At 74.4% G+C, this 56941-nt stretch carries 44 protein-coding genes, 6 pseudogenes and 1 riboswitch (2 of these 51 only partly in view); of the genes and pseudogenes, 20 read left to right on the top strand and 30 right to left on the bottom strand.

The window, feature by feature from the left end:
• From ACIP67_RS00530 to ACIP67_RS00550, 5 genes and pseudogenes are all read left to right on the top strand, one after another.
• Window positions 1–103, top strand: the end of a protein-coding gene (locus ACIP67_RS00530) for a peptidoglycan-binding protein (protein ID WP_401685200.1). It extends 767 nt beyond the left edge of the window; 103 of the gene's 870 nt are visible here — the last part of the coding sequence; its start codon lies off the left edge, out of view; its stop codon occupies window positions 101–103.
• Between the two features lie 331 nt (window positions 104–434).
• A pseudogene (locus ACIP67_RS00535) lies at window positions 435–677 on the top strand (peptidoglycan-binding protein); the annotation flags it as partial.
• A 126-nt stretch (window positions 678–803) separates the two neighbouring features.
• A pseudogene (locus ACIP67_RS00540) lies at window positions 804–1091 on the top strand (M23 family metallopeptidase); the annotation flags it as partial.
• A gap of 158 nt (window positions 1092–1249) precedes the next feature.
• Window positions 1250–3370, top strand: coding sequence for a trypsin-like serine peptidase (locus ACIP67_RS00545; protein WP_401685203.1), 2121 nt, complete (start codon window positions 1250–1252; stop codon window positions 3368–3370).
• Between the two features lie 151 nt (window positions 3371–3521).
• Window positions 3522–5471, top strand: a complete 1950-nt coding sequence (locus tag ACIP67_RS00550) for a S41 family peptidase (RefSeq protein ID WP_401685205.1) — start codon at window positions 3522–3524, stop codon at window positions 5469–5471.
• A 94-nt stretch (window positions 5472–5565) separates the two neighbouring features.
• Here ACIP67_RS00550 and ACIP67_RS00555 read toward each other — a convergent pair whose 3' ends face one another.
• The 4 genes from ACIP67_RS00555 to ACIP67_RS00570 all read right to left on the bottom strand — a co-directional run bounded on the left by ACIP67_RS00555 (window position 5566) and on the right by ACIP67_RS00570 (window position 10615).
• A complete protein-coding gene (locus ACIP67_RS00555; RefSeq protein WP_401685208.1) occupies window positions 5566–7452 on the bottom strand; it encodes a DNA/RNA non-specific endonuclease in 1887 nt (628 codons plus the stop codon).
• A gap of 120 nt (window positions 7453–7572) precedes the next feature.
• On the bottom strand, window positions 7573–8724 hold the full coding sequence (locus ACIP67_RS00560) for a M14 family metallopeptidase (RefSeq protein ID WP_401685211.1): 1152 nt from the start codon (window positions 8722–8724) through the stop codon (window positions 7573–7575).
• Between the two features lie 2 nt (window positions 8725–8726).
• The gene (locus ACIP67_RS00565; protein ID WP_401685213.1) at window positions 8727–9047 is read right to left on the bottom strand and encodes a hypothetical protein; all 321 of its coding nucleotides are present in this window, start codon (window positions 9045–9047) and stop codon (window positions 8727–8729) included.
• Window positions 9044–10615, bottom strand: a complete 1572-nt coding sequence (locus ACIP67_RS00570) for a S8 family serine peptidase (protein ID WP_401685216.1) — start codon at window positions 10613–10615, stop codon at window positions 9044–9046. The genes ACIP67_RS00565 and ACIP67_RS00570 overlap by 4 nt, the downstream gene beginning before the upstream one ends.
• Before the next feature lie 664 nt (window positions 10616–11279).
• Here ACIP67_RS00570 and ACIP67_RS00575 point away from each other — a divergent pair.
• Entirely contained in the window at window positions 11280–12476 is a 1197-nt protein-coding gene (locus ACIP67_RS00575) for a serine hydrolase domain-containing protein (protein WP_401685219.1), read from the top strand.
• A gap of 69 nt (window positions 12477–12545) precedes the next feature.
• Here ACIP67_RS00575 and ACIP67_RS00580 read toward each other — a convergent pair whose 3' ends face one another.
• From ACIP67_RS00580 to ACIP67_RS00590, 3 genes are all read right to left on the bottom strand, one after another.
• Window positions 12546–13949, bottom strand: a complete 1404-nt coding sequence (locus ACIP67_RS00580) for a glycoside hydrolase family 43 protein (protein WP_401685222.1) — start codon at window positions 13947–13949, stop codon at window positions 12546–12548.
• A 218-nt stretch (window positions 13950–14167) separates the two neighbouring features.
• On the bottom strand, window positions 14168–14635 hold the full coding sequence (locus tag ACIP67_RS00585; protein WP_401685225.1) for a DUF3237 domain-containing protein: 468 nt from the start codon (window positions 14633–14635) through the stop codon (window positions 14168–14170).
• Between the two features lie 151 nt (window positions 14636–14786).
• Entirely contained in the window at window positions 14787–15587 is an 801-nt protein-coding gene (locus tag ACIP67_RS00590) for a GNAT family N-acetyltransferase (protein ID WP_401685228.1), read from the bottom strand.
• Between the two features lie 268 nt (window positions 15588–15855).
• Here ACIP67_RS00590 and ACIP67_RS00595 point away from each other — a divergent pair, with 268 nt between their 5' ends.
• The 3 genes and pseudogenes from ACIP67_RS00595 to ACIP67_RS00605 all read left to right on the top strand — a co-directional run.
• A complete protein-coding gene (locus tag ACIP67_RS00595; RefSeq protein ID WP_401685231.1) occupies window positions 15856–16779 on the top strand; it encodes an alpha/beta hydrolase fold domain-containing protein in 924 nt (307 codons plus the stop codon).
• Window positions 16780–16954: 175 nt separating this feature from the next.
• A pseudogene (locus ACIP67_RS00600) lies at window positions 16955–19181 on the top strand (MMPL family transporter).
• A gap of 417 nt (window positions 19182–19598) precedes the next feature.
• Window positions 19599–19937: pseudogene (locus ACIP67_RS00605) on the top strand (response regulator transcription factor); the annotation flags it as partial.
• Between the two features lie 84 nt (window positions 19938–20021).
• Here ACIP67_RS00605 and ACIP67_RS00610 read toward each other — a convergent pair.
• Window positions 20022–20357: a YnfA family protein gene (locus ACIP67_RS00610; protein WP_401685234.1), complete on the bottom strand. Its 336-nt coding sequence runs from the start codon at window positions 20355–20357 to the stop codon at window positions 20022–20024.
• Window positions 20358–20715: 358 nt separating this feature from the next.
• Window positions 20716–20929, top strand: a riboswitch (cobalamin riboswitch).
• Window positions 20930–20984: 55 nt separating this feature from the next.
• On the opposite strand from ACIP67_RS00610, the gene ACIP67_RS00615 reads away from it, so the two are divergent.
• The 3 genes from ACIP67_RS00615 to ACIP67_RS00625 all read left to right on the top strand — a co-directional run bounded on the left by ACIP67_RS00615 (window position 20985) and on the right by ACIP67_RS00625 (window position 24012).
• On the top strand, window positions 20985–22049 hold the full coding sequence (locus ACIP67_RS00615; protein ID WP_401685237.1) for an ABC transporter substrate-binding protein: 1065 nt from the start codon (window positions 20985–20987) through the stop codon (window positions 22047–22049).
• Window positions 22046–23059 carry a FecCD family ABC transporter permease gene (locus ACIP67_RS00620; RefSeq protein ID WP_401685240.1) on the top strand — a complete coding sequence of 338 codons (1014 nt, stop codon included), beginning with the start codon at window positions 22046–22048 and terminating at the stop codon, window positions 23057–23059. Before ACIP67_RS00615 ends, ACIP67_RS00620 begins: the two co-directional genes overlap by 4 nt.
• Window positions 23060–23154: 95 nt before the next feature.
• Window positions 23155–24012: an ABC transporter ATP-binding protein gene (locus ACIP67_RS00625; protein ID WP_401686742.1), complete on the top strand. Its 858-nt coding sequence runs from the start codon at window positions 23155–23157 to the stop codon at window positions 24010–24012.
• Between the two features lie 6 nt (window positions 24013–24018).
• Here the strand turns inward: ACIP67_RS00625 and ACIP67_RS00630 are convergent, their stop codons facing one another.
• Window positions 24019–24816, bottom strand: coding sequence for an IclR family transcriptional regulator (locus ACIP67_RS00630; RefSeq protein WP_401685243.1), 798 nt, complete (start codon window positions 24814–24816; stop codon window positions 24019–24021).
• A 490-nt stretch (window positions 24817–25306) separates the two neighbouring features.
• Between ACIP67_RS00630 and ACIP67_RS00635 the strand changes: the two genes are divergently transcribed.
• Both ACIP67_RS00635 and ACIP67_RS00640 read left to right on the top strand, forming a co-directional pair.
• Window positions 25307–27091, top strand: a complete 1785-nt coding sequence (locus tag ACIP67_RS00635) for a bifunctional sugar phosphate isomerase/epimerase/4-hydroxyphenylpyruvate dioxygenase family protein (RefSeq protein ID WP_401685246.1) — start codon at window positions 25307–25309, stop codon at window positions 27089–27091.
• A gap of 128 nt (window positions 27092–27219) precedes the next feature.
• Window positions 27220–27375, top strand: a complete 156-nt coding sequence (locus ACIP67_RS00640; RefSeq protein ID WP_389516137.1) for a hypothetical protein — start codon at window positions 27220–27222, stop codon at window positions 27373–27375.
• 102 nt (window positions 27376–27477) lie between these two features.
• Here the strand turns inward: ACIP67_RS00640 and ACIP67_RS00645 are convergent, their stop codons facing one another.
• Window positions 27478–29547, bottom strand: a complete 2070-nt coding sequence (locus ACIP67_RS00645; protein ID WP_401685249.1) for a SpoIIE family protein phosphatase — start codon at window positions 29545–29547, stop codon at window positions 27478–27480.
• A gap of 262 nt (window positions 29548–29809) precedes the next feature.
• Between ACIP67_RS00645 and ACIP67_RS00650 the strand changes: the two genes are divergently transcribed.
• Entirely contained in the window at window positions 29810–32272 is a 2463-nt protein-coding gene (locus ACIP67_RS00650) for a SpoIIE family protein phosphatase (RefSeq protein ID WP_401685251.1), read from the top strand.
• A gap of 150 nt (window positions 32273–32422) precedes the next feature.
• Here ACIP67_RS00650 and ACIP67_RS00655 read toward each other — a convergent pair whose 3' ends face one another.
• Window positions 32423–33103 (bottom strand): TetR/AcrR family transcriptional regulator, encoded by a 681-nt coding sequence (locus ACIP67_RS00655; RefSeq protein WP_401685254.1) that lies wholly within the window; start codon window positions 33101–33103, stop codon window positions 32423–32425.
• Between the two features lie 135 nt (window positions 33104–33238).
• Between ACIP67_RS00655 and ACIP67_RS00660 the strand changes: the two genes are divergently transcribed.
• Complete coding sequence (locus ACIP67_RS00660; protein WP_401685257.1) at window positions 33239–33973, top strand: SDR family oxidoreductase; 735 nt, start codon at window positions 33239–33241, stop codon at window positions 33971–33973.
• A 75-nt stretch (window positions 33974–34048) separates the two neighbouring features.
• Here the strand turns inward: ACIP67_RS00660 and ACIP67_RS00665 are convergent, their stop codons facing one another.
• The 5 genes and pseudogenes from ACIP67_RS00665 to ACIP67_RS00685 all read right to left on the bottom strand — a co-directional run bounded on the left by ACIP67_RS00665 (window position 34049) and on the right by ACIP67_RS00685 (window position 38333).
• Window positions 34049–34750: a hypothetical protein gene (locus tag ACIP67_RS00665; RefSeq protein WP_401686816.1), complete on the bottom strand. Its 702-nt coding sequence runs from the start codon at window positions 34748–34750 to the stop codon at window positions 34049–34051.
• Between the two features lies 1 nt (window position 34751).
• Window positions 34752–35048 (bottom strand): annotated as a pseudogene (locus ACIP67_RS00670) (protein kinase); the annotation flags it as partial.
• A 108-nt stretch (window positions 35049–35156) separates the two neighbouring features.
• Window positions 35157–36635 (bottom strand): glutamate--cysteine ligase, encoded by a 1479-nt coding sequence (locus ACIP67_RS00675; RefSeq protein WP_401685260.1) that lies wholly within the window; start codon window positions 36633–36635, stop codon window positions 35157–35159.
• A gap of 397 nt (window positions 36636–37032) precedes the next feature.
• Window positions 37033–37287 carry an EF-hand domain-containing protein gene (locus ACIP67_RS00680; protein WP_401685263.1) on the bottom strand — a complete coding sequence of 85 codons (255 nt, stop codon included), beginning with the start codon at window positions 37285–37287 and terminating at the stop codon, window positions 37033–37035.
• A 152-nt stretch (window positions 37288–37439) separates the two neighbouring features.
• A complete protein-coding gene (locus ACIP67_RS00685) occupies window positions 37440–38333 on the bottom strand; it encodes an oxygenase MpaB family protein (RefSeq protein WP_401685266.1) in 894 nt (297 codons plus the stop codon).
• A 519-nt stretch (window positions 38334–38852) separates the two neighbouring features.
• Between ACIP67_RS00685 and ACIP67_RS00690 the strand changes: the two genes are divergently transcribed.
• Together ACIP67_RS00690 and ACIP67_RS00695 are read left to right on the top strand one after the other, a co-directional pair.
• Window positions 38853–39356 (top strand): DUF1360 domain-containing protein, encoded by a 504-nt coding sequence (locus ACIP67_RS00690; protein WP_401685269.1) that lies wholly within the window; start codon window positions 38853–38855, stop codon window positions 39354–39356.
• Between the two features lie 62 nt (window positions 39357–39418).
• Window positions 39419–39598 (top strand): hypothetical protein, encoded by a 180-nt coding sequence (locus tag ACIP67_RS00695; RefSeq protein WP_401685272.1) that lies wholly within the window; start codon window positions 39419–39421, stop codon window positions 39596–39598.
• A gap of 155 nt (window positions 39599–39753) precedes the next feature.
• On the opposite strand, the gene ACIP67_RS00700 is transcribed toward ACIP67_RS00695, so the two are convergent.
• From ACIP67_RS00700 to ACIP67_RS00755, 12 genes and pseudogenes are all read right to left on the bottom strand, one after another.
• Entirely contained in the window at window positions 39754–40662 is a 909-nt protein-coding gene (locus ACIP67_RS00700; protein ID WP_401685275.1) for a glycosyltransferase family 2 protein, read from the bottom strand.
• Entirely contained in the window at window positions 40659–41585 is a 927-nt protein-coding gene (locus tag ACIP67_RS00705; RefSeq protein ID WP_401685278.1) for a glycosyltransferase family 2 protein, read from the bottom strand. Before ACIP67_RS00705 ends, ACIP67_RS00700 begins: the two co-directional genes overlap by 4 nt.
• Window positions 41575–42564, bottom strand: a complete 990-nt coding sequence (locus ACIP67_RS00710) for a glycosyltransferase family 9 protein (protein ID WP_401685281.1) — start codon at window positions 42562–42564, stop codon at window positions 41575–41577. Before ACIP67_RS00710 ends, ACIP67_RS00705 begins: the two co-directional genes overlap by 11 nt.
• Complete coding sequence (rfaE2, locus tag ACIP67_RS00715; RefSeq protein ID WP_401685284.1) at window positions 42561–44012, bottom strand: D-glycero-beta-D-manno-heptose 1-phosphate adenylyltransferase; 1452 nt, start codon at window positions 44010–44012, stop codon at window positions 42561–42563. The genes ACIP67_RS00710 and rfaE2 overlap by 4 nt, the downstream gene beginning before the upstream one ends.
• Window positions 44009–44713 (bottom strand): SIS domain-containing protein, encoded by a 705-nt coding sequence (locus ACIP67_RS00720; protein ID WP_401685286.1) that lies wholly within the window; start codon window positions 44711–44713, stop codon window positions 44009–44011. The genes rfaE2 and ACIP67_RS00720 overlap by 4 nt, the downstream gene beginning before the upstream one ends.
• Window positions 44710–45945, bottom strand: coding sequence for a glycosyltransferase (locus ACIP67_RS00725; protein WP_401685289.1), 1236 nt, complete (start codon window positions 45943–45945; stop codon window positions 44710–44712). The genes ACIP67_RS00720 and ACIP67_RS00725 overlap by 4 nt, the downstream gene beginning before the upstream one ends.
• Window positions 45942–46904: a glycosyltransferase gene (locus ACIP67_RS00730; RefSeq protein ID WP_401685291.1), complete on the bottom strand. Its 963-nt coding sequence runs from the start codon at window positions 46902–46904 to the stop codon at window positions 45942–45944. The genes ACIP67_RS00725 and ACIP67_RS00730 overlap by 4 nt, the downstream gene beginning before the upstream one ends.
• A complete protein-coding gene (locus tag ACIP67_RS00735; RefSeq protein WP_401685294.1) occupies window positions 46901–47908 on the bottom strand; it encodes a glycosyltransferase family 9 protein in 1008 nt (335 codons plus the stop codon). Before ACIP67_RS00735 ends, ACIP67_RS00730 begins: the two co-directional genes overlap by 4 nt.
• Window positions 47909–48384: 476 nt before the next feature.
• Window positions 48385–48915: pseudogene (locus ACIP67_RS00740) on the bottom strand (D-glycero-alpha-D-manno-heptose-1,7-bisphosphate 7-phosphatase); the annotation flags it as partial.
• An 83-nt stretch (window positions 48916–48998) separates the two neighbouring features.
• A complete protein-coding gene (locus ACIP67_RS00745; RefSeq protein ID WP_401685297.1) occupies window positions 48999–50027 on the bottom strand; it encodes a glycosyltransferase family 2 protein in 1029 nt (342 codons plus the stop codon).
• The gene (locus tag ACIP67_RS00750; protein WP_401685300.1) at window positions 50024–51658 is read right to left on the bottom strand and encodes a carbamoyltransferase; all 1635 of its coding nucleotides are present in this window, start codon (window positions 51656–51658) and stop codon (window positions 50024–50026) included. Before ACIP67_RS00750 ends, ACIP67_RS00745 begins: the two co-directional genes overlap by 4 nt.
• Window positions 51659–51704: 46 nt before the next feature.
• On the bottom strand, window positions 51705–52703 hold the full coding sequence (locus ACIP67_RS00755; RefSeq protein WP_401685302.1) for an NAD-dependent epimerase/dehydratase family protein: 999 nt from the start codon (window positions 52701–52703) through the stop codon (window positions 51705–51707).
• Window positions 52704–53094: 391 nt separating this feature from the next.
• Here ACIP67_RS00755 and ACIP67_RS00760 point away from each other — a divergent pair, with 391 nt between their 5' ends.
• Together ACIP67_RS00760 and ACIP67_RS00765 are read left to right on the top strand one after the other, a co-directional pair.
• Window positions 53095–53658: a hemerythrin domain-containing protein gene (locus ACIP67_RS00760; protein WP_401686745.1), complete on the top strand. Its 564-nt coding sequence runs from the start codon at window positions 53095–53097 to the stop codon at window positions 53656–53658.
• 612 nt (window positions 53659–54270) lie between these two features.
• Window positions 54271–55566, top strand: a complete 1296-nt coding sequence (locus tag ACIP67_RS00765; RefSeq protein ID WP_401685305.1) for an MFS transporter — start codon at window positions 54271–54273, stop codon at window positions 55564–55566.
• A 231-nt stretch (window positions 55567–55797) separates the two neighbouring features.
• On the opposite strand, the gene ACIP67_RS00770 is transcribed toward ACIP67_RS00765, so the two are convergent.
• Window positions 55798–56325: a hypothetical protein gene (locus ACIP67_RS00770; RefSeq protein ID WP_401685308.1), complete on the bottom strand. Its 528-nt coding sequence runs from the start codon at window positions 56323–56325 to the stop codon at window positions 55798–55800.
• Between the two features lie 401 nt (window positions 56326–56726).
• A protein-coding gene (locus tag ACIP67_RS00775; RefSeq protein WP_401685311.1) for a hypothetical protein crosses the window boundary here: on the bottom strand, window positions 56727–56941 show its final stretch. Its footprint extends 364 nt past the window's final position; only the last 215 of its 579 coding nucleotides appear in the window; the start codon falls outside the window, past its right edge; it ends in the stop codon at window positions 56727–56729.

The following is a 56941-nucleotide window of genomic DNA, read 5'->3' on the forward strand; positions in this document are numbered from 1 at the left end:
GTCCTACACCGCCTGGCAGCGGAAGCTGGGCTTCGAGGGCAGCGCTGCCGACGGCGTTCCCGGCCGGTTCAGCTGGGACAGGCTGGGGGTCCCCAAAGCCTGATCCCCTCCCTGGAGCCGGGGTTCGCCGCCCGGCGCGGAGCCCGTTCCCAGCGGCTCGACGGACCGGTCGTCCGGGCATCCGCGTGGCCGTACGTCGCCGGGTTTGCGCCCGACTTGCATCGGGCGCATGGTGGAAGAAGGGGCGATGGTGAGGTGAGCGACGCACGGGCGGGGCGGGTGCGCGCCACTGGACAGCAGCGCTGCCGCGCCGACCAGCAGGCCCACTCCTCACCGGACTGTGCGTGACCGGTGCGCCCACGACCGGACGAGCGATCCGGTGGCGGACACCGCGGGGCAGCAAATCACTGTGCCTGAAAGGAGGCAGGGCCATGCCTGCGCTGGCACCGTTCCCAGGAGCGGCATTCTTCCACGAGGGACAACACAGTCCCGTGATCGCTGCGATGGGCAGACGCCTGGTGGCGGAAGAGTGCGGGAAGTACCGCACGGGTCCCGGTCCCGCGTGGACCGGCGCCGATCAAGAGTCGTACGCCGCCTGGCAGCGCAAGCTCGGGTTCGAGGGAGCCCAGGCCAACGGCATTCCGGGCAGGACCTCCTGGGACCGGCTCCGCGTCCCGACGGCCACGACGCCCACGACGCCCACGACTCCCGGGGCCCGCGTCACGTCTCCCGTGCCGGGACACGGGGTCACGACCCCTCACCGGAGGAAGGGGCGTCACTGGGTCCTCGGCTACCACACCGGCGCTGACTACGCCGCTCCGCAGGGCAGGCCCTGTGTGGCGGTGCTCAACGGCTCCATATCCCGCACTGGGCACGACCCCAGTTTCGGCACCTTCCTCGTGCTGCGCGCGGGATCGTTCGACTTCTGGTACTGCCACCTCTCCGAGCGGACCGTGACCGGGGGTTCGGTCCGGGCCGGCCAGAAGATCGGAGCGGTCGGCTCCACCGGAAAGTCCACCGGACCCCATCTCCACTTCGAGAAGCGGCCGGCCGGGGGCGGCTTCGGATCCGACGTGCCCCCCAACTGGTAGCCGGGACCTGCTTGCTTGCTTGCCTGCCTGCCTGCCTGCCTGCCTGCTTGCTTGCCTGTCTGCGGGGCCGGGTCGGGCTGGGCCGGGCGCCCCCGCCCCTCCCCGGGGCCGGTGCGCTCCTCCGTGTCGTTCCGCGCCCTCGAAGGACGGTGAAGGCCATGGAAGTCGTGGACAGAACCCGCGATGAGCGGGAACACCAGGTGGCGGCGGCCGCGGTCCGGTACGACGAGGCCGGCGAGCAGCGTCGCGAGGTCGAGCGGCAGCAGGACGCCGGGGTCAGCTTCCCCGATTCACCGGAGGCACTGGCGGCGCGTGCGGCCCGTCTGCTCGACCGGCAGGCCGTGCCGGCCGCCATGGTGATGGAGGCCGTCCGCGCCGAACCGCTGACGGCGTCCTCCGCCTTCGAGCGGATCCTCGGCGTGTCCACGGAGCTCCAGGCCTGGAGCTTCCTGCCGCGCGGCGCCCGGGCCGCACGCTGCATCGCCCGGATCTCGGCGCGGGAGAACGGCCGCGAGCTGCCGATCGGCACCGGCTTCCTGGTGTCGCCGACTCTGCTGATGACCAACCATCACGTCCTCCCCGACGCGGATGCCGCCCGGCGCTGCTTCGCGGAGTTCGACGCCCAGGTCGACGTCGACAACACACCACAGCCCCCGACACGGCTGGAGTTCGACCCGAACGCGTTCTTCGTGGCGGACAAGCGCCTCGACTTCGCCCTGGTACCGGTCGCCCCCGGCCCCGACCGGAGGCCGCCGGGCGAGACCTTCGGCTGGCACCGGCTCAGCGCCCAGCAGGGCAAGCTGGTGATCGGCGAACCGGTCAACATCATCGGCCACCCGAGGGGACGCCTGAAGGAGATCGCCGTACGCGACAACGCCCTGCAAGTGCGCCTGGACGACTTCCTGCACTACCGCACGGACACCGAGCCCGGGAACTCGGGCTCCCCGGTCTTCAACGACCAGTGGGAGGTCATCGCCCTCCACCACAGCGGCGTGCCCAGGACCGACGAACAGGGCCACATCCTGCGCCGAGACGGCCGGGTCCGGCAGCCCGGCGACGGCGACGACGCCACCGACTGGGTGTCCAACGAGGGGGTGCGCATCAGCTCCATCCTCAAGCACGTCGCGTCGCTGCCGCTCACCGCCGGGCAGCGGGAGCTGCTGGCCGGCCTGGGGCCGGAGTCGGGGCTCGACGGGCCCCCGACGGCCGTCGGGGCCGCCGATGCCGCCGTGGGTACCGCCGTCGGGCCGGCCCCCGCCGCTCCTGGTGCCGCCGTCGGGTCGGCCCCCGCCACCCGTGGTGCCGCCGTCGGCCCGGCCGGCCCTTCCGCTCCCCTCGGGCGGGCGTCCGACGAGGCGGTCGCCCCGCACGCGAGGGGACTTCGCGCTCGGGACGGCGCGTTCGGCGGCGGACGGCATCTGGTCTTCCTGCACGGCCGGGCCCAGCAGGGCAAGGACCCCGAGACCCTGCGCCGCGAATGGGCCGCCGGGCTCAACCAGGGGCTCGTCCGGGCCGGGCTGCCGACAGCCGAACCGGCGGACATCTGGTTCCCGTTCTACGGCGACCTGCTGGTGGGGGCCCTCGCATCGCACGAGTCCGTTCCCCTGGCCACCGGGGCGCCGACGGCCGTCACCCCCGAAACCCCCACCACCCGCGCGGTGTACGAGGAGATCCTCGGCGAGGCGGCCGCCAGGTGGTATATGCCGCTCGAGACGCAGCACACCGCCGAGCTCACCGAAGCGCTGGGCCTGGACCCCGTGGTCGGCGCCGTGTGGCGGCGGCTGGGCTGGCTGGCCGCCAGAAGCGATCTCGACGCGTGGGCCATCTCCCTCATCTTCCGTGACGTGGCCGCGTACCTCGACGACCGGCAGATCCGCGAAGAGGTCCTGAGCTGTGTGCTCGAGACCGTGCCGGACGCGGGCGAGATGGTCCTCGTCAGCCACAGTCTGGGCACGGTCGTCGGCATGGACCTCCTCACGCGGCTGTCTCCCGCCGTGGAGGTCGTCCACCTGACCACGGCGGGCAGCCCGCTCGGCATGGACGGCGTGTACCGCCGGCTGCTGGCCGGCGGGCCGAGAAGCCCGGAGAAGATGGCGGACTGGCTCAACGCGTGGTGCCCGACCGACCCGGTGGCCATCGGATGCCCGCTCGCCCACGCCTGGGCGGACGGCCCGACCGACCTCGCCGTGGTCAACGCCCGCGACCGGGCCCACAGCATCGTGGAATACCTCGCCCACGCCGACGTCGCCCGCCCGATCGGCAGCCGCCTCGCCGGCTGACCGACGGTGGGCGCGACCGTGCCGGCGCCCGCGTCCTCCGCCCGGGGCAATCACCGGCATCCGATCAGGCGAAGACGTCGTGTACGGCCCTCGTCCCAGCCGCCGACGGCCCGAAGGTGGGGAGCCCCGGCCCCCACCTTCGAGGAACACCATGACGGACCCGGCTGACGACACGACACCCGCGTTCATCCAGCAGGCCGCGGAACCGGTCCGCGCCCACCTTGCCACCTCCACACCGTTGCGCAGCTTCCTCGAGGACGCGGGCACCCTGACACTGGAGGAGCGCCGTGTCATCGTCGATCAGGCACTCGTCCTCCTGGATCAGAACTACGTCCACCTGCCGCTCAAGACCGCGATGCACGCCGTGAACCCGGTCCAGCGCCTGCGGGTGCTGCGCCGGCGTCTGGAGCGGCAGACACAGGCGACCATGCCTGCGGAGTGGCTCTTCCACGCCGAGGTGTCGGAGATCTTCCACTCGGTCAGGGACCTGCACACCAACTACCTGCTCCCCGCCCCCTTCGCAGGCCAGATCGCCTTCCTGCCGTTCCTCGTCGAGCAGTACACGGACGCGCAGGGCACCACCCACTTCATGGTCACCCACGTCGCCCAGGGCTTCTCCGCCCCCGGCTTCACGCCCGGCGCCGAGATCACCCATTGGAGCGGCATCCCCGTCTCGGCGGCCGTCGACCTGAACGCGGCCCGGTTCGCCGGCAGCAACGCCCCCGCCCGGCGCAGCCGGGGCGTCCAGTCGCTGACCGTACGGCCGCTGCGCATCCACCTGCCCCCCTTCGAGGAATGGGTGACCGTCAGCTACACCGACGAGAGCGGCACGCGGCGTGAGCTGCGCGAGAACTGGCGGATCGTGGAGAACCTGCCCCCCATGGTGGACGCCGACACGATCAGCACCGCCGCGCTGGCCCAGGGCCTGGACCTCGACGCGGACGAAACCGGCCGCGCGAAGGTGCTGCTGTTCGCCCCCCGGGTCGTCGCCCAGGAACGGGCCGTCCAGGCCGAGGAACAGGCGCCCGGACTGCGCCCGGGCGAGATCGCCACGTCGATGCCCAAGGTGTTCACGGCCCGGCACGTGGAGACGTCCTCCGGGCGGTTCGGCCACATCCGTGTCTTCACGTTCAACGTGACCGACCCGATCGCCTTCGTCCGGGAGTTCGTCCGCCTCATCGGGCAGCTGCCGCAGAACGGGCTCATCGTGGACGTCCGGGACAACGGCGGCGGCCACATCCACGCCGCCGAGTTCGCCCTCCAGGTCCTCACCCCCCGCCGGATCGCGACCGAGCCGGTGCAGTTCATCAACACCCCGCTCAACCTGCGCATCTGCCGTCAGCACCAGGACGCCTCTTCCGGCATCGACCTGGGCGCCTGGGTCCCCTCCATGGAGCAGGCCGTCGAGATCGGCGCCGCCTTCTCCAGTGCCTTCCCGATCACCCCCGAGGACGGTGCCAACGCCATCGGGCAGCAGTACTTCGGGCCGGTGGTCCTCATCACCAACGCCCGCTGCTACTCGGCCACCGACATCTTCGCCGCCGGTTTCCAGGACCACCGGATCGGCCCGGTGCTCGGCACCGACGAGAACACCGGCGCCGGCGGTGCCAACGTCTGGACGCACGAGCTGCTCTCCGCCCTCCTCGCCGAGGACCGGGCCACGCCGTACGTACCGCTGCCCAAGGGAGCCGGCATGCGCGTGTCCGTCCGCCGCACCCTCCGGGTCGGTGCCCTGTCCGGAACTCCGGTGGAGGACCTGGGCGTCGTCCCCGACGAGCTGCACCGGATGACCCGACGGGACCTCCTGGAGGACAACGCCGATCTCTTCGACCAGGCGGGCCGGCTGCTTCAGGAGCGCAAGCCGCACGCCGTGTCCGTCACGGACGCCGTGTCCGTCGACGGCTCCTTGAGGATCAAGGTGAAGGCGACGAACGTCGACCGCGTGGACGTCTACGTCGACCAGCGGCCGGGCGCGTCGGTCGATCTCAGCGACGGCCAGGCCGACGTGACGGTGCCGGGCGCGGCGGCCGCCCGGGCGGCCCGCGTCGACGGCTTCGAGGCCGGCCAGTTGGTGGCCAGCACGACGGAACAGCTCCACTGACCGCCCGCCCGTCCGCCCGCCCGGCCGCTCGCCAGGGCGGGCGGTCAGGAGGGCTCCCGCGCTCAGTGGTCAGTCCCACTGGATGTCGCAGTGGTCAGTCCCACTGGATGTCGGCCAGGCTCTCCAAGGGGAGCCGGTCGGCGACGGATTCCGGGACGTGCGACGAGTCGCCCTTGTGCAGGACGGCCGGGAAGCTGAGCCGGGTGCGGTTCTCGAGTTCGCCGAGGGTGACCTGGAAGACGCGGAACTCGTCCAGTTCGAGCGTCTCGAGCTGGTCGAGGTTCTGGGTGAGGAGGAAACCCCTGGCCTTCAGCTCGCCGTTCTCGCTGAAGACTATGAGCTTCCAGAACTCGCGGGGAATCCTCACCTCGCGGAAGGTCCGGTCGTCGTCCTGGAAGACCGGCCCGCCGAACACGCTGACCTTGAGGTCGTCGACCTCCGTGTCGTCGAAGACGGCGTCCTCCAGCCGGCCCCACACCCCGTTCTTGGCGCTCTGGTTGAAGTCGTCCATCTGGGGGGTGATGTTGGTGTAGAAGAAGGAGTCCTTGTTGGCCTTCCTGGCTTCCGGCAGGCTGCCCCACAGCAGATCGGCGCGGCGGGCGACGTGCCCGCGGTCGAGCCGGTTGTTCTCGTACAGCTCGTTGCCCACCTGCGCCGTCGCGGGCAGCCGCGCGTCCTTGACGAACGGTACGCCGGTGCGGCTGAGCTTCTTCAGGGTGCCGCCGTCGATGTTCCAGCCCACCCAGAAGGGGAACCGCCGCTGCTCGCTCAGGGTGAGCGAGAAGTGCGTGTAGGGGATGACCTCGCAACCGTCGAGGCGGACCGCGTCCCGGGCGAGGTCCGGGTCCAGCTCCGGCACGTCGATCGGCTCGCCGAGGAAGCCGGGGTCGTACCCGGCGAGGGTCCGGACGTCCTCCGGGGCCGGCGGCGTCAGGCTGATCTCGAGTTTCTCGAACACCGAGGCCGGCAGGCAGGCCAGTGCGTGCTCGTCCGCCTCGCCCGCGGCCTCACCGCCGAAGTGCAGCCCGGCCATGACCGCGCTCGGGCTGCCGTCCTCCTCGAACAGCCACACCCCACCGGAGTCGCCACCGCTGCTGATCTCCCCGTCGTCGGGCAGGTGGTCGGGGTCGGGGCCGATCTCGAAGCATCCGATGGTCTTGACGCCGACCTGCCCGCCGTAGTCGAGCTTGGCGACGGTGTCGATGCGGCGGACGACGCCGTGGGTGACGCCGGTGGTCCGCGCGCTCTTGACGACCTTGTCGTCGAGTTCGGGCTCTCCGAGCTCGGTGGGCGCCACGCCCAGCTCCAGGATCTCCTGGACGAAGGCGCGGTCCTCGATGCCGGCGATCGCGCAGTCGCCCGCGATCCCCAGGTGGGACCTCGCCAGCACACCCAGGCGGTTGCGGCGGACGCGGTTGTCGTCGTGCCGGCCGGGCTGGACGACCTCCACGCCCAGGTCGCCGCGGGGGCCTTGCAGCACATGCCAGTTGCTGAGCACGTAGGGGGTGCCGTCGGCCCGGTCGAACACGATGCAGCCGATCGTGCCCGCCGAGACCGTCACCGCCCCGACGCTCACCCCGGGCGCGATCGGGTCCAGGCGCGTCTTGCGCGCCGGACTCTCCACCTCCGCGACGGTGCGGAACTGCGGCCGGTAGCTGCGCTCGATGACGTCGGTGGGCACCTCGACACCGTCCACCGTGACCGTCTCGGGGATCGGCGAGGTGTCCAGGCCCTCCAGCGCCTCCGGCTCGACCTTGCTGCCCACCGTGAACTGGAGCGCGACCTGCCGGCCGCGCTTTCCTTCGGTGACCTTGTGGCCGATGCCCACGGAGGTGATGTTCGGATCCTCCAGCAGTTCGGGTCCACGGGTGCGGATGTAGCGGCGCAGCGAGGCGATCAGTGCGTCCTCGGTGGACGCCGCGTTCCGGGTCGGCGCGGTGGTCTTCGCCGGCGTGGTCTTCTTCGTGGAGTTGGTGGCCATGACTGGGGTGTCCCTTCACCCGAGAGGCGGCGTACGGGGGGCACGCCGACGGCCCGGGCCGCGTCCGGCGGCGGCTGCTCCGACAGCCGCCGTCGACGGACGGCTCGGTGGCCGGGCCGTTCACATGTCGTGTGCGAGAGCGGTGCCTGCCACGCGCCCGGGAGCGGTCCTGCCGTCCTGCGACCGCTCCACCGAGCCGTCCGTGACGTCGGGAGCGGCGAGCGCGAGTGCCAGCAGCGCCGCCGAGACTTCGCGGATGACCTGTTCGGCCTCGCCGAACACCGGCTGGAACGTTTCTCCGCACTCGATCGTGTAGCCGAACACCTTCGTGGCGGCCGGATCGACGTGGTGCCGGCAGTACGCGTAGTCGTCGCTCGTCCCCGAGGTCGGGTACAGCCCGTACGCCGCCTCCACGCCGTAGTCGACGCCACGTACCGCTCGTACCGCGTCGTTCATCCGGTCGGCCAGCTCGACCGCGGTGCTCAGGTCGCCTTCGGGGATGAACTCGCCGATGCCGTCGTCCGGGCGCCCTCGCACCGCGTCGAGAGCGGGGTTGCGGAAGTTGTCGGTCGGGGTGGTGGACTGGTTCTGGTCGGAGCCCCAGTTGTGCAGGATCACCGGGACCGCGCTGTGGACGTCGACCATCCACCGGATCCGCGGGTGGTGGTCGAGCGCCCAGACCACGTTCCGGGTCTCCGGCTCCGACGCGGCGGCGGGCCCCCGGTATACCTGCGGATCGCAGGGGCTGTCGGAGGTGTGGACGTCCGCGTCGGGGGCGAACTTCGCCGTGTGGTCCCAGAGGAAGTCGAAGTTCCGGTTGAGGTCGACCCCCGCGCACGACGGACCCGTGGACCCGGCGGGCGCCGGCCGGCGGTTCTTCCGCCACATCGCGGACCTGCTCTGGCTGAAGGCCCGGCCGTCGGGGTTGACACAGGGGAAGAAGAACAGATCGAGGTTCTCCACCACCCGCGCGACCTGGGCCGCCGTGAACGACGACGACCCGTAGCCGAGTCCGGTGGCCGAGCCGTGTGCCTCGAGCAGGTCCGCGGCCAACGAGACCAGCGCGTCGGGCGGCACCCATTCCCGGGCGTGCACCCCGCCCAGCAGCAGGATGCCGGGCGCCTCGTCGCTCTGCCGCGCCCCCACCCGCAACAGCCGCGTCGTCCGGCCCTCGTGCGTGGTGTGGGGTGCGGTGATGATCTCCGCCGCACCGGGGTACGCGCTTCCCAGACTGGTGAGGGCCGATTCGATCTCGGCCACGTTGAGATACACGGTCACTCCTTCCGGCCGAGACCGTGCGGGACGGCGTCCCGGTCGGCGAAGCGGTCACCGTCGCCGATCTCTTCCTTCCGGGCGCGCCAGTTCTCCGTGACGTTCTCGATCGCGGTGATGTCCACCAGCGGTGCCGATCTGGCCCCTCTGGCCCGGTCGAGCTGGTCCTGGCGGAAGTAGAGGTCCAGTCCGACGCCCGCCCGGCTGCCGCGCGCGACGGCACGGCAGCCGACATCGGGCTGCGTCTCGTGGACGAACTCCCTGAGCGCTTCGGCGTTCTCGGCGACGACATGACAACGGAAGACCGGGGGTTCCTCGTTCATGGCCGCATCCCGTCGGCGAGCGTGACGGCCTCGGAGGCGTTCACCCGGCCGAAGCCGTAGTCGTCGTTGTGACCGGCCGCGTCGTACTGGACCTCCGGCCCTCCGATCTTGTCGGCCGACTCGTGCATCACCTCACGCAGCTGGTCGCGGGTGAGGTGGGGGCTCATGGACAGCGCCAGCGCCGCGCACCCGGCCGCGCAGGGGGCGGCGAAGCTGGTGCCGGTGCTGGTTCCGTAGCCGCCCCCGGACGTGGTGCTGAGGACGTTGACACCGGGTGCGATCAGTTCGACGTCCGGGCCGCGTGCCGCGTTGTCCTCCCGGTCCTTGTTGGTCGACCGCACCACGGCGATCACATCCGGGTGGGAGACCACTTCGTCCTTGCCGACGTCGACGTTCCTGCCGTTGCTCGCCGCCCAGAAGACCGCCAGCCCCCTGCCTTGCCGGCCCTTCGTGGCCGCGAACTCCAGAGCGAGGTCCATCGCGCTGGTCAGGTCCCAGTCGGCGCCGTTCGGCCCCAGGCTGCAGGCCAGGATGTCCGCCCCTTTCTCGGCGCCTGCCTCGGGCCCCTCGGTCGAGGGGACGGCCGCGTACGCCACGGCGCGGGCCAGCGTCGTCTGCGAACCGACCTGGTCCGGCAGGCAGGCCACCAGCATCAAGTTGCACTCGGGGGCCGCCCCCGTACCGCCCGCCCCGTTGCCGAGCCGGGCCCCGATCATCCCGGCGCAGAACGTGCCGTGATCGCTGTCGGGCATCCCCGAGGTGCCCTGGACGAAGACCGAGCCGCCCGCACCGCCGGTGAAGAAGCCCGACAGGGGATCCACCCCGGCGGCGAGGTCCGGGTGGTCCGCGTCGAAGCCGTTGTCGATGACGGCGACCCGGATCCCGGTCCCGAAGGTGCGGTCCCAGGCCGGCTCGATGTGGACGTCGGCGTCCGGAGTGCCGCCGTCGGCACCGGTGTTCCGCCACTGCCACTGCTGGGGGTACCGGGCTCCGGTGGGCCTGAACCGGGCGGGGACGTGCTCGACGAACGACGGTTCGGCGAAGAGGAAGAGGTCGTTGCCGTGGAGTTCGACCGAGGCCGTGAGGGCGTCCTGCGACGCCGGGGCGCGCACCTCGTACAGGTTCGTCGCGAAACCGAGCTTGTCGACGACGGCCAGGCCGGCCGCCTCGAGTTCACGCTCGGCGTCCTCCTGCGAGAGGGCCGGGTCGAGTCGGACGGTCAACACGTCGGTCGCGATACCGATCCTGCCGTTGGGCCGCCGGATGACCTTGCCGGTCACCTCGGCCCCGGGAATCTCCTCACCGGCGGTGAACGCCTCCAGGGTCTGCCGGCTCGGTCTGACGAACACCCAGCTCGCGCGGGCGAAGGCCTCGGTCGTCTCGTCGTCGACGCCGGCCTCGCGTATCTCACCACGGGCGCTGCCGCCCAGTTCCGACTCCAACGCGGAGGCGGATTCGGCGGAGGTGTCCGGTCCCATCTTGACCGCGACGACGTCATCGATCTCTTCAGCCTCGACGAGTCGGCCACGTTGGTAGTAATGCCGCGACATCGCATGTGCCTCTTCCATGCCGGCGCGGAGTCCATGGCCGGTGCCGACACGGCCCAGGCTCCGCCGCCTGGGAAAAATTGCCCTCCCTCTTTCAGTTTCCTCGCGTTCTCATCGCGCGGCAACTCCGTTCCGCACTCCTGTGCCGGACGTCGGTGACGAGGCGTCAGTCGGTGCCCCTCACCTGCGGGCCGCTCCGCTGCGATGGCAGCTGCCCGGTTTCGCTTTCACATATTGCCCGGTGAAACACATAGGGAGCCGCTCCGGCAGTGCTGCGCGTTCGAACGGCTGCGGGAAGCCTGTGAGAAAAGGGTCCAATGATCGAGCCGTGACAATTCTCGAATGCATCGCCTTTTGGCCGCATTCGGCATCTGCCGCCCACGGACACGTCCCGGCCGGCGTCGAGCACGGGCGGCGTCCTTAAGCCTGCTGCCCCTGGCCGTACGCGCGGGTCAGCGGGGTATCACCGGTTCCGCCCGGGGGTGCGGGCCGGTGGCGTTCCCCGCTGCCTGCGCGTGACCGCGCGATCGCTCTCCGCACCTTGCTGACATGCGGGATCGGGCCCGGCGGCGCGCGCCCTAAGGAAGCGGTCGGCTCGGCTCGTGGGCCGTGTCGGGGTGGAGCCAGGGATCACTCGGGGGCGACCCCGATGTCCGGGGCGCCCGCCCGCTGACAGTGTGAGGGCATGACCTCACCACGCATGAGCCGAAGGACCTTTGTGGGTGCCGCTCTGTCGGGGACGGCCGCACTGACCGCCACCGCGGCGCTGCCCGCGCACCCCGCCGCCGCCTCGACCGCGACGCTCCCGCCCCTGGATCCCAGCTCCTTACAGGCGGCGATCGACGACCTGGAGCACCCGCCCTCGACCGCGGCCCAGTTGTGGGTCGGCGGCACGGCCGGTTCCTGGCGCGGCACCTCGGGCGTGGCCGACATCCGGACACGGCGACCGGTGACGGCACACGACAAGGTCCGGATCGGCAGCGTCACCAAGGTTTTCGTCGCCACGGTGGTCCTGCAACTGGTGGCCGAGGGCCGGATCGCACTCGACGTACCGGTACGTCGCGTCCTGCCGGGGCTGTTGCCGGCCAGATACGCGGCTGTCACCGTGGCGAACCTGCTGAACCACACCAGCGGGCTGCCCGACCACGTCGGCGTCCCCGAGCCGGAGACCGCGGAGGAGGTGTTCCGTCACCGCTTCGACCACTGGACGCCGCAGGAATGGGTGGCGACGGCGACGCACGGGCCGCTGAAGTTCGCCCCGGGCACCCGGCAGGAATACCGCGGCATCAACTACGTACTGGCCTCGTTGATCGTCGACAAGGTGACCGGCCGCCCGTACGAGGAGGCCGTCGCGGCCCGCATCCTGCGCCCGCTGGGCCTGGACCGCACTGCCTCGCCGGGCGACGACCCGTGCATCCACGGCCGGCACGTACACGGCTGTCTGACGATGGCCGACGGCAGTCTGCGCGACATCACCACGTACGACCAGTCGTCATGCCGGGGCGAGGGCGACATGATCTCGACCACCAGCGATCTCGACCATCTGCTCACCACGCTGTTCTCCGGCGAGCTGCTTCCGCCCGAGCTGCTCCGGCTGATGTTCACCCTGCCACCGGACGACGTCCCGATGCTGGACGGCTCCCCGGCCCGCTACAGCACGGGACTCCAGCGGGCCACCGTCAACGGCGTCACCTTCTGGGGCAAGACCGGCGAGAAGTACGGCTACAAGAACGCCGTGTTCTCCACCCGTGACCAGCGGAGACGCTTCGTGCTCACCTGCCATCCGACGACCGCCCGCAACGGCGAGGAGAGTCAGACGATCGCCCGGGTCGCCGACCTGCTCACCCGGGCCGCGGCGCCCTCCGGCTCCGGGCGGTTCTGACGCACCTCCGTCCTCTCACGCGCAACGGCCTGCGGGAGCCGGCCGTCGCGCGCGGCCGCGTCGAGAGGATCAGTAACCGACCGAGAAGGTGGCGTCGGCCTGGTCCGTGGCGGTCGAGATCGGGTCGATGCGCAGTGCGTAGGCGGAGTGCCGGATGTAGCGGGTGGGCTGGTTGTGGGAGCGGAAGGAGGCCCAGGAGGCGTCGGCCAGGCCGTTGACCCGGTGGAAGGTGGCGTCCTGGGCGAAGGTGGTGGTGCTGTCGGCGGCGTCCAGCCGGAGCTGGTAGTCGTAGTGCCGCAGGTGGCGGGTGGGGTAGTTGACCGACTGGAAGGAGATGCCCGAGGCGTCGGCCAGGCCGGGGACGAGGCGCCACTGGGAGTCGGTGTACGGGTCGAACGGGTAGGTGTCGATCCGTGCGGTGAAGTCGGCGTGGCGTACGTAGCGGTCGGGGTAGTTGTACGACTTGAGCCGGTTCCAGGTGGGTGCGCCCCAGCGGGTGACCAGGTTGGTGTACTGGGTGCTGGTGATGGTGGCGATGGTGCAGTGCTTGGCGTTGACCGGGTGGGTGTAGAGCTTCTGGTCGACCGGGGTCCAGGTGCCGGCGGCGAGGTCGGTGGTCTGCCAGGCGTAGAAGACGCCGTTGGGGGTGTAGGTGTCGCCCCAGAGGTACCAGGTGCCGGAGGTCAGGGACTTCACGAGGGTGGGTGCCTCGGTGCCGCCGTGGGCGACCGAGGTGCTGAAGGGCGTGAAGCTGCCGGGGTTCAGCGAGGTGGACCGGGCGCCGACCAGGCCGCCGGTGCTGCTGCTCTTGAAGTAGAGGTAGTTGACGCCGTTCACGCCCACGGCCATGTCGCCGTCGATGACGTCGTAGCCCGGGTCGAAGAACACCTGCGGGGCGGAGACCGTCGTGAAGTCGCTGGTGTAGTTGACCATCAGGACGTTGTGACCGCTTGCGTTCACGGACGAGTAGATGATGGCGTACTGGCTGCGGGAGGCGTCCCAGAAGGCTTCCGGGGCCCAGCTGTGGGTGGTCATGTCGTGCAGGTGGGGGCGGCGGTAGTTGGTGAAGGTGCGCAGGTCGGTGGAGTCCCAGACGTGGATGGTCTGGCTGTTGTAGGTCCAGTCGGTGCCCTTGAGGTCGGTGGCGAGCACGACGAAGGTGCCGTCCTGCTTGCGCAGGATGAACGGGTCGCGCAGGCCGCCGGCTCCGGCGGTGGGGGTGACCACCGGCGCGTTCTGGTTCAGCGGCATCCAGTTCAGCGAGTCCGTGCTGACGGCCAGGTGCAGGCCGTAGTCGGTGCCGACGCCCTGGGGCGACTCGGTGAAGTAGCCCATGACGTAGGCGGAGTCGGCGGCGTGGGCGGGGCCGGTCCCCAGCGTCAGATCGGCGGCCAGGGCCATGGAACCGGCCGCGGCGGTGCCCAGGAACAGTCTGCGCGACGGCATGGCCTGGGGGCGGGATGGTGCGCTCATCGGCTCTCCGGGTGTGTGCGGGTCGGGTGAGCTCACGGCGGCGGACGGGCGAACGGCGGCAGCACGAGTGGACCGTGGGAAAGGAACGGCGGCTCGACACCCTCCGCATGGCCGATATCTCGAACGTAGTTCGGTGAGGCGGTCAGAAAGTAAAGCCCTGTCCGGAGCACGTCAATATTTTCGACGCGACTTCTCCGGCGGGGACCGCTGCTGACGCGTCAGGTCACGCGGTGGACGACGATGGTCACGCGGTCGAGGCCGGCCGGGGGGCGCAGGTCGCCGATGAAGAGGGTGTGGTTCATCCACGCGTAGGGCCCCTCACCCACCTCGAAGCGCGGGTTGGTGCGGCAGTACCAGCCGTCCGGCTCCCCTCCGCCGCCCGCGGAGATCCGCCGCACGGACGCCTCGTCCCGGGTGCCCCAGCCCTCGTTGGTGACCATGAGGTGGTGGCCGTCGTCGGTGCGCAGGGTGTAGCGCGCCCACAGGTGGGTGACGCCGTCCGGGCGGACGAGGTTCCAGTCGGCGCCGCCGGGGAGGACCTGGCCGCGGGCGTCCGGCCCGCTGAACGTGCCGCCGGTGATGGGGATCACCCGACGGCGGCCGTGCGGGGTCTCGCCCACGTCGATCGGAGGAGCCAGCTCCACTTCCAGGGTGAAGGCGTGCCGGGTGCTGGGGGCGTGCGCCATGCCGTACTCCCGTGGTCGGGGACACGCCCCGGCGCGGTCGGGGCGCCGGGGCGGTCCGGGAACGCAGGTCCGCGAAGTCGATGCACGGTACCGGGTGCGACGGCACCCGCGAGCGCCAGGGGCACGGAACGGGCCGCGCGCTGACGGAACGTCAGCTCTTCAGGGCGTAGAAGTGCACCGGTGAGTTCGGCTCGAAACCGATGCGGGGGTACACGGGTGCCCCGGCGGCGGTCGCGTGCAGAGTGGCGCGGGTCAGCCCGGTCGCCCGGGCGCCCTCGTGCAGCGCCTTCCGGGTCACCGCCTCGCCGTAGCCCCTGCGTTCCCAGGCGGGGTCCGTGGCGACGAGCGCGACGAAGAGGCGTCCCTCCGCCTCCAGCGTCGCGGCGCACGTCACCGGGACGCCGTCCCGCAGGCCGAGGTAGGCGTGCGCGTCGGTCTTCCACAGCGCGGAGCCGAGGAGCCCGTCGCGGCCGTCCTCCAGCGGGAATCCGTAGGCGCGCGCGTTGATGTCCGCGTACGCCCGCAGCTGTTCGTCGGTGCTCACCCGCACGAACGTCAGGTCGGGGTGGACCGGGTCGGGCACGGGGAGCAGGTTCCCGGCCATGCCGGTGCCGGCGAAGGCGTGCTGGAGACCGGCCCGTTCGGCCGCCTCCGCCAGGCCCGCGCGTGCCCCGCCGTCGAGGAGGTCCTCGAAGAGCCACAGGAAGCCCGGGTGCTTCTTCGCGCGCATGATGTCCGCCGCCTGCGTCAGACGCCGGTCCAGGAGCGCCGCGTCCGCCCCCACGTCGGTCAGCGTGACGCAGTTCCAGAACGCGAACCGGCAGTCGGCCCAGCGCACGGCGACGCCCGGCAGGTCCCGCACGTCCGCGCGCGGTTCCCGGTCGAGGACCAAGGCGCGCCACACCGTGGCGAGTTGCTCCATCGATTCGATCGATTCCGTGAGACCCGTCATGGACAACCCCTCATGCCGTGGAGTGCGTGGATGCTTCCCAGGGGTAACGAACGTCACCGGTCCAGGGTTCACGCCTGCCGCAGGGCGTTTCCGGAGGATCTCCGCGGCGCCCGTTCCCGGCAGCCGGCGCCGCCGGCCTCCCGCCCCGCGGCGCCGAGCGATCACACTGGTCCCGACAAGGAGCCCCGGGACCGGCGTCCTCGCCCGACACCGCGCCCGTCCCGGGGCACGCAGCCCGCACCACCGGCCCGACCCCCTGGGAGCGCCCATGCCGATAGATCCCTTCCTCGCCGCCAAGTTCCACCTGCTCGACGGCCTCGGCTGGGAGGACGCCGCGTCCGACCCGGAGGCGAGGAGCCGGCTCGCGGAGTACCACGACGATCCCGACGTGTGGAGCATGCCGGACGTCGCGGTCGAGGACCGCACGATCCCCGGACCGCACGGGGACGTGCCCGTCCGGGTCTACACCCCGCGCGACACGCCCCGCCGCGCGCTGCTGTGGCTGCACGGCGGCGGCTTCGCGGCCGGTGATCTCGACATGCCGGAAGCGCACACGGTCTCCGCCGAGCTGGCCGCCCGCGCCGGGGCCCTGGTGGTTTCCGTCGGATACCGGCTGGCGGTGAACGGCATCCGCTACCCCGTCCCCGTCGACGACGCGCACGCCGCGTGGCTCTGGCTCCACGGATCCGGCCAGGCGCGCGGCCCCGTCGCCCTGGGCGGCGCGAGCGCGGGCGCCGCCCTCGCCCTGTCCACGGCGATCCGGCTGCGCGACCGGGGCGAACCCCGCCCGGACACCCTGCTGCTGGCCTATCCGTTCGCCCACTTCCCGACCCCGGCCCTGGACGACGGGACGGCGGCGGCGATGCGGGACCTGCCGTCGCTCCTGCGGTTCACCACCGGGTCGATCGAGGACATGGTGCGCAACTACGTCGGCCGTCTGACCGACCTGCCGGCGGACGCGATGCCCGGGGCGGCGAACCTGAACGACCTGCCCCCGACCGGTGTCGTCCTCTCCGAGTTCGACGACCTCCGGCCGTCCGGCGACCTCCTCGCCCGGCAACTGGACGAGTGCCATGTCCCGGTCCGGACGTACCTGGCGGCGGGCATGACGCACGGCCACCTGAACCGCGGTCCGTCCCTCAAGGAGGTCGACCGGTCGCTCGACTTCTTCGCGAGCGTGCTCGCCGGCTGACGGGCCCGCCGTCGTCCCCGGGGAGTACCGGGTCCTCCTCCTGGGGGAGGACCCGGACGCGTCGGCTGGTGCCCTGCCACCAGGCCACAGTGCCCGCACCGGCACGATGCCCCGGCGCCCCCCGCCACGCCAGGCTGGTCGTCCACCCGACACCAGAACTGGAGATCCGTTTCCCGTGGCTACCTTGCTCTACCGGTGGGGCCGGACCGCCTTCCGGCGGCGCTGGCTCGTGACGTTGTTGTGGGCGGTGCTGCTCGGCGCCGTCGGCGTGGGCGCCGCCAAGGCACCCGCCGCCTCCGACGACGGCAGGTCCTTCATGCCCGGCATCGAGGCGCAGAAGGCCTTCGACGTGATCGGAGAGCGCTTTCCCGGCCCTGCGGCCGACGGCGCCACCGCGCAGATCGTCTTCGTCGCCCCCGACGGGGAGAAGGTGACCGCGGCCGCCCACCGCGCCGCCATCGACACGCTCGTGGCGGAGGCCGCCGACGCGCCCCGGGTCGCCGGCGCCGTGAGTCCGTTCACGGCGGGCGCGGTGAGCGAGGACGGCTCCACCGCCTACGCCTCGGTGACCTACACGGTGAAGGCGGACGACCTCACGGACGCCGACAAGGCCGCCCTGGAGGCAGCCGTCGACGAGGCCCGCGCCGCCGGCCTCACGGTCGAGGTCGGAGGCACCGCACTCGCCGCGCAGCCCGCGGCGGGCGGCTCCTCCGAGGCCATCGGCATCGCCCTCGCCGCCGTCGTCCTGCTGATCACCTTCGGATCCCTCGCCGCCGCGGGCCTTCCGCTGCTCACCGCCGTCATCGGCGTCGGGATCAGCATGGCCGCCATCCCGGCCCTCGGCAGCGCCCTCGGGCTCTCCCTGACCACCGGCACGCTCGCCACCATGCTCGGACTGGCGGTCGGCATCGACTACGCCCTCTTCGTGGTCTCCCGCTACCGGGAGGAACGCGCCGCCGGCCACACCCCCCCGCGAGGCGACCGGCCTCGCCGTCGGCACCGCCGGCTCCGCCGTCGTCTTCGCCGGCCTCACGGTCGTCATCGCGCTGGCCGGCCTGACGGTGATCGGCGTGCCCATGCTGACCAAGATGGGCCTGTGCGCCGCGGGCGCCGTCGTCGTGGCCGTCCTGGTCGCGCTCACCCTGGTGCCCGCCCTGCTCGGGATGTGGCCCGATGCCGTGCTCTCCCGCGCCACGCGCCGGCGCCGCGCCACGGCCGCCCGGCCGGCCGCCGGCCCGGACAACGGCGGCTCCCGTCGGGCGCGGTTCGTGCTGCGCCGCCCGGTGGCCGTGCTGGTCCTGTGCGTCGCCGGCCTGGGCTCCCTGGCGCTGCCCGCCACGCAGCTGGAACTGGGCATGCCGGGCGCCGAGTCAGAGCCGGTCTCGTCGACGCAGCGGCGCGCCTACGACGCGCTCGCGGAAGGTTACGGCGCGGGCTTCAACGGGCCGCTGACGATCGTGGTGGACGTCGAGGACGCGGCCGGACCCGAGGCGGCGGTGAACACGGTGGCCAAGGCGATCGGCGCCACCCGCGGAGTCGTGTCCGTCTCCGCCGCGCGCTACAACGAGGCCGGTGACGCCGCGCTGTTCTCGGCGGTCCCGGCCACCGGACCCAACGACGAGGACACCAAGGACGTCGTCCGCGCCCTCCGCGCCGAACGCGCCGGTCTGGAACGGGAGACGGGGGCCACGTTCAAGGTCACCGGCAGCACCGCGATGAACATCGACATCGCCCAGGCCCTCCAGGACGCGCTCGTGCCCTACCTGGCCGTCATCATCGGCCTCGCCCTGCTCCTGCTGCTGGTGGTCTTCCGTTCCGTGCTCGTGCCCGTCAAGGCCGCGCTCGGGTTCCTGCTGTCGGTGCTGGCCGCCCTCGGCGCGGTCGTGGCGGTCTTCCAGTGGGGCTGGGGCGCGCACCTGCTCGGCGTGGAACAGCCCGGCCCGATCATGAGCCTGATGCCGATCTTCCTGGTGGGCATCGTCTTCGGCCTGGCGATGGACTACGAGGTGTTCCTCGTGGCACGCATGCGGGAGGCGTACGTGCACGGGGACCGGGCCGCCCGGGCGATCGTCACGGGGTTCGGGCACAGCGCCCGGGTGGTCGTCGCGGCGGCCGTCATCATGATCGCGGTCTTCTCCGGGTTCATCGGCTCCGGCGAGTCGATGATCAAGACGATCGGTTTCGGTCTCGCGGTCGCCGTGCTCTTCGACGCCTTCGTCGTCCGCATGGCGCTCGTCCCCGCCGTGCTGGCCCTCCTCGGCGACAAGGCGTGGTGGCTGCCCCGCCGGCTCGACCGGCTGCTGCCCCGCGTGGACGTCGAGGGCGCCGGACTCACCCCGCCGGCGCCCGGGGCCGCACCGGCGGACGGCGAGACCGCCTCCCGGGAACACGTCCGTACCTGAGGTGAGCCCCGCCCGCGGGCCGCGCCGCCGGGCTCGACGGCGTCGCGGCCCGCGATGTGTGACCATGCCTGCCGTAGGAACCGTAGGGAAATGTGATGAGCACCAGCTGGCAGCGCCGGGCGGCCACGCGCCCGAAGGCCGTCGAGGCCGTGACGCTGGCCCTGCTGTTCGCCCTCACCGTCACCGGTGTCCTCCTCGCCCGCGCGGTGATGCCCGAGCCGCCGGCCCCGTGGCCCGCTGTCGCGCCCGCCGCCGTCGCCTGCGCCGCGCTGCGCCGACGCGACAGCCGCCCCCTGCCCGTCCTCGCCACGGTCACCCTCTGCACCGTGGTCCTCGTGGCCCTCGGCTACCTTCTGACGCCGCTGCTGATGGCACCGCTCCTGGTCGCGCAGTACGCCACGAGCCTGCGCACCCGGCACCGTCGCGGCCGGCGACGCCCTCCTCTCCCCGGCCGCCACCCGGGCCCTCATCACCCGCTTCCTGGCCACCCCGGACACCGACGACTTCCTCGCGCTCCCCGACGTCCTGAAGGCCCTGACCGACCGGGAACGGGAGGTCACGGCGCTGGCCGCGCACGGCATGTCCAACGCCGAGATCGCCGACCGGCTCGTGCTGAGCCCGCTGACCGTCCGCAGCCACATCCAGCGGGCCATGAACAAACTCCACGCCCGCGACCGCGCCCAGCTCGTCGTCATCGCCTATCAGAGCGGCCTGGTCACCCCGCACCCGCACATCCGCCCCCACGGCGGCCGGTGACGCACGTGCGTCCGGTGCGTGCGACGACACCTCTCCGGGGTGCCGTGGACGAGCGGAGCCGACCCGGCCGGCGACGGCGCCGGCTCACCGCGCCCGCGGCGCGTACATGATCACGGCCATGCCGGCGAGGCAGACCAGGGCGCCGACGACGTCGTAGCGGTCGGGACGGTAACCGTCGGCGACCATGCCCCAGGCGATCGATCCGGCGACGAAGACACCGCCGTAGGCGGCGAGGATGCGGCCGAAGTTGTCGTCGGTCTGGAAGGTGGCCACGACGCCGTACAGGCCCAGCGCGACCACGCCCGCCCCGGCCCAGACCCAGCCCCTGTGCTCGCGGACGCCCTGCCAGACGAGCCAGGCGCCGCCGATCTCGAAGAGGGCGGCGACGACGAACAGGGCGACGGAACGGGCGACGGTCATGGGGCGACCCTATCGGCCGGGCCTCCGCCGCGATCTCCGTCGGACCTGACGGTCCGCCGGACCGCCCACGCATCGGGCGCCGGGTTCGGGGCCGCCCGCGCACCGGGCCGCCCACGCATCGGGCGCCGGGTTCGGGGCCGCCCGCGCACCGGGCCGCCCACGCATCGGGCGCCGGGTTCCGGGCCGCCCGCGCACCGGGCCGCCCGCGCACCGGGCCGCCCGCGTGCCGGGCGCCGGGGCCGCGCCCGCAGCGGACGCGGGGCCGCCCGTGCAGTGGACGCGGGACCGCCCGCGCACCGGGCGCCTGCTCCTCGACCGTGCCCGCGGCCGACGCCCTGAACCGGCCCTATCGGCGGCTTGATAGCCTGCCGAGGCCAGTCGAGCCACATCCGAGGCCAGGGAATCCGGTGCGAATCCGGAACTGACGCGCAGCGGTGAGGGGGACGGGCGGGGCACACACGCCACTGGGAAGGGGACGGGCCGGCCGGCGGGCCGGTGCGGCACCGAACCGGGAAGGCGCCCCGCGCGGACGAACCCGAGTCCGAAGACCTGCTGGCACCGCCACGCCCCCGGGCATGGCGGACGTCCGCAGGCCAGGCTCCGCGTACGAGCCCCGACAACCGAGGCATGCCCGTGCTCCGTTCCACACCGCCGCGCGTCCCGCGCACCGCGGCCCTCCTGCTCGCCCCCGCCCTCCTGCTCACCGCCTGCGGCGGATCAGGGGGCTCCGGCGGCGACAGCGCCGGCAGCGCCCAGGCCGCCGCCGGTTACCCGCGCACGATCGTCGACTGCGGTCACCGCGTCACGCTGGAGTCGGCACCCCGGCGGGCCGTCTCCCTCAACCAGGGCACCACCGAGATCCTGCTCTCCCTCGGCCTTCAGGACCGCATGGCCGGCACCGCCACCTGGACCGATCCGGTGATGAAGGGACTGGAGAAGGCCAACGCGTCCGTGCCGCGGCTGGCCGAGAACAACCCGTCCATCGAGAAGGTGCTGGACGCCGAACCGGACTTCGTCACCGCCTCGTTCGTCTCCACCCTCGGCAAGGGCGGCGTCGCCACGCGCGAGCAGTTCGAGGAGCTGGGCGTGCCCACCTATGTCTCGCCGTCCGACTGCTCCGAGGGCAAGGACAACGACAGCGGCGGCGACGGCTCCCGCAGCGAGCCGCTCACCCTCGACGCCGTGTACGGCGAGATACGCGACCTGGCCCGCGCCTTCGACGTCGAGGCGCGCGGCGAGAAGCTCGTGGCGAGCCTCCAGCAGCGGGTGCGCGAGGCCACCGCCGGACTGGACGCCTCCGGCGTCTCCCTCATGTACTGGTTCGCCAACTCCGAGTCGCCCTACCTCGCCGGCTGCTGCGGCGCTCCCGGCGCCATCACCCGGGCCCTCGGCGCGGAGAACGCCCTCTCCGACACGCACGACGAATGGCCGCAGGTCAACTGGGAGACGGTCGCCGACCGCGATCCCGACGTCATCGTCCTGGGCGACCTCACCCGGAAGTCGCAGACGGCGGAGACCGCCGAGGCCAAGATCCGCTTTCTGGAGACCGACGCCGCCACCCGCAACCTCACCGCCGTGCGGAAGAAGCGGTACATCCTGCTCAGCGGTCAGGCCATGAACCCGTCGATCCGCACGGTCGAGGGCATCGAACAGGTCGCCGCCGGACTGCGCTCGTTCGGGCTCGCCGGGTGAGGCTGCGCGACACGCTCGTGGCGGCCGGCGGCCTGCTCGTCCTCGCCGTGTCGGTCGCCGTCGCCGTGACGATCGGCCCCGCCGACATCTCCGCCTCGGACGTGTGGGCGTCGGTCGCCGCCCGTCTCGGGGTGGGGGAGAGCCGGCTGGCCCCGCTGCGCGACGGCATCGTCTGGAACCTGCGCATGCCCCGGACGGTGCTCGCCGCCGTCTGCGGGGCGGGACTCGCGCTGTGCGGGGCGGTGATGCAGTCGCTGCTGCGCAACCCGCTCGCGGACCCCTTCGTGCTCGGGGTGTCCTCGGGAGCCTCCACGGGCGCGGTCGCCGTGGTCGTGCTCGGCGTGGGCGGCGGCGCGGTGTCCCTGTCGGGGGGCGCGTTCGCCGGGGCGCTGGTGTCCTTCGGGCTCGTCCTCCTGCTGAGCCACAGCCTCGGCGGCAGCACCGACCGCGTCGTCCTCTCCGGCGTCGCGGCGATGCAGCTGTTCTCCGCGCTGACCTCCTTCACCGTGCTCACCTCGGCCGACGCCGAGACGACCCGCGGCGTGCTGTTCTGGCTGCTCGGCTCGCTCTCCGGCGCCGACTGGACCGACGTGCTGCTGTGCGCGGGCGTCCTGGCGGCCGTGCTCGGGGTCTGCCTCGGACACGCCCGTACCCTGGACGCGTTCGCCTTCGGGGAGGAGGCCGCGGCCTCGCTCGGCGTGCGCGTCGGCCGCGCCCGGCTGGTCCTGCTGTGCGCGACCGCGCTGCTCACCGCCGTCCTGGTCAGCTGCGCCGGGGCGATCGGCTTCGTCGGCCTGGTCCTCCCGCACGTGACGCGCGCCCTCACCGGCTCCGGCCACGCCCGCCTGCTTCCGGTCACCGCACTGGCCGGGGCCGTCTTCCTGGTCTGGGTGGACACCGCCGCCCGTACCGTCCTCGACCCGCAGGAGGTGCCCGTGGGCGTCGTGACGTCGCTGATCGGCGTACCCGTCTTCGTGGCAGTGCTCCACCGCAGAAGGAGGAAGGCGTGAAGGACGCTCACGCCGGAGCCGGAGCCGGAGCCGGAGCCGGAGCCGGAGCCGCGGCCGGAGCTGGGAGCGGAGCCGACGCCGGGGCCGCGGCGGACATGACGGACGCGGCGGACGCGGCGGACGCGGCGGACGAGGCGGACGAGGCGGACGAGGCGGACGAGGCGTCCGGGCTGCGCGCGAGCCGTGTCACCCGCCGTGCCGACGGCCGGCTCATCCTCGACGGCCTGACCCTCGCCCTCCGCCCCGGCGAGACGGTGGGCCTCATCGGCCCCAACGGGTCGGGCAAGTCGACCCTGCTGCGGCTGCTCGCCGGCGTCCTCGCCCCCACGGCCGGCGTCGTCACCCTGGACGGGCGGCCCCTGTCGCAGGTCGGCCGCCGGGCCACCGCCCGCCGTGTCGCCACCGTCGAGCAGCACGCCCACACCCAGAGCGAGCTGACCGTCCGCGACGTCGTCGCCCTCGGCCGCATCCCCCACCGCCGGGCCTGGACGGCCGCCACGGCGGCGGACGCGCGGGCCGTCACCGAGGCCCTGGAGCGCACGGGCCTGGCCGGGCGGGCCGCCCAGTCCTGGCACACCCTGTCCGGCGGCGAACGCCAGCGCGCCCAGATCGCCCGCGCCCTCGCCCAGGAACCCCGCGAACTGCTGCTCGACGAGCCGACCAACCACCTCGACATCCAGCACCAGCTCGACCTGCTGGACCTCGTCGCCGGTCTCCCGGTGACCACCGTGATCGCCCTGCACGACCTCAATCTGGCCGCCATGTACGGCGACCGGCTGCTGGTGCTCCGGGAGGGACGCGCGGTCGCCGAGGGGACTCCGGGCGACGTCCTGACCGCGGAGCTGATCGAGGAGGTGTACGGCGTCCGCGCCGAGGTCACCACCGCGCACGGCCGTCCGGTGATCCGCTTCCTGCGCCGCGGCCCGCGGCCGTCGTCGCGGGAAGCTCCCTGACGGGGGTCAGTGACCGCTGTTCAGCGGGTGGCTGAAGCCCTGGGCGGAGATGAGGCGGGCGGCCGCGGCGAGTTCGGCGGCGAAGCGCTCCACCGCCTCGTACGGGAAGCGGTGGCTGGGCCCGCTCACGGAGAGGGAGGCGACGACCGACCCCGAGCGGCCGGTGACCGGCACGGCGACGGCGGTGAGCCCCTCGTCGAACTCGCTGCTGCTGACGGCGTAGCCGCGCTGGGCCGTCTCGGCGGCCCCGGCGCGCAGCCGGTCGGTGTGCGCCTCGCCGTACGGTGAGGCGAGGGCGACCCGGCGCAGGACGGCGTCGGAGGCGTCGCGCAGCAGGACCTTGGAGGAGGCGCCGGCCCACAGCGGCTGTTCGTCGCCGACGTCGACGACGTGGCGCAGCGGGTGGGGGCTCTCCTCGTGCGCGACGCAGACGCGCTGGACGTCCCGGGCGACGAAGATGTTCACGGTCTCGCCCAGCCGGTCGGCGAGGTCGCGCATCACCTTGCGGGTCTCCCGCGGCGCCTCCCACCGGCCGCGGGCGAGGTAGGCCCAGCGCCACAGCCCGGGGCCCGCCGTGTAACCGGCAGGGTGCGAGCCGAGCAGTCCGGTCTCCTCCAGGGTCTGCACCAGGCGCAGCGCGGTGGTCTTCGCCAGCCCCGTGGCCTCCGTGATCTCACGCAGGGTGACGACCGGCCGGTCCTCCCCCAGCAGGTTGAGGATGTCGACGGCCCGGCGCACACTGCGCACGCCGGTGCCCGGCTGCTCCCGTTCGTCCTCGGCCCGTGCCGTCTCGCCGCCGTCCACCCGTCGTCTCCCTGCTCGTGCCGCCCGTCGCGGCCCCCGTCGGCCAGGACGGCAGTCCGCTCTGCGGACCACGGTAACCGCAATGACGCAGGCGCCGTACCGGGACCCGGAAGAGCGGCCCCCGCCGCCCTTCCAGGTGCCGTGCAACGGTCTTCATGGTCCACTCCGTGGATGGAGTCCGGCCGGTAGGACGTCACCCTTGCCTCAGTGGCGGCAGCCCGGTGGGCAGGGGGAGGGAAGGGGTGGTGCGGGCGCCCCCCGAACGTTGACCGGCGAGGCCCGTCGCGGGCGGTGCTTCCTTGTCCGGTGCCTCGCCCTCCTCTACCGTGACCGTACAGTGGACCTGTCGATCCGCCTAGTGGTCAGCTTGGAGTTCCAGTGACAGCAGCAGTTCTCACGACGACGGCCGGGCCGGCGGCGCCCGGACGCGGGGCGAGCGCCGGCCCGGCCGGACGCGCGGGCCGGACCCGGATCAGCGTCGGGAGGACGCATGCGTAAGTCGATCGCCACCGTCTGCCTCAGCGGCACGCTCACCGAGAAGCTCACGGCCGCCGCACGGGCGGGCTTCGACGGGGTCGAGATCTTCGAGAACGACCTGGTCGCCGCCCCTCTCACCCCCGAGGAGATCCGCGCCCGCTGCGCCGACCTCGGCCTGAGCATCGACCTCTACCAGCCGATGCGCGACATCGAGGGTGTCCCCGAAGACCTCTTCGACCACAACCTGCGACGCGCCCGGCACAAGTTCGACCTGATGCGCAGGCTCGGCGCCGACACCGTCCTGGTCTGCTCCAACGTCTCCCCGCAGACCCTCGCCGACGACTCCCTGGCCGCCCGGCAGCTCGGCCGGCTCGCCGACCTCGCCCAGGACTTCGGCATCCGCGTCGCCTACGAGGCGCTCGCCTGGGGACGGCACGTCAGCACCTACGACCATGCCTGGCGCATCGTCGAACAGGCCGACCACCCCGCACTCGGCGTGTGCCTGGACAGCTTCCACATCCTCTCCCGGGGCTCCGACCCCCGGGGCATCGAGGACATCCCCGGCGAGAAGATCTTCTTCCTGCAACTGGCCGACGCCCCGCTGATGGCCATGGACGTCCTCCAGTGGAGCCGCCACTACCGCTGCTTCCCCGGCCAGGGCGGCTTCGACGTCACCGGTCTCGTCCGCCACGTCCTGAACGCCGGCTACGACGGCCCGCTCTCCCTGGAGGTCTTCAACGACGTCTTCCGCCAGGCCGACGCGGGCCGCACCGCGGTGGACGGACTGCGGTCGCTGCTCGCTCTGGAGGAGAACGCCGGCGTCTCACCCCTGCCCGCCCCCGTCGTCCCCTCCGGAGTGGCCTTCGCGGAGCTGGCCGCCGGCGACCCCGAGCCCGTCGGCAAGCTGCTCACCGCACTCGGATTCGCCCGCACCGGCCGCCACCGCGGCAAACCCGTCGAGCTGTGGCAGCAGGGCGCCGCCCGTGTCCTGGTCAACACCGGCACCTCGACGCGCCGCGCGGGAACCACCCTCGCGGCCATCGGACTGGAGACCCCCGACCCGGCGGCCGCGGCACGGCGCGCAGAGGCCCTCCTCGCTCCCGCGCTCCCCAAGCGGCGCGCGGTCCATGACGTCCCCCTGGAGGCCATCGCCGCACCGGACGGCACCGAACTGCTCCACTGCGCGACCGACCGGCCCGGACTGCCCAGCTGGACCGACGACTTCGAGCCGCTCCACGACGCCCCGAGCCCGGCCGGCGGCATCACCGGCATCGACCACCTCGCCCTCACCCAGCCCTGGCACCACTTCGACGAGGCGGTCCTCTTCCACCGCGCCGTCCTGGGCCTGCGACCGCACGACACCGTCGACCTCGCCGATCCCTACGGGCTCTTCCGCAGCCGCGCCCTGACCGCCCCGCACGGCGGACCCAGGATCGTCCTCAACCTCGCGCCCGGCCCGGACGACGCGAGCGGAAGCCGCCCCCAGCACGTCGCCTTCGCCGTCGAGGACATCGTGACGACGGCGCGCCGCGTCCGGGAGGAGGGCGCCGAACTCCTGCGGATCCCGGCGAACTACTACGACGACCTCCAGGCACGGTACGAGCTCCCCGCGGACGAACTGGAGACGTACCGCGAGCTCGGCATCCTGTACGACCGCGACGAGCGGGGCGGCGAGTTCCGGCACTGCTACACCGCGACCGTCGGCCATGTCTTCCTCGAACTCGTGCAGCGCACCGGCGGCTACGGCGGCTACGGCGCCGCCAACGCCCCGGTCCGCCTCGCCGCCCAGCGGAGGTAGCCGGGGCACCGGGTGTCAGTGGAGATCTTTAAGGTGTAGGGCGTGGTCCGGTGCCGCCGCCACCGCAGGTGCGGCGACCGGGGCCGGACCACGGACACCGTTCCCGCACCGTGAGGAAGTCACCGGCCATGTTCCAGGAGACCCCGATCTACGCCCGTCTCATTACCGAACGGGGTGACGTGCCCGACCAGGTGCGCCGCGACGCCGAGCGGATCCACCGCGATCTGGCACGTGTCATCACGCCGGGCCCTCCCTCCTTCCCGCCGGCCCCCTACAGAGCCTGACGGCCGCTCGCCGGTGAACCCGGCCCGCGGCGCACGGTGAGCGGCGCCGCGTCCCCGGCGTCCGGTTCACCGCGCGCGTCCGGTTCACCGCGCGCGGCCGGATCACAGGGCCCGGGCGACGAGCAGGGCGACGTCGTCGTGGTCGTCGGGGTGGCGCAGGCCGTAGAGCAGGAGGTCGCAGGTCTCCTCCAGCCGCCGGTGCGGTTCGTCGAGGAACCCGAGCAGGGTGTCGAGGCGGTCGTCGATGGGATGGCTGCGGGTCTCGACGAGGCCGTCGGTGTAGAGGACCAGCAGATCGCCGGGGTCGAGGACGACGGTCGTCGTCTCGAAGGGGACGCCTCCGACGCCCAGCGGGGCGCCGGAGGGCAGGTCGAGCAGCCTGGGTGCACGGCCGGGCCCGGACAGCGCGGGCGGCATGTGGCCGGCGTTGGCGACGCGGCACTCCCGGGTGCGCGGATCGAATACGGCGTACAGGCAGGTCACGATGTAGTGCTCCAGATCGCAGGTGATCTTGTCCAGGTGCTGGAGCACGGCGGCCGGATCGAGGTCGAGGTCGGCGTAGGCGCAGGTGGCGGTCCGCAGCCGGCCCATCGTGGCGGCGGCGTCGATGCCGTTGCCCATGACGTCCCCGACGACCAGTGCGGTCTTGTCGCCGGTCAGGGGGATCACGTCGTACCAGTCGCCGCCGACCTCGCTGGTGGCCTGCGCGGGCTGGTAGCGGGAGGCGAGCTCCAGACCGGTGTGCCGGGGCGGGTGGTCGGGCAGCAGGCTGCGCTGGAGGGTGAGGGAGGTGTTGCGCACGCTCTGGAACCAGCGGGCGTTGTCGATCGCCACGGCGGCACGCCCGGCCAGCTCGGCGGCGAGCACGACGTCGTCCTCGTCGAACGGCAGCGGATTGCGGGTGCGCTTGAGATCGAGGACGCCGAGCACCTCGCCATGGGCGATCAACGGCACGGCCAGGTACGAGTGGACACCGGCGCGGGCCAGCAGGGAACCGGCCTCGGCGTCCCGGGCGATGCGCGGCAGGTCCCGCTCGCCGACGTGGGGCACCAGGACCGGCCGGCCGGTGTGGACGCACAGGGTGACCAGACGGTCGCCGTCGTAGGCCGTCAGGTCGCCGGGAGGATCGGCGGCGCGCAGGGCCACCGTCGGCTGGTCCGCCTTGAGCGCGAGGGCCCGGAAGAGCTCGGGGCCGTTGTCCGGTCGGCGCGCGCGCCGGCAGGACAGGGCCGAGTCGAGGACGTCCACGGCGACCACGTCGGCGAGCTGGGGCACCGCGATCTCGGCCAGCTCCCGGGCGGTCTCCTCCACCTCCAGCGTGGTGCCCACGCGGGCGGATGCGTCGGCGATGAGCGCGAGGCGGCGCCGGGCCCGGTCGGCCTCGGCGGCCGCGCGGTGCCGTTCCGTGACGTCGACGACCGACAGGGCCGCGCCGAGGACCCGCCCGCCGGGGTCCTCCAGCCGGTAGAACGACAGGGACCAGGCGTGTTCCTGGTCCGGGTCGGTCGGGGGACGGCCCACGTGGTACTGGTCGAGGAGCGGGGTGCCGGTGGTGAGGACCTGCCGCAGCGCCGACTCGATGGTCCGGACGTCGGACAGCGGCAGGGTCTCCCGGAGCAGACGGCCGACATGGTCCTCGGCGGGGATGCCGTCGATGCGCTCCAGCGCCGGATTGACCAGCAGGTACCGCAGGTCGGGGTCGAGCAGCGCCAGACCGATCGGGGACTGGTCGATCAGCCGCTCGCACAGCGCCAGATCGGTCTCCACCCGCTGGAGCAGGGAGTGGTCGGCCGCGATGCCCAGGGCGTACACGTCACCGAGATCGTCCTGGAGCCGCATGTTGCGGAACTCCATCAGCCGGCTGCTGCCGTCCTTGTGCCGGACGGGGAAGGCACCGGCCCAGCTCCGGCCCGTCTCCAGCACCTCCGTGAACAGCTTCACGACGGCCTTCAGATGCTCGGGGTGGATGATCAGCCGGGCCGCGTACTGGCCGAGCGCCTCCTCGGCGCTGTAGCCGATCAGTTCCTCCGCCTGCGGAGTCCAGAACACGATGCGGCCCTCGGTGTCGAGGACCATCGCGGCCACGCTCAGCACGTCCAGCAGACCGGTGGACGCGGGACCCTCCGGACGGTACGCGTCCCCGTCCAACGGGAGGGAGTCGTCGGCTGTCATCCGGCATCGACCTCCACCGCTCGGCGGGACGAAAGTGACCTCCTCCGGTAGCGGCGCCCGCCCGGTTCCGACCACCGGTACCTCCATGCTGCCTCCCGCGGGCGGCGTCCCCAAACGCGAGGGTGCGCCGGGAGGTCCGTACCCGGCCGCACACGCGGGAACCGTGTACGTCGGCCGCACCCGCGGGAACCGTGCACATCGGCCGGACACGCAGGAACATGGTCGTGTGGAGGACGGCACCCCGACGGACCGGACGGCACCCGTGGAACCTGCGCCCCAGGCTTCCGGCGGGCCGGCGCCCGCAGCACCGCGCGACCTCCTCGACGCGTCCACCGACGCGGCGGCGGTGGTGTCCGCGGACGGCCGGGTGGTGGGCTGGACCCCGGCCGCCGAGGAAATCCTCGGCCACCCGGCGTCCGAGACCGTCGGCGGTTCCGCGGCCCGCCTGGTGGCGATGCCCCACGACCCGGCCCGGGTGGCCGCCGTCGCGCAGCGGTGCCGCGCCGGACGGGGATGGAGCGGCCTGGTCCCCCTGCGGCACCGCGACGGCCGCTCCGTCGACGTGGACCTGCGGGTCTCCGCGTCCTTCCGGATCGGCGACGACGAGTGCTTCCTGCTCTCGGCGCGCCCGCAGCGGCAGGAGTGGACGGTGGGCCGGTCCGTGCTCGACGGCTTCCTGACCCGCTCCCCGGTCGGCATGGCGGTGATGGACCGGGACCTGCGCTTCGTATGGGTGAACGACACCCTGGAACGCATCGGCGGGGTGCCCCGCGAACAGCGTCTGGGACGCCGGCTGAGCGACCTCCTGCCCGGGCTGCGGACCGACGCCCTCGAAGAACTCATGCGCACGGTCCTGAGGACCAAGGCCCCGGTCCCCGACTACGAGTTCGTCGGATGGAGCTGGGCCGACCCGCACCGCCGGCACGCCTACTCCATGTCCTTCTTCCCCCTGGTGGACGCCGACGAGACCGTCACCGGTGTCTGCTACCTCGTCCTGGACGTCACCGAGCGGTGGAGCGCCCGTCGGCTGCTGTCACTGGTGAACGAGGCCGGTACCAGCGTCGGCACCACCCTGGACGTGATGCGCACCGCGCAGGAACTCGCCGACTTCGCCGTTCCCCGCTTCGCCGACTTCGTCGTCGTCGACCTGCTGGAGCCGGTCCTCAGCACCGAGGGGCACGGTGCGTGGCTGATGGACGCCGGACCGGCCCCCGCCCGGCCGGTACTGCGCCGCGCCGGACTGAGCTCGGTGCGCGAGGGCTGCCCGGAGGCCGTGGCCCGGGTCGGCGAGCGGGCTGGCTTCCTCCCCCCGCCGTACGACGCGGACTTCCTCGTCCACGGCGAGCCGCTCCTGCTGCCCGTCCTCGACGCGTCCGACGACCTGTGGGTCACCGAGCAGCCCGAACGGGCGGCGACCATCCGGGAGTTCGGGCTGCACTCCCTCATCTCCGTACCGATGCGGGCACGGAACACCGTCCTGGGCCTGACCACGTTCATACGGACGCTCAACCCGGTGTCGTTCCGGCCCGACGACCTGCTGCTGGCGCGGGACCTGGTGGCGCGGGCGGCACTGTGCGTCGACAACGCCCGCCGCTACACCCGGGAGCACGCGGCGGCGGTCACCCTCCAGCGCAGCCTGCTGCCCCACGCCCTGTCGGGCGGCACCGCGCTGGAGGTGGCCTCCTCGTACCTCCCGGCGGACGCGACGGGCGGGGTGGGCGGTGACTGGTTCGACGTGATCCCCCTGTCCGGGGCGCGCGTGGGCCTGGTCGTCGGCGACGTCGTGGGCCACGGCATCACCGCCGCGGCGACCATGGGCCGGCTGCGCACCGCGGTGCAGACCCTCGCCGACATGGAGCTGCCCCCCGACGAACTCCTGGCCCACCTCGACGACCTCGTGCTCCGGCTGAGCGCGGAGCGCACCGACGACGAGACGGCCCGGCGCACCACGGCCGCCTTCCTCGGGGCGACCTGTCTGTACGCCGTCTACGACCCCGTCACCCGGCGGTGCACGATGGCCCGGGCCGGACACCCGCCGCCCGTGGTCGTCGCCCCCGACGGACGGGTGTCGTTCCCGGAGCCCCCGGCCGGCCCTCCGCTCGGGCTGGGCGGGATGGCGTTCGAGGCCGGTGAGATCGAGCTCGCCGAGAACAGCCTGATCGGCCTGTACACGGACGGGCTCGTGCGGGGGAGCGACGGCGACGTCGAGCGGGGCATGGCCCGGCTCGGCGAGGTGCTGGCCCGCTCCGACACCGATCTCGGCAGCCTGTGTTCCACCGCGGTGCGGCACCTCGTGCCCCGGCCCCAGCCCGACGACATCGCCTTGCTCCTGGCCCGTACCCACGCGCTGGGCACCGACCGGATCGCCTCCTGGGACGTGCCCGTGGACCCGGCCGCCGTCGGCGACGTCCGGGCCTGCGCCACCCGCCAGGTGGCGGCCTGGGGACTGGACGAGCTGGCCATGACGACGGAACTCATCGTGAGCGAGCTGGTCACCAACGCCATCCGCCACGCCGAACCCCCCATACGGCTGCGACTGCTCCGCGACGGGCACCTGACCTGCGAGGTCGCCGACGCCAGCAGCACCGCCCCGCGTCTGAGGCACGCCCGCAGCACGGACGAGGGGGGCCGCGGCCTGTTCCTGGTGGCGCAGCTCGCCCATCGTTGGGGCGCCCGGTACACGGCCGAGGGGAAGATCATCTGGGCGGAGCAGGAGATCCTGTGACGGGGCCGGCGGGTGCCGTCGCCGTCAGGGCGCCGACGGGCCTCCTCCGCGCATCGCATCCGACCGGGATGCCGGGATGCCGGGATGCCGGGAGCGCCGGGCGGGGCGACGGCGACCACGGCGGCGGCCAGCCTGTGGGGAGCCGGCCGCTCAGGCGCGTACGCCCCGCATGAGGTTGGCCACCAGGCTCACGGCGAACTCCTCCGTCACGGGCAGGCTGGGCATCAGCAGCCGGTGGTAGCAGGCGCCCCAGAGCTGGTCGACCAGGACCTCGGGATCGACGTCCGCGCGCACCTGGCCCCGTGACTGCGCCCTGCGTATCGTGCGGACCGCCAGCTCGCGGCGGGGGCCGGAGTAGCGCTCCAGCAGGGCGGCGGACAGGTCGGGGTCGGTCTGCGCCTGCCCGATGAGCTCGGCGATCACCTGCCCGGCGGGCGTCCCGGTGACGACGTGGACGAACGCGCGGAGCTGCGCCGTCAGGTCGGCCTCGATGTCCCCGGTGTCCGGGAAGGTCAGCGCGGACTCCACCGCGTGGAAGTAGCCGTCGAGGGCGAGCGCCCCCTTGGAGGGCCACCACTTGTAGATCGTCGTCTTGCTGACGCCGGCCTCCGCGGCGACCGCCTCGATCGTGAAGGCGCCCATGCCCCCGCGCAGGAGCAGGGTTCCGGCCGCGTCGAGGGTGGCGGCCCGCACCTCGGCGGCCGGGCGCCGGCCCCGGCCGCGCCGGACCCGCGGGGCCTCCTCCCGCTCCGCCCGCTTCGGGGACTCCGCCCGCTTCGGGGACTCCGTCCGCTCCGGGGACTCCGTCCGTCGTCCCGTCCGCTCCGGCATGTGTCGGCCTTCCCGTGGTGAGCGTCCGGTCCTCCTGCTGTCGTGGTGAGGACCGTTTCTCCACCCTACATATGGACGACGCGTTCACAAAGTGGTTATATGGACGGTACGTCCATAAGAATGCGGAGGCACACCATGTCCGACACCACTCGAGTCGCCCTCGTCACCGGGGCCTCCGGCGGCATCGGCCGCGCCGTGGCCCACCGCCTGGCCGCCGACGGCATGGCCGTCGGGGTGCACTACGCGGGCAACCGGACCGCCGCCGACGAGACCGTCGCCGCGATCGGGCGGAGCGGCGGCCGGGCGGTCGCGGTCACCGGCGACGTCGCCGACGAGACCGCCATGAGCGAGGCCTTCGACCAGGTGGAGAAGGCCTTCGGCGGGATCGACGTCGTGGTCCACACTGCGGGCGTCATGCAGCTGGGGCCGGTCGCCGAGTTCGATCTCGACACGTTCGACCGGATGTCCCGGACCAACATCCGCGGCACGTTCGTCGTCGCCCAGCAGGCGGCCCGCCGGGTCCGCGACGGCGGCGCCGTCGTCACCTTCTCCACCTCGGTGACCCGGCTCGCCTTCCCCGCCTACGCCGCCTACGCCGCGACCAAGGGCGCCGTCGAGGCCATGACGATGGTGCTCGCCCGCGAGATGCGCGGCCGCGACATCACCGTGAACGCCGTCGCGCCGGGGCCCACGGCGACGCCCCTCTTCCTGGAGGGCAAGGACCGGGCGGCCGTCGACCGCCTCGCCGCGCAGCCCCCGCTGGAGCGCCTCGGCCGGCCGGAGGACATCGCCGAGACCGTCGCCTTCCTGGCCGGCCCGGGACGCTGGGTCAACGGCCAGGTCCTGTTCGCCAACGGGGGCATCGCCTGACCGGCCGAGGAGCGACCGGGGGCGGCCGGGGGCGGCCGGGCGGTCGCGTCGGCCGGGGCGGTCGTACGAGCGCCGTCAGGGACAGTCGTAGGAGAACCGGACCTCGGCCGCGCGCCGGACGGGGGACAGGACGCGCAACTCCGCCGCGGCGGTGAACCGGCCCTGTCCCTCGAAGGTCCAGAGCAGGTGCAGCCGGGTGTGCCGGGGGCCGCCGGCGACGGTGGCGTGGAGCAGGTCCGAGGCCGTGCAGTCGTTGCGCACCCACCGGTAGGAGAACGTGCCGGGCCCGCCGTCCGTGCGGACGACCGCGACGACGTCGGCGGTCCCGTCGCAGCCCGTGCTCTGCCGGGCCGCGGTCACCGTCACCTCGCGCACGGCGACGGGCCCCGCCGAGTGCTGCCGCCAGAACACGAACGCGAGGGCGCGGCCAGGACGAGAGCGGGCAGGGCGTGGCGGCGCCGGCGCGGCGGTGCGGGCGGCGGGAGCGGCGGTGCGGGAAGCGCCGCCCGCGGGTGACGGGCCAGGGCGGCGGTCACCCCCGGGGCCGAAGCGCAGGACGGTCGGGTCGGTGTCCCCGGACGCCGTCGGACCGGCCCGCGGCGTCGGCACCGCCGTGTGGGTCCCCGTGTCCGGTCCCGGCCGTTGGAACCAGTGGCCGGCCAGCACGGTGGCGCTGTAGCCGTCGTCGTCGGCGGCGGCAGCCATGGGCATGGCGCCGGGTGCGGGTGCGGGGGTGGCCCGGGTGTCGGGGGGCGGGTCGTGGGGTGGTGTGGTCATCGGATCTCGCAGTCCGCAGGGAGACCCCGTCCACCAGCTCCATCACGATGGCCGCGCCGTCGGCCGCCTCGACGTACTCGTAGAGACCGGCCACGTACGGACTGTGCAGCCCGCCGAGGAGTTCCGCCTCCGTGCGGAAGCCGCGCACGAAGTCGGGGCGCGTCCGCAGCGACTCGCCGAGGTACTTCACGGCGACCGGCACACCGGTCCGGTCGTGCACGGCCGAGACCACGCGGCCGCCCGCTCCGGAGCCGAGCTCGAACGACTCGGAGTACCCCGGTACCGCCCATGCGCTCATCGCCGTCCCCCCCCAGCCGCGGCAGGCCGCCGGTCCGCGGTGCCGGACCGCCGGGTCACGCGGACTGAGACACCGGCTCGGGCCGGTCCGGTTGCGGGCGACGGGGGCTCAGTCGACGGGCCAGGTGTGCACGGGGGCGTTGAGGTGCATGTAGTCGATGTAGAGCTGCGTCATCCTGCGCAGCGCCTCGTGGCGGCCGGGGCGGGTGGCGGCGGACAGGTGACGGAACATCTCCTTCTGCCACAGCGCACCGTTGCGGCCGGTGACGCACCGCTGCTCGATCACGCCGAGCAGCGGCTCCCGCCAGGCGTCGTCCATGCCGGAGAGCTCCAGCCCGCGGTGCGCCAGCGGCAGCAGACGCCGCAGGACCAGCTCGGGCACCGGTACCTCGCCCATCCCTGGCCAGTACAGCCGTGCCTCGATGCCCTGCCGGGCCGCCGTGTGCAGGTTGTCCGCGGCGGCCGAGAACGACATCCGCGACCACACCGGCCGCTCCTCCTCCACCAGCGCGCGGGTGAGGCCGTAGTAGAAGGCGCCGTTGGCGAGGGTGTCGGCGACGGTCGGGCCGGCGGGCAGCACCCGGTTCTCCACCCGCAGGTGCGGGGTGTCGTGGGCGATGGCGTAGACCGGGCGGTTCCAGCGGTAGATGGTGCCGTTGTGCAGGGTGAGCTCGGCGAGTTCGGGGACGTCGCCCCGGTCCAAGGTCTGCCGGGGGTCCTGCTCGTCGCACAGGGGCAGCAGCGCCGGGAAGTAGCGCAGGTTCTCCTCGAACAGGTCGAAGACGCTGTTGATCCACCGCTCCCCGAACCACACCCGGGGCCGGACCCCCTGGACCTTGATCTCCTGCGGGCGGGTGTCGGTCGCCTGCTCGAACAGCGGGATCCGCGTCTCGTGCCACAGCTCCTTGCCGAACAGGAAGGGCGAGTTGGCCGCCAGCGCCACCTGGACCCCGGCGATCGCCTGCGCCGCGTTCCAGTAGCCGGGGAACTCCTCCGGGGAGACCTGGAGGTGGAACTGGGTGCTGGTGCAGGCGGCTTCCGGAGTGATCGTGTCCGCGTAGGTCCGCAGTCGGTCGACGCCGTCCACCTCGATGCGCAGGTCCTCGCCCCGGGCCGCGAACACCTGGTCGTTGAGCAGGCGGTAGCGCGGGTTCTCGGACAACGAGCCCTCACCGATGTCCTCCTGCCGCAGGGTGGGCAGGATGCCGATCATGATCAGATGGGCGCCGACCGAGCGGGCGCGCTGGTCGGCGTGGTTCAGCGCCGCGCGGATCTCCGACTCCCACGCGTCGGGGCCGCCCTCCGTCAGACGGCGCGGCGGAACGTTGATCTCGAGGTTGAACCGGCCCAGCTCGGTCGACCAGGCGGGGTCCGCGATCGCCTCCAGCACATCGCTGTTGCGCATCGCCGGCTCGGCCGCCCCGTCCACCAGGTTCAGCTCGATCTCCAGCCCCACCTGGGGCCGTTCGGACTCGAACCGTGCCTCGCGCAGCATCTGGGCGAACGCGTCGAGGCACCCCTGCATCTTGATCCGGTACCGGCGGCGGTCCTCGCGGGTGAAGACCATCGCCGGGACGTCCCGTCCCATCGGCCCTCCCGGTCGCCCTCCTCGGACACCCCTGCCTCAAGCGTCGCACCACGGGGCGGCCCCCACCACGTGGGCCGAGGCCCGGCCGACGGGCCGGCACCGGGTCCCTCCACCGACCGCCCCGGCGACCGTCCCGGCGGTCGTCCCGGCAGGCGCCCCGCCGTCCGCCCCGCCGACCGTCCCGGCAGGCGCCCTGCCGTCCGCCCCGCCGACCGTCCCGGCAGGCGCCCTGCCGTCCGCCCCGCCGACCGTCCCGGCGGGCGCCCTGCCGTCCGCCCCGCCGACCGTCCCGGCGGGCGCCCTGCCGTCCGCCCCGCCGACCGCCCCGGCGGGCGCCCCGCCGACCGGGACGGCGGTCGTCCCGGCGGGCGCCCGCTCCCTCCCCGCGTCGGCCCTGTCAGCGCCAGCCGAAACGCCGGTCCACGACCGCCGCGAACTCCTCCAGGGTCAGCACCGCGTCCCCGTTCTGGTCGGCGGCGTCGAACAGCGCCGAGGAGGCGTCGCCGTCCCCCACCCCCCAGAACGGCAGATCGCCCGACGCGGCCAGCGACGGGCCCTTCGTCCGCAGGGCGGTGATCACCTCCTCACGGGTCAGCGTCCCGTCCTGGTCCAGGTCGAGCGCCTCGAACAGCTTCCGGGCCTTCTCGCTCATCGTGTCTCCCCCGCTCCGTCCACCGGCGGGCGGGCCCGTCGCCTCGCCCCGACGGAAACGTCCGCCCGCCCGCCCGGGTTCCCCACCCACCGGACCGGCGGATGCTCGGGCGCGGGGAGCGGGTGTGCCCGGGCGACGGCGCACCCGTGCGGTCACGGGGTGTCCGGCGGTACGACCGGCGCGCGCCGGGCCGGTGCCAGTGCCCAGCGGATCGTCATCGTGACGGCGGTACCGAGGGGCCGTACGCAGAGGGCGTCGACCAACGGGAGCCGCGGCAGGCGCAGTTCGTCGGCGGCCCAGCCGGGCAGCAGCGACACGGCGTTGGCGGCCAGCACGCCGTAGGGCAGGCGCGCGGCGAGCGGGACGGGCGGGTTCAGCAGCAGGAAGCGCGTGGTGTCCAGGGCCGCCGCGGTGGCCCTGAGCTCCGGGCGGTACGACGCCAGTCGCGCGGCCAGTTCGTCCCGGGTGCGCGGCGGGTCGGGGACCCCGAGCGCCAGGGCGATCCGGGCCGTGTCCGCCACGTAGCCGTCGCACTCGTCGTCCGACAGGGGGTGCCGGCCGTAGCGCTGGTGGGCCCGGAGGAAGCTGTCGATCTCGGCGACGTGGACCCAGCCCAGCAGGTGCGGGTCCGAGGCACGGTAGGCCTCCCCGTCCGAGGTCACCCCGTGGATGCGTGCGTGGACCGCCCTGACCTGGTCGCACGCCTGCTGCGCGTGCCCGGCGGTGCCGTACGTCGTCGTGGCCAGGAAGGTGCTCGTGCGCTGGAGCCGGCCCCACGGGTCGCCGCGGAAGCCGGAGTGGGCGGCCACGGCCGCCATGGCGAGCGGGTGCAGCGACTGCAGCAGCAGGGCGGAGAGCCCGCCGATGAACATCGACGCGTCAGCGTGCACCCGGCGGACGGGACGCTCCGGACCGAACCAGCGGGGGCCGGGCGTGCCGTGGATGCGGGCGCGGTTGCGCGGACCGTCCGGTCCGGCGACGCGGGCGAAAAGACTGTTGCCCAGCCGCTCCCGGGGGCCGGCAGCGCCCGGCCCGGTCGTCCTCATGACCGCCCGCCGGACGGCGGCGCGGCCGTGGCCGTCGTACGCGAGGGCATACGGCCTCCCTCCGCCGAACGGTTCCTGCGCCCCGGCTTCCCGCTGCCCGCCGACACAAACCGGACGGCCGCGGGGCGCTTCCGGCTGTCGGGGGCGGGGCGGGGTCTGGTGTGCTCCCGTGGGGCGGGACGCGGCCCCGTACGCCTCATGGGTCGGGGGCGCGGTCCGGTGTTGCCCCGTGGGGCGGGGCGCGGTCCGGTGTGCCCCCGCGGGCCGGGGGGCAGGGCGCGGTGCGCTTCATGGGGGCAGGGGCACCGCCCGGCCCGCACCACGGGCCAGGTGGGCGGCCCAAGGCGCCCCATGACCGGGGGCGCGGCCCGGTGAGTACGTCGCGCGACCGGGGGCGCGCCCGGTGGGTACGGCCCGCCCCCGGCGGCGGCGCCCGCCAGGAGGGCCGGCGCGCGTGTGCCGCCCCCGGGTGCGGGAACTCGGGCGCCCGTGGAGACCCGGACCGTCCGAGGAGGTGCCATGACCGCTGACGCCGTGCGGTACGAGGAGCGGAGCGACGGCGAGGAGGATGTGCCGCTCGGTGGCTACGCGGTGCTCGCCGGTACGTTCACGGCCGCTGCCGCCGTGATCGCCGGCGTGGCGCGACGGCAGGGGGTGCGGCTGCCCGAACAGGTGCCGCCGTGGGACGTGGTCCTGCTGGGCGCGGCCACGTACAAGGTGGCCCGGCTGCTCACCAGGGACAAGATCACCAGCTTCGTCCGGGCGCCGTTCACCCGCCGCAAGGGCCACGCCCTGGGCGCGGAGGTCATGGACGAGCCCCGGGGCGACGGCGTGCGGCGCGCCGTCGGCGACCTGGTGTCCTGCCCGTTCTGCTCGTCCATGTGGGCGGCGGGCGGCCTGGTCGCGGCCTACGCCTGGACGCCCAGGGCCACCCGCCTGGTCTGCGCGGGCCTGGGCGCCGTCACGCTGGCGGACTGGCTGCAGTACGCCTGGACCTGGACCCAGCGGGCCACCGAGGAGTGAGCGGGCCGCCACCGGCTGCCCCGCCTCAGCGGCGCCGTCACACGTCAGGAGGAGTGACCACCATGACCGAGCACACCACCCCGTCCCAGGCCGAGGGCGAACCGGAGGAGCCTGAGGAGGTCGACACCCGCGAGGCGTCCGGAGACGCGGTTCCCGAGCCGCAGACGACACCCTCCCAGGCGGAGGGCGAGCGCGACGACGCGGACGAGGACGCGGGCGCGGGCGGCGGCAGCGGTTCCTGAGCACCACCCCGTCCGCCCGGACGACCGCGGTTCCTCAGGCCCGCGGTGACGTGCCGGTGGCCGATGCCGCCACGACGGCGTGGGCCGGACGACGGCGTGGGCCACCGGCACGTCCCGCGCCCGCGACGCCGGCCGGCCTCACCCCGCGTACCGCCTCACCCCACGTACCGGCGGGCCGTCGACGACCGCCGGGCCCGTTGCAGCGCCGCCAGCCGGCGCTCGATCTCCGGCGGCACCGGGGAACGCTGCCGCAGTACCCAGGGCAGACCGGCGGCCGCGTACGCGAAGGCGCGCACCGACGCCGCGTCGCGGGGGACGGTGGCCATCAGGTGGGCGGTGCGCCGCAGGGCCGGCAGGAGCGGGCGGCGCAGCCAGGTGAACCAGAGGGTGTTGCGGATGCCCAGGATCCGGCGTGCGGTGCTGTCGCGGAGCACCGATGCCTGGTGATGGACCGTCAGTTCCTCGACGTAGCTCAGCCACCAGCCCTGCCGCAGCAGATCGGTGGCCAGCAGTTCCTCCTCGCCGCCGAGCCACAGCCCGGGATGGAAGCCGCCAGCGGCCCGGAAGGCGTCGGTGCGCAGGACGGTGGCGGCGGCGAGGAAGGAGCCGAGGGCCGGCCCCGGCAGGGAGTCCGGCCCGGTCAGGGGCGACTCGCGCAGCTCCTCGACGACGGGGTCCTCGGTGCCGCCGGGCTCCACGACGATACGGGCCGTGACGCCGGCCAGCCGCGGCCGCTCGTCGAGCAGGTCGGCCGCCCGCCGCAGGCTGCCCGGCTCCCACCAGGTGTCGTCGTCGCAGAAGGCGACGTACGGCGTCCGGACCCGGCGCACCGCGAGGTTGCGTCCGACCGCGCCCAGGTTGCGGCCCGGCTCCAGCAGCGTGACCTCGGGGAAGGCGCGCCGGACCGCCGCGGCCGTGCCGTCGGTCGAGCCGTTGTCGGTGACGATCACCGAGGGCCGCTCGGGCAGCTCCCGCAGGCGCGTGAGGGTGCGCAGGAGCTCCGCGCGCCGGTTGTGGGTGATGACCACCACCGTCGTCCGGGTGTCCTTCGCGCCCGTGTTCACGCCGGCCCGCCGGGTGCGCCGGGCCGGTCCAGCAGCCGGGCCGCCCGCTCCACCGCCGGGGGCAGCGGTCTGCGCCGGGCGAGCGCGGCGGGCAGCCGCACCGCGACCTCCCGCAGGGCGCTGCGGGCCCCCGGCTCACCGGCGACCGCGGCGGCCGTCAGGCGCGCGGTGGCGCGCAGCGCCACCCTGAAGGGCCGGCGGAGCCAGAGGGTCAGCACCTCGTTGCGGCGCACGCGGGCGAGCCGCCCGTCGCGGCCGCCCGGCTGCGGGTGGTGACAGGCCGTCAGGGCGGGCTCGTACGTCACCCCCCAGCCGGCCGCCGCGAGGTCGTAGGCGAGCAGGGTCTCCTCGCCGCCGAAGAACAGCAGCGGATGGTAGCCGCCGGCCCCCAGGAAGGCCTCCCGGCGCACCACGCAGGCACATCCCAGGAAACCGAGCACCGGACGCCCCGGCAGATCGGCCTCGTACGGCAGCGGCGACGCGGCGAGCACGGCGTTGAGCGGGTCCTCCGCCCGGCCCGGGCCGACCACGGTGCGGGCGGCCACCAGACCCAGCCGGGGGTGGGCGTCGAGCAGGTCCGCGGCCCGCCGCAGGGCGCCCGGCGTCCACCAGGAGTCGTCGTCGCTGAACGCGACGTACGGGGTGGTGGCGCGCCGTACGGCCAGGTTGCGGCCCACCGCGCCGGTGTTGCGGTGCGGCCTGAGGACGCGGGGGGCCGCCGGGTGGTGCCGGATCGCCTCGAAGGTGGCGTCGTCGGAACCGTTGTCGACGACGATGACGGGCGGGCGCTCGGGCAGCGCGGCCAGGGCGTCGAGGGTCCGCAGGACGCCGGCCCGCCGGTCGCGGGTGATCACCGCCACCGTGATCCGGTCGTCCGGCACCCCCTCGCGGACGGGCTCGACGGACAGGGGCTCAGCGGACACGGGCTTCCTCCTCCTGGTGCGGCGGGGCGGTCGGCCGGCCGGGAGCCAGCAGCGCCAGGGCGGCGGCGGTCGCCTCGTCGGCCCGGATGCGCAGGAGCCGGGGATCGGGCACGGCACCGTGCGGGTCCCCGGGCGGCCCGGGCTTCCACAGGGCGATGTGGCGGGCGCGGCGGGGCGGGCCCCACAGGCGCGGGGAGACCGGTCCGAAGAGCGTCACCGACGGCGTCGCGTGGGCCACCGCGAGATGCGCGAGTCCCGTGTCGCCGCTGACGACCAGCGCGGCGCGCGCCACCAGCGCCGACAGCGCGCCGAACGGCAGCCCGCCGCGCAGCACCTCCCGTCCCGGCAGCCCCGCGCGCGCGGCGACGTCCAGGACCAGCGCGTCCTCCTTCGGACCGCCCGTGACCACGACACGGTGGCCGGCGGCGCGCAGCGCGCCCACGACGGCGGCGTACCGCCCGGCCGGCCAGCGGCGGGCGGCGGACTCCGCGCCCGGGTGGACGACCACCGCACCCGGTGCCGGGGAGGCCCCGGCCGGGGCGGGCAGCCGTACGTCCTCGGGGTCGGCGGCGATGCCGTAGGACCGCAGGAAGCGGCACCACCGGGCGCGCTCGTGCTCGTCCGGCCGCCACACCGGGGGCGGGGGGTCGGGCTGGGCGAAGGCCAGCAGCCGGCCCGGGGCGAGGGCGGCGAGCGCGTCACGGCTGGCGGGACCGTTGCCGTGCAGGTCGATCGCGAGGTCCGGGGGCGGCCCCGGCCAGTGCTCCAGCGACGGCACACCCCGGTGCGGAGCCTCCGCCGGCAGGACGTCGTCCACCGCCCCGGTGGCCAGGGCGGCCTCGCGCAGCGCCGGGGGCACCGCCAGGACGACCCGGTGCCCGGGGAAGGCCCGGCGCACGCCCCGCAGCGCGGGCACCCCGGCGAGCAGGTCGCCGAGACCCAGCGCGCGCAGCACCAGCAGCCGCGGTCGCGTCGTCATCCGCGCTCCCGCTCCGGGGCCGGGCCGGACGGCCGCGGCGACCGGGCCGCCCTCGCGGCGATGCCCGTGGTGGAACGGCCGTCCAGGTAGGGGAGGAGGACGACCTGCCCGCCCCAGCTCTCCACGAGCGGCGCCTCCGGCAGCCGTTCCAGGGCGTAGTCGCCGCCCTTCGCCCAGATGTGCGGGCGCAGCTCGGCGAGCAGCCGCTCCGGGGTGTCCTCGTCGAACACGGCGACCGCGTCCACGCACTCCAGCGCGCGCAGCACCCGGATCCGGTCCGCCACCGGCACGAGCGGCCGTCCGCCGCCCTTGCGGCGGCGCACGGAGGCGTCCGAGTTGACGCACACCACCAGGCAGTCCCCGGTGCGGCGGGCGGCCTGGAGCAGCGCGACGTGGCCGGCGTGCAGGAGGTCGAAGCAGCCGCCGGCGGCGACCACGGTCCCGCCCGCGGCCCGGACCCGGGCGGCCGTGCGCAGGGCGTCCCGCGTCGGTTCGCCCTCGGCGTCCCGCGCCGGTCCGCCGTCGGCCGGCACGGGCGTGGGCGGGGAGGGGTCCGGGGCCGTCCCGAGGGAGCGGACGCCCCCCTCGGCGACGTACCGGGTCGCCGCGTGCACGGCTTCCCGCACGGCGGTCTCGGTGAGTCCGCCGTCCGCCAGGCACCCGGCGGCGGTGGCGGCGAAGCGGTCGCCCGCCCCGCAGGCGTCGCCCTCGGCCGTGACCGGCGACGGCACCAGCAGCGGCGTGCCGCCGTGCGACAGCAGCGCGCCCCGCCCGCCCAGGGTGACCGCGACGGACGCCGCCCGCCAGGTGCGGACCAGGGTCTCGGCGTCCCGCGCCGCCGTCCGCAGGGAACGCGCGTCGGCGGGCGGTTCACCGCCGGCGAAGGCCCGCGCCTCGCTCGCGGACGGGGTGACGAGCCGCACGCCGGGCACCGGCCGTTCCCCGCGCGGGTGCGGGTCCCAGACGACGGGCACCCGCGCGGCCACGGCCCGGAGCGCCTCGCGCAGGACCCCGGCGGCGCCCCGGCCGTAGTCCGCGACGAGGACGGCACCGGCACCCTCGACCGCCCGTCGCGCCTCGTCCGTCGCCTCCAGAGCCCGGCCCTCCCCGTCGTCCAGGCGCAGCAGCGGCGTGCCCTCCGCGAGGACCCGGGTCTTGCTGGACAGGGCCCCGGCCAGCGGCAGCCGCACCAGGCGCACCCGGTCGGCCAGCAGTGCCGCCAGGGCCCCGCTCGCCTCGTCGTCGCCGAGCGCGGTGACCAGGGTGACGGGCCGGCCGTCGGCCGCCGCGAGGACGGCCGTGAGGGCGGCCCCTCCGGGCCGGGAGGCGCGCCGCGCCCCGCTGACGACCGGGACGGGCGCGTCGGGAGCCAGCCGGTCCGCCCGCCCGCACAGGTCGTGGTCGAGCAGCGCGTCCCCCACGACGAGCAGCGGGGCCGGGGCACTCATGCGCCGTCCTTCCCCGCCGCGGCCGGCCACTGCCCGGCGGCCGGGCGCTGCCGTTCGACGGCCGGTTGCCGTCCTTCGACGGCGGCGCGCCGCCGGTCGACGGCCGAGTGCCGTCCCTCCACGGCGGCGCGCCGCTCGACCGTCAGGTCGAAGGACTCGCAGAGCATGTGGACGGCCACCAGGTGCAGTTCCTGCACGGTGGCGGCGGCCGCCGCCGCCACGCACACCGCCCCGTCCGCGGCCCCCTCCAGCGGATTGGGCGCCGGGCCGGTCAGCGCCCACACGGTCAGGCCTAGACGGTGGGCCTCCTCCGCCGCGACGAGCAGGTTCTCGCTGGCGCCGCTGGTGGACAGCAGCATCAGCACGTCCCCGGCCCTGCCGTGCGCGGTGACCTGCCGGGCGAAGATCTCCTGGACGCCGTAGTCGTTGGCGATCGCGGTCGTGGCGGAGGTGTCGGCGTGCAGGGCGAGCGCGGAGAACGGCGGGCGGTCGTCGCGGTAGCGGCCGACCAGCTCGGCGGAGAGGTGCTGGGCCTGGGCGGCGCTGCCGCCGTTGCCCGCGACCAGCAGCCGGGCCCCCGCCGCCAGCCGGCCGGCGAGGCCGGCACCCCACCGCCGCAGCACGGGGGAGGCGTACTCGCGGAACCCTTCGAGCGCCTTCATCAGGTCGTCGCAGTGGGGGACATCGGTGACGCTCTTCATCGGACGACTCCCGAGAGCGAGGGGACGGAGGACACGGCGCCGTAGACCCGGGCCACGCCGTCGGCGACGCGGTCCCAGGTGTAGCGGGCGAGGACGCGGCGCCGGCCGGCGGCGCCGTACCGGGCGAGCCGGGGCGGGTCGTCGAGGAGGGCACGGACGGTCGCGCCGAGGTCGTGGTCGTCGTCCGGGGGCACCAGGACGCCGGTGAGGTCGTCCACCACGGTGTCGAGCTGGCCGCCGACGGCGGAGGCGACGACGGGCGCGCAGCAGGCCATCGCCTCGACCGGCACGATCCCGAACGGCTCGTAGCGGGGCAGCGACAGCACGACGTCCGCCGCGGACATCAGCCCCGGCATCCGGTCCGGGCTCACCCCGCCCAGCAACGTCACCCGGTCGGCGACCTGGCACTCCTCGGCGAGGGCGAGCAGCCGCTCCGCCTCCGGTTCGGCGCCCAGCAGCGCCGGTTCCGGCCCGCCCGCGACGAACAGTTCGGCGTCGGGCACGTCGGCCAGGGCGCGGATCGCCCGGTCGAAGCCCTTGCGCGGGACGAGCCGGCCGACCGACAGCAGCCGGCGGGGCGCGGAGGCGGGCCGGCGGGCGCCGGCGACCGGCGCGAACAGCGTGGGGTCCACCCCGCAGGGGACGACGGAGATGCGGTCGCGGGGCAGGCCCATGGCGACCAGCTCGGACACCTCGTCCGCACAGGTGGCGACGATGCCGGCGCACTCCCGGCCGACCGCCGTCTCGATCGCGACGCGCTGCGGCGGGCTGGTGTCGGCGGCGCCCTGGTGCCGCTTCTTCACCGTGCCGAGCGCGTGGTACGTCTGCACCACGGGCACGCCCAGGGCGCGTGCCCCGGCCAGTGCCGCCATCCCCGACATCCAGAAGTGGGCGTGCACCACATCGGGTGGCTCCGCCGCCCACTCCCGCGCCAGCCACGCCCCGAACTCCGGCATGTACGGCAGGAGTTCGTCCTTGGGTATCGGAGCCGGCGGTCCGGCGGGCACATGCACCACCTTCACCCCGTCCGGCGTGGTGACCCGGGCCGGCAGCCGGGGGTCGTCGCGCCGCGTGTAGACGGCGACCTCGTGGCCCCTGCGGGCCAGCCGGCCGGCGAGGCGGGCCACGTACACGTTCTGTCCGCCCGCGTCCGGGCCGCCGAGCTCGGCCAGGGGGCTGGCGTGCTCGGAGACCATGGCGACGCGGCCGGCCGTCGGGTGGCTGGGGCTCATCGGGTGACCTCCTTGATCAGGCGCTCCCAGTCGTCGCGGAAGCGCCGTTCTCCGTAGCGGGCCTGTACCGCGGCCCGGGCGGCCTCCCCCGTCGCGCGGGCGTACGCCGGGTCCGCGGTGAAGCGGCGGACGGCGTCCTCCAGCACGTCGAACCGGTTGGAGACCACCCCGGCTCCCGCGGGCACGGCCTCCCGCACCTCGGTGGTGTCGAGCGCGACCACGGGCATCCCCAGGAACATGGCCTCCAGCAGGGAGAGCCCGAGCGACGTCCACCGGACCGGATGCAGGTACAGGCGGCAGCGGGCCATCGCCGGGTGCAGGTCGCCCTGCGGCAGGTCCCGGCCGCGGCAGCGGTCGGGCGGCAGGCCGAGCCGGCCGCAGAGGCCTTCGGTGCGCATGCCGAAGACGTCCAGCGGCACGGTGCGGGCGAACCGGGGCAGCAGGTCCGTCCCGGTGGTACGGCCGCGCCGCACCGGTTCGTTGACGACGACGGCGGCCCGGGGCTCCTCGCCCGTCCACAGGTGGCCGGGGTCGATGATGCCGTGTTCGATCACGGTGGTCGGCGCGCGGCCGTTGTCCCACATCAGCCGGTTGAAGTGGGTGACGTGCACGAGCGTGATGTCGGTGCGGTCGGCGAGGGGGTGACGGGTGCCGACGGCCGACTCGTGCGGGCAGTTGTGCTCGACGTAGACGGCGGGGACGTCGACGCCGGGCCGGCGGCCCGTCCACTCCTCGGCCAGGCCGAGCTCGTGCGGGCGTTGCAGCACCATGAGGTCGATGCCGGCCCCGCGCAGCCCGGCGGGGCCCACCTCGCGCACCGAGGGCGGCCACTCCCACGTCCTGGCCCGCCCCAGCCCGTCCGGCCCGCGCTCCGGTGTCACCGGGACGAGGAAGTCGTACGGGCCCTGGACGAACGACGTCAGCCATGAGCCGTGTACATGCCAGACGAGAATGTTCATGCACGCTCCTCGACGAGTTTCCGCACCGCCTGCACCACGTCCCGGCCGGTGACCTCCTCCAGGCACGGATGGCCGGGCACGGGGCAGTGCCGGGCCCGGCTGTCCGCGCAGGGCGCCCGCTGATCGCCGAGCAGCACGCTCGGCACGCCGTACGGCGCCCACCGCTCGGCTGGTACGACGGGCGCGAACAGCGACACCACCGGCGTGCCGACGGCCGCCGCCAGATGGGCGGGGCCGGTGTTGCCGCACACCACGACGTCGGCGGTGCGCAGCACGCCCGCCAGGGTGCGCGGATCCGTCCGGCCGCCGAGGTCCACCGCCGTGTCCCCGCTCACCCGCCGGGTGAGGTCCGCCTCGCCGGGACCGCCGGTGACGACCACGCGGTGCCCGGCCTCGGCGAGCAGGGCCACCGCCTCGGCGCAGCGCCCGGGACTCCAGGCGCGGGCGGGCGCGCTGGCCCCGGGGTGGACGACGACGTACGGACCGTTGCCGGTCAGCGCGACGGTGTCGGGCGGCGGCAGCACCCGCAGCCGGCCGTCGTCCCCGGCGTGCGGCGGGAAGCCCATCGCCGCGGCCGTGTCGAGCGCGGCCTGCGCCTCGTGCCGGCCGGGCAGCCGCCGGTGCCGTACGTCCAGCAGACGGCCCGGGTGGTCGACGCTGTCGGCGCCGATCCGCCCGACGCCCGCCAGACGCAGCACCAGGGCCGTGGGCAGGGGGCTCTGGTGGAACGACGTGAGGACGAGCGCGACGCCGAACGCGCCCTCCCGCAGCCGCCGCACCAGACCCTCGACGTCGGCCTCCCGGACCGAGGGCGGCTGCGGGCCCTCCCACGGCGCCTCCCACACGATCACCTCGTCTACGCCGGGCAGCAGCCGGGCCGCGGGGGCGCCCTGCGGACCGCAGAGCATCGTCACCCGGGAGCAGCGCGCCGCGACCGCCCGGACGGCGGGCCCGGCGAGCAGTACGTCGCCGAAGCTGTCGAGGCGCACGACCAGTGCCTTCACGACCGGCCTCCCCACTCCCCGGTCGCCCTGGCCGCGGTGTCCTTCCGCGCTCCGGTCGCTCTGGCGGCGGTGTCCTTCCGCGCTCCGGTCGTCCTGGCGGCGGTGTCCTTCCGCGCTCCGGTCGCTCTGGCGGCGGTGTCCTTCCGCGCTCCGGTCGCTCTGGCGGCGGTGTCCTTCCGGCCTCCGGCGGTCCGGGGTGGCCGGGCGTCGTGTGCCTCGGTCGGTTCGGTGCGGGTGTGGTCCCGCGCCCCGGCAGCCGGGGATGGCCGGTCGCCATGTGCCTCGGTGGGTTGGGCGGGGGTGTGGTCCCGCGCCCCGGCAGCCGGGGATGGCCGGTCGCCATGTGCCTCGGTGGGTTGGGCCGGGGTGTGGTCCCGGGACCCGGCGGTCCGGGGCGGCCGGGCGTCGTGCGCCTCGGTGGGCGGGTCCCCCGTCGCCGTCGGGGCGCGGGCAGGGGCGTCCGCCCGGGCACCGCACGTCAGGATCAGGTGGACCGCCGTCAGCAGGTCGGGGGCGGTGAGGGGGGCCGTGCGGATCTCCGCGGGCAGGGTCGCCGGGGTGGGGACGAGGACGGCCCGGGCGCCCGCCGCACGGGCGGCCAGGACGTCGGCCCCGATGTCGCCGATCACCACGCAGGCGCCGGGGGCCACGCCCAGCCGCCGCGCCGCCTCGATCACCAGGCCCGGCCGGGGCTTGCGGCAGGCGCAGTCGTCGTCGGGCAGGTGCGGGCAGTACACCCAGGCGTCCAGGCCGCCGAGCAGGGCGTCCGCCCGTTCGTTGACCCGCCGGACGTCGGCGTCCGTGAGCAGCCCGCGGCCGATGCCCGACTGGTTGCTGACCACCGCGGTCGGGACGCCACGCGCCCGCAGCAGGCCGAGGGCCTCCCGGGCGCCGGGCATCGGGCGTACCAGGCCGGGGTCGCCGTTGTAGGGGACGTCCTCGACGAGGGTGCCGTCCCGGTCGAAGAGGACGGCGCCGACGAGGACGCGGCGCCGCACCGGGCGCAGCCGCACCGGGCGCAGCCGCACCGGGCGCAGCCGCACCGGGCGGTGCGCGCCGGGTCCCGCCGCGGGGACGGCCACCGCCCGCTTCACGGCCGGCCTCCCACCGGCACGGCCCCGCGGTGCCGCACCGTGCCGTGCAGCCAGTGCCCGACCGCGAGCGGCGGGATGAGCACGCTCGTGGCGAGCATGGTGCCGATCTCGTGGCGGGTGCGGGGCCCCGGGCCGATCCGGGCCAGGGCGAACTCGGCCGTGCCGAGCGTCCACAGGGCGCCGGCCAGGCCCGCGGCGCGGTGGCGGCCGGCCGCCGCGCACGCGGTCGCGGCGAGCGCGGCGGCCGTCACCAGCACATGCCGGGGGAGCCGCCCGCGCGGGGCCTCGGCGCGGCCCCACCAGTCGCGGCCGTGCAGCCGGTTCATCAGGGCGTCGTCGGCGTTGCCGCGCTGGGCCCGCACCGACACCCAGCGGTCGGCCGGGCGGACCGGGTGCCGGGTCGTGCGGCTGCCGCGCCGCAGGGTCCAGCCGGCCTCCCGCATGCGCAGCGCCAGGTCGGCGTCCTCACGGAAGGCCCGCCGGAACCGCTCGTCGAAGCCGCCGACGGCGGCCAGCGCGGCCGTCCGGTAGGCCATGTCGGCGGTGGCCCAGGCGGCCCGCTCCAGCCCGGCCGTGCCCCGCTCCCAGTCGGTCGGCCTGCGGTCCCAGGGCAGGGGGACGGTCAACCGACCCTGGACGCCGCCGGTCGTCGCACCGGCCGCCCGGAGGTCCTCGGCGAGGCGGCGGGACCAGTCCGGCAGCACCTGGACGTCGTCGTCGAGGAAGACCGTCCACGGGGTGCCCACCGTGTGCCAGCCCGCGTTCCGGGCGGCCGCCGGACCGCGTCCGCCCGTGCGCAGGCAGCGGACCCGCTCGCGCAGGACGCCGGCCGCCTCCAGCGGCAGCCCGCCGACGGGCTCCGGGCGGTCGTCGACCACGACGACCTCCTCGGGCGGATGACCGGCGGCCGCGGCGAGCGCGCGCAGACAGTCGGCGAGGCACGGCCGCCCGACCGTCGGCACGACCACCGCGTACGCGGGGGCGCCGGGCACGGGGGCGCCCGGAGCCCCGGACGCGTCCCTCATGCGAACACCTTCTTCCGCCGGACGGCGAACGGCCCCAGCGCCAGCAGGTCCACCGGCGCCGACCCGAAGCACTCCAGGGCGTCCCGCGGATCGTCGACCATCGGCCGGCCCGCGGTGTTCAGGCTGGTGTTGACCACCACCGGCAGCCCGGTCCGCCGCTCGAACCCCTCGATCATCCGGGCCACCAGGGGTTCCTCGGCCCGGTCCACGGTCTGGATCCGCGCCGTGCCGTCCACATGGACGACGGCCGGGATCCGCTCCCGCCACTCGGCGGCGACGTCGTGCACGAACAGCATGTACGGGCTGGGCAGCGGCCCGTCGAACAACTCCGCCGCCCGCTCCGCCAGCACCATGGGGGCGACCGGGCGGAACTCCTCCCGCCCCTTGACCGCGTTGAGGCGTTCCAGGTTCTCCGCCCGCCCGGGGTGGGCCAGCAGCGACCGGTGACCGAGCGCCCGGGGGCCGTACTCGCTGCGGCCCTGGAACCAGGCCACGACACCGTCCCGGGCCAGTTCCTCGGCGACGGTCTCGGCGATGTCGTCGGGCTCCTCGTAGGGGACGGCCGCCCGCTCCAGCCAGGCGCGCAGCTCGGCGTCGCTCCAGCCGCGGCCCAGGGCGGCCGTCGGCATGGCCTCCACCGTCTCCTTCTGGTGGGCGACGTGCAGGGCGGCGCCGAGCGCCGTGCCCGCGTCGCCGGCCGCCGGCTGCACCCAGACCCGCTCGAACGGCCCCTCCCGGTACAGCCGGGTGTTCGCCACGCAGTTGAGCGCCACCCCGCCCGCCAGCGTCAGGACGGCCTCACCGGTGCGCTCGTGCAGCCGGCGCGCCAGTCCGAGCAGCACCTCCTCCAGGCACGCCTGGGCGCTGGCGGCGAGGTCGGCGTGGTCCCGCGTCCACGGGGCGCCCGCCGGACGCGGCGCCACCAGCGAGGCCCACGGCACGGTACGGGCCCGGAAGCCGCCCCGGCCGTCCAGCCCGACGTACGCGCGCAACGCGTCGAGGAAGCGCGGCTCTCCGTAGGAGGCGAGGGCCATCACCTTGAACTCGTCGCTGCAGCGCAGGAATCCGAGGTGCTGGGTGAGGTCCTCGTAGAACAGGCCCATCGAGTCCGGCAGCGACTGCGAGTCCAGGACGGTGAGTTCACGGTTCGCGTAGCGGCCCGCGAGGTGGGAGCCGCACTCGCCGCGGCCGTCGAGCACCAGGACGGCACAGTCCGGGTAGGGGGAGGCCTGGCCGGCCGAGGCGGCGTGGGCGACGTGGTGGGGGACGAAGCGGACCTTGGCCGGGTCGAGTCCGGGCAGGGCCTCGGCGAGGAACTCCGGGGCGCGCCGCGCGTAGTCCTGGCGCAGGTGGTCCCACGGGTCGTGCAGTCCCAGCCGGTCGGCGGGACGGGCGAGTTCGGGGTCGTAGGAGTAGGCGACCGCGTCCAGTTCGGACGGGTCGAGCCCGGCCCGGTCCAGGCACCAGCGGGCGGACAGCTCGGGCAGCTCCCAGGCGGAGAAGGGCAGCGGCCGCTTGCCGTGCTTGCGGCGGCTGAAGCGCTCCTCCTCCGTCGCTGCCACGATCCTGCCGTCCATGACGAGGGCGGCGGCGGGATCGTGGAAGAGGGCGTTGATACCCAGGACACGCATGCAGTGCCTCCGTGGCGGCGTGGGGGAAGGCGTCGGGGGGACGACGTCAGACCTGCGGTGCCGGCTCCCGGGCCGGCGGCCGCGTCGCGGCGAAGTGGGCGATCGTGTGCTTGATCCCCTCCTCCCAGGGCACCTTCGGCGCCCAGCCCAGCAACTCCCGGGCGAGGGTGGTGTCCGGGCGGCGCCGCTGGGGGTCGTCCACGGGGCGGTCGACGAACTCGATGCGGGAGGACGACCCGGTCAGCTCCACCACCCGGCGGGCGAGGTCACGGACCGTGACCTCGTCGGTGCCGCCGATGTTCACGGGCCGCACCGAGTGGCTCGCGGCGACCAGCAGGATGCCGTCCACCGTGTCGTCGACGTAGCACAGGGAACGCGTCTGGCTGCCGTCGCCCGCCACCGTGAGGGGCTCGCCGGCCAGCGCCTGGCAGACGAAGGTCGGCACGGCGCGGCCGTCGTGGGCCCGCATGCGCGGCCCGTAGGTGTTGAACAGGCGTACGATCCCGGCGTCGGCGTCCCGGACCCGCACATGGGCGGTGACCAGGGCCTCGGAGAACCGCTTGGCCTCGTCGTACACGCTGCGCGGCCCGACCGGGTTGACGTTGCCCCAGTAGTCCTCGCGCTGCGGGTGCACGAGCGGATCGCCGTACACCTCGGACGTCGACGCGAGCAGGAAGCGGGCCCCGTCGCGCTCCGCGACGGCCAGCATGGCGCGGGTGCCCAGGCTGCCCACGTCGAGCGTCTCCAGCGGCAGCCGCAGGTAGTCGGCGGGGGAGGCGGGACAGGCGAAGTGCAGCACCACGTCGTAGGGCCCGGCCAGACGGTCGGCGCAGTCCGGCGCGGAGACGTCGCACTCCACGAACCGGAAACCGGGGCGGTCCTGGAGGTGGGCGACGTTCACGCGTGAACCCGACACCAGGTTGTCCGCGCAGTCGACTTCGACTCCCGAACCCAGCAGCCGCTCGCACAGGTGGCTGCCGAGGAAGCCGGCACCGCCCGTGACCACGGCGCGGCGCCAGGGCAGGGATGAGGTGGCTTCGGTCATGGGGGACACCCTTCAGCCGCATCCGGAAGACGCTGAGCAGCGCAACGGGGTCCGGTGCGGCATGCGACGCAGTGACGACAGGGAGGGCACGGGCCGGACGGTTCCTGCCGCCGATCGCAGCACCTTCCCGGCCTGACCGCCGTTTTCCCGACGGCACCGGCACGGAGTCTCCGTGCCAGTAGCTTTCACACGTTGACTCCTATTGTGCTCACGCACCGCCGGTGCGCGACTCCTGACCCAGCGGCACCGGCACCGACCGGCACCGACCGGCACCACGGCCTGTCCGCCCGCACGAACCGGTCACGACCCGGGTGTCGGCCCGGCACCGCGGGGCACTCGGCCCGAGGCGGGTCCGACCGGAGCCGTCGTGCCCAGGCTGGAGGTGAAGGACATGGGTCATGGTGGGAACGTCGTCGACGAACTGGTGACCGATCACCGTGAGGTCGAGGAACTCTTCGGCAAGATCGAGGCGCTGCCGTCCGGACACAAGGACCGCAAGCTGCGGGCGGACCAGGTGACGATGGAGCTGGTCCGGCACTCGGTGGCGGAGGAGGCCTACCTCTACCCGGCCGTGCGTGAGCACGTACCCGGCGGGGACGCCATCGCCGACAAGGAGCTGGAGGACCACGCCAAGGCCGAGCAGATCATGAAGGACCTCGAGGGCTGCGAGGCGGACGACCCCGAGTTCGACCGGCTGATCAGGATGCTGATGACCGAGATCCGCGACCACGTGGCCGACGAGGAGGGCAACCTCTTCCCCCGGCTGCGCGCCGCGTGCTCCCCGGAGGCCCTCGACGAACTGGGCGACAAGGTCCGCCAGGCGAAGAAGACGGCGCCGACGCGGCCCCACCCGGCCGCTCCGGACAAGCCGCCGGCCAACAAGATGCTGGCCCCGGGCGTCGGCCTTGTCGACCGGATGCGCGACGCGCTGACCGGGCGGGGCAAGAAGAGCTGAGACCGGCCCCCGAGCGCGCGCCGACGCCCCGGGTCCGTCGCCACGGCGACTGACCCATCGGCGCGGCGGGGGACGGGGCGACGCGGTGGCGGACCCATCGGCGCGGTGGGGGACCCGTCGGCGCGGTGGCGGACGGGTCGGCGCCCCCATGTGCGCTGGGGCGCGGTGACCGGCCCGTGGCGCGGTGACCGGCCCGTGGCGCGGTGACCGGCCCGTGGCGCGGTGACCGGCCCGTGGGCGCGCGGGGCGCGCCCACGGGCTTGTGAGCAACCACACTCGACCCGGCAACCACCCCGCTGCCAGGGCGACTTGGGGTTCCCGGCGGGAGTGCCGCGGGGGGTGCCGGCATCGTCCGGCCCGCCCCGTCTGCCACGATGGTCCGCGCCGTAACCGACTAGGTGGAGTGGCCGCGCAGCGCAGCCGGCGTTCCCCGGTTCCGCCGCCCCTGTGACCACCGCCTCGCCCCTCGGGTACCGCACTGTGTCTTCCGCCTCCGCGCCCTCCCCTGCCCCGCACACCACCCCTGCCTCCGCCCCCGGCACTCCTGCCTCTGCCCCCGGCTCCGCCGGGAAGGCGTCGCGCTCGCCATGGCGGTCCCTGAGGTACCGCAGCATGCGCTGGTGGTCGGTGGCGAACTTCATGTCCAACGCCGGCACCTGGATGCAGCTCACGGTCCAGAACCTGCTCGTCCTCGAGATCACGGGTTCCGCCGCCGCGACCGGTCTGTCCATGTCCGTCCAGGCCGCCCCCGCCCTCTTCATGAGCCTGCTGGGCGGCGCGGCCGTCGACCGCTGGCCGCGCAAGCTCACGGCCGCGGTCAGCCAGGCGCTCCTGGGCGCCGTGGCCTTCACCACGGCCGTGCTCGTCGCGCTGGACCGGCTCGACATGACCTCCCTGCTGGTGCTGGCCGCTCTGACCGGCACCATCGCCACCGTCGACGGACCGGCCTGCTCCCTGCTGGGCAATGACCTCGTGCCCCGGGAGGACGTGCCGTCCGCCATCGGCGTCGGGGCGCTGGTCTACAACGCGGGGCGGCTCGCCGGCACGGCGCTGGCCGGTGTGACGGTGGGCTTCCTCGGCACGGCGGCCGCGTACGGGGCCAACGGGTTGTCGTTCCTCTTCGTGACGGCGGTCATCCCCTTCCTTCGCCCGGCGCCCGGCGCTGCCGGCGGCGCGGACGCCGGCCGGTCCGTCGTCCCGTCCCAGCGCGAGGGGCGTGCCGCCGACCGTCACGACCGCGGCACGGGCCACCGTGCCGACCTGACCGTGCGGGAAGGCCTGCGCTTCTTCGCCACCCGGCCGCGCCTGGTCGCCCTCGCCTCGATCACCGGGGTCAGCAGCGTCTTCGGACGGAACTACGGGCTCACCCTCGCCGTCCTCGTCACCGGACCGCTCGCGGGCGGTCCGGGTGCCTTCGGCACGGTCTCCACCGTGCTCGCCGTCGGCGGCATCGTCGGCGCGGTCCTGGGCGCCCGGCTGCGCAAGCCCTCGGTCCGGGTGGTGGGCGCGCTGGCCGCCGCGGGAGGGCTGCTCCAGGTGGTGGCGGGTCTGTCGCCGTCCCTGACCATTCTGCTGATCATGGTCCTGCCCATGGCCGTGGTGGAGTCCGTCTCCGACACCGCCGGTACGGCCGTCCTGCAGACCGACCCGCCGGCCCACCTGCGGGGACGCGTGCTCGGTGTGTGGAGCAGCATCGGCACGGTGTGGAGCTTGGGCGGTCCGCCGGCCCTCGGCCTCCTCATGGAACTGGCCGGCGCCCGCGGCGCCCTCGCCGCGGGCGGTCTCCTCATCGCCGGCACGATCGGATCGGGCTTCCTGCTGCGCGCCCGCCGCACCACCCGGACGGTGACCCTCGCGGCACCGGGCGAGGAGCTGACACGTCGCGAGGCCCTGGGGGCGGCTGCCTGAGGTCGCCGGGGCCTCCCGGTCACAGCCGCTCGTCGACGGCTGCGACCGGCACGGTCGCCTCCCGGCGGACGCCGAGCGTGTCGTATCCCGTGAGCCCGTGTCGCATCTCATGGCGACCGCGCAGCGGACACCGCACTTGCTCGGGTGGGCGCGGTGCGCGGGGGAGCCGTACGCCCTGTCGGCACGAAACCTCGTCCGGCCCGGGCGTCTCGCGTCGGGCCGCCGTCGTGCTCAGGCGATGAGGGCCTGGCCCGGGCCCAGGAGGTGCAGCAGCTGGTCCCGGTGCAGGTGGGCGACCGGGGCGAGGAGGTCGGGGTGGCGGAGCAGGGCCGCCGCCTGGCGGTCGCGGGCGTCGGGCGCGACCAGACGGCGGAACTCCATCGGGATGCCGGTCGTGTGGTCACCGCCGTCCAGGCCGGCCACGGCCAGCGCGGCCAGCTCCGGGTCGGTGAGGAGACAGGCCGCCCAGCTCGCCACGACCTCGTCGACCCAGCTGCGCCAGGCCTCCTCCCCCTCCTCCTCGCCGTCCCGGCCGTCCGTCCCGCTGATCCAGTCCAGCCGGCCCGAGCCCCCGGGGCCCGCCATGCCGACCAGCGCCGCGTCCATCACGGTCGGGTACCGCAGCCACGCGGCGACGGTCACCGCCTGGCGCGCCTGCACCTCGCACAGGGCGGAGGCCAGCGCTCCGCCGGAGGCCGGATAGGCCCGCGTCAGCCACTGGGAGGTCGCCGCGATGAGGGGGGAGAGGTCTGCGCGCACTGAAGGCCGTCCGAACGGGTACGGGGAAAGGCTGAAGGAAAACGGTAGCCCGCGGCCCCCGCGGACCGACATGGCCGGACCCTCCCCGGCGGCGTGGCTTCGGCCACATCCGGCCCGGCCGTGACCGAAGCGACCGGCGCCGGCCCCCGACGGACGGCTTCCACGCACGCCCCCCGGCACCGCCCCTGTCTCAGCACCGCCCCGGCACCGCCCCTGTCTCAGCACCGCCCCGGCGCCGCCTCTGTCTCAGCACCGCCCCGGCGCCGCCTCTGTCTCAGCACCGCCCCGGCACCGCCCCTGCCCCCGGCACCGCCCCTGCCCCCGGCACCGCCCCTGCCCCCGGCACCGCCCCTGCCCCCGGCACGGCGGGGTGGGCATCACCACCCCGCCCGCCCAGGGCCTCAGCGATGCAGCAGATAGCGGGTGAGGAGGGAACGGGCCCGCTCCGGGCCGATCCCCAGCGCGGTGCCGACCGAGTCCCAGGACAGCTCGTCGTCCCGGACCGCCTGCGCCGCCTCCCGGCCGATGCCGGGAAGGAGGCGCTCCAGCGCGGTCACCGCTCTCAGGGCGGCCACCGGCGCCTGGTCCACCAGTGTGACCAGATGGTCCTCCAGCC

The organism is Streptomyces sp. NPDC088812, assembly GCF_044750285.1.
In the GTDB taxonomy this organism is placed as follows: domain Bacteria; phylum Actinomycetota; class Actinomycetes; order Streptomycetales; family Streptomycetaceae; genus Streptomyces.

What these genes read in the sequence shown, in the direction of transcription:
- ACIP67_RS00545 (WP_401685203.1), top strand. Translation starts at nt 1,250, where the DNA reads ATGGAAGTCGTGGACAGAACCCGCGATGAGCGGGAACACCAGGTGGCG.
- ACIP67_RS00550 (WP_401685205.1), top strand. Translation starts at nt 3,522, where the DNA reads ATGACGGACCCGGCTGACGACACGACACCCGCGTTCATCCAGCAGGCC.
- ACIP67_RS00555 (WP_401685208.1), bottom strand. Translation starts at nt 7,452, where the DNA reads ATGGCCACCAACTCCACGAAGAAGACCACGCCGGCGAAGACCACCGCG.
- ACIP67_RS00565 (WP_401685213.1), bottom strand. Translation starts at nt 9,047, where the DNA reads ATGAACGAGGAACCCCCGGTCTTCCGTTGTCATGTCGTCGCCGAGAAC.
- ACIP67_RS00570 (WP_401685216.1), bottom strand. Translation starts at nt 10,615, where the DNA reads ATGGAAGAGGCACATGCGATGTCGCGGCATTACTACCAACGTGGCCGA.
- ACIP67_RS00575 (WP_401685219.1), top strand. Translation starts at nt 11,280, where the DNA reads ATGACCTCACCACGCATGAGCCGAAGGACCTTTGTGGGTGCCGCTCTG.
- ACIP67_RS00580 (WP_401685222.1), bottom strand. Translation starts at nt 13,949, where the DNA reads ATGAGCGCACCATCCCGCCCCCAGGCCATGCCGTCGCGCAGACTGTTC.
- ACIP67_RS00585 (WP_401685225.1), bottom strand. Translation starts at nt 14,635, where the DNA reads ATGGCGCACGCCCCCAGCACCCGGCACGCCTTCACCCTGGAAGTGGAG.
- ACIP67_RS00590 (WP_401685228.1), bottom strand. Translation starts at nt 15,587, where the DNA reads ATGACGGGTCTCACGGAATCGATCGAATCGATGGAGCAACTCGCCACG.
- ACIP67_RS00595 (WP_401685231.1), top strand. Translation starts at nt 15,856, where the DNA reads ATGCCGATAGATCCCTTCCTCGCCGCCAAGTTCCACCTGCTCGACGGC.
- ACIP67_RS00610 (WP_401685234.1), bottom strand. Translation starts at nt 20,357, where the DNA reads ATGACCGTCGCCCGTTCCGTCGCCCTGTTCGTCGTCGCCGCCCTCTTC.
- ACIP67_RS00615 (WP_401685237.1), top strand. Translation starts at nt 20,985, where the DNA reads ATGCCCGTGCTCCGTTCCACACCGCCGCGCGTCCCGCGCACCGCGGCC.
- ACIP67_RS00625 (WP_401686742.1), top strand. Translation starts at nt 23,155, where the DNA reads ATGACGGACGCGGCGGACGCGGCGGACGCGGCGGACGAGGCGGACGAG.
- ACIP67_RS00635 (WP_401685246.1), top strand. Translation starts at nt 25,307, where the DNA reads ATGCGTAAGTCGATCGCCACCGTCTGCCTCAGCGGCACGCTCACCGAG.
- ACIP67_RS00640 (WP_389516137.1), top strand. Translation starts at nt 27,220, where the DNA reads ATGTTCCAGGAGACCCCGATCTACGCCCGTCTCATTACCGAACGGGGT.
- ACIP67_RS00645 (WP_401685249.1), bottom strand. Translation starts at nt 29,547, where the DNA reads ATGACAGCCGACGACTCCCTCCCGTTGGACGGGGACGCGTACCGTCCG.
- ACIP67_RS00655 (WP_401685254.1), bottom strand. Translation starts at nt 33,103, where the DNA reads ATGCCGGAGCGGACGGGACGACGGACGGAGTCCCCGGAGCGGACGGAG.
- ACIP67_RS00660 (WP_401685257.1), top strand. Translation starts at nt 33,239, where the DNA reads ATGTCCGACACCACTCGAGTCGCCCTCGTCACCGGGGCCTCCGGCGGC.
- ACIP67_RS00665 (WP_401686816.1), bottom strand. Translation starts at nt 34,750, where the DNA reads ATGACCACACCACCCCACGACCCGCCCCCCGACACCCGGGCCACCCCC.
- ACIP67_RS00675 (WP_401685260.1), bottom strand. Translation starts at nt 36,635, where the DNA reads ATGGGACGGGACGTCCCGGCGATGGTCTTCACCCGCGAGGACCGCCGC.
- ACIP67_RS00680 (WP_401685263.1), bottom strand. Translation starts at nt 37,287, where the DNA reads ATGAGCGAGAAGGCCCGGAAGCTGTTCGAGGCGCTCGACCTGGACCAG.
- ACIP67_RS00685 (WP_401685266.1), bottom strand. Translation starts at nt 38,333, where the DNA reads ATGAGGACGACCGGGCCGGGCGCTGCCGGCCCCCGGGAGCGGCTGGGC.
- ACIP67_RS00690 (WP_401685269.1), top strand. Translation starts at nt 38,853, where the DNA reads ATGACCGCTGACGCCGTGCGGTACGAGGAGCGGAGCGACGGCGAGGAG.
- ACIP67_RS00695 (WP_401685272.1), top strand. Translation starts at nt 39,419, where the DNA reads ATGACCGAGCACACCACCCCGTCCCAGGCCGAGGGCGAACCGGAGGAG.
- ACIP67_RS00710 (WP_401685281.1), bottom strand. Translation starts at nt 42,564, where the DNA reads ATGACGACGCGACCGCGGCTGCTGGTGCTGCGCGCGCTGGGTCTCGGC.
- rfaE2 (WP_401685284.1), bottom strand. Translation starts at nt 44,012, where the DNA reads ATGAGTGCCCCGGCCCCGCTGCTCGTCGTGGGGGACGCGCTGCTCGAC.
- ACIP67_RS00720 (WP_401685286.1), bottom strand. Translation starts at nt 44,713, where the DNA reads ATGAAGAGCGTCACCGATGTCCCCCACTGCGACGACCTGATGAAGGCG.
- ACIP67_RS00725 (WP_401685289.1), bottom strand. Translation starts at nt 45,945, where the DNA reads ATGAGCCCCAGCCACCCGACGGCCGGCCGCGTCGCCATGGTCTCCGAG.
- ACIP67_RS00730 (WP_401685291.1), bottom strand. Translation starts at nt 46,904, where the DNA reads ATGAACATTCTCGTCTGGCATGTACACGGCTCATGGCTGACGTCGTTC.
- ACIP67_RS00745 (WP_401685297.1), bottom strand. Translation starts at nt 50,027, where the DNA reads ATGAGGGACGCGTCCGGGGCTCCGGGCGCCCCCGTGCCCGGCGCCCCC.
- ACIP67_RS00750 (WP_401685300.1), bottom strand. Translation starts at nt 51,658, where the DNA reads ATGCGTGTCCTGGGTATCAACGCCCTCTTCCACGATCCCGCCGCCGCC.
- ACIP67_RS00755 (WP_401685302.1), bottom strand. Translation starts at nt 52,703, where the DNA reads ATGACCGAAGCCACCTCATCCCTGCCCTGGCGCCGCGCCGTGGTCACG.
- ACIP67_RS00760 (WP_401686745.1), top strand. Translation starts at nt 53,095, where the DNA reads ATGGGTCATGGTGGGAACGTCGTCGACGAACTGGTGACCGATCACCGT.
- ACIP67_RS00765 (WP_401685305.1), top strand. Translation starts at nt 54,271, where the DNA reads ATGCGCTGGTGGTCGGTGGCGAACTTCATGTCCAACGCCGGCACCTGG.